Raw genomic sequence first — 55,021 nt, 5'->3', positions numbered from 1 at the left:
AAGTCGGGAGCTTACCCAAAAGACGATTGACGGGTGAGTCCACTGTATTGAGCGATCTCGCAGCGTGTCATAGAATCCGTCCCACGCTTTGGTCTCACTGAGTACTGTTTCTGGCCGTTACAGGTTTAGAAGAGCGTGCACTTAGTGCGCGGGCTATAGAATCAGTCAGAGATAGCGCGCTCTGATACGGATACTGATATTTCATCAATATCAACGGCGATTCAACGTGGAGCGCACAACTGCTGTGAGAACCGAGATGACGATCTTGGAGCCGCTAACGCTGAATACGCAGACAACTATGCGGATTTTTCTATGACACGCTGCACTGTAGGTCAAAGCCTACGACGAACTCGTCAGGAGACCGTTCTTATCACTACCGGGGGCTCCTAGATCCTAGTAAGCACAACTCTAGTCAGATGCTCGAGAACTCAGTTTTAGCGTTTGCAACGCACACTGGTTTACTCCAGATTTAATACTTCGGGAGCCCAGAGTATAGACAAGCAAGGACGAGCACTACTCCTTGCTCTCTGGTCTATCTACTCTCTCCGAACGTCGCACCGGGGGACAGTCTCACAACCACTGGAGGGACGCGGAACGTAACTCCAGTCTCTGCGATCAGCCAGCAGGCTGTCTCTCCGGTGCTGGAGAGACTATGATAACCAATACCAAGGTACGCAACGCCGGCCCCCAGAGTAGTGTCGATATTGCAGAAAACGAATTCAACACGGATCTCCAGCAGAGCGACTGGAATTGGCAGCCAGACGCGCTGAGTGATCGTGCAGATGCTCAGTATACCGATAAGGGATGGAAATCGGCCAGTAGTGTGGCTGCAGATACGCCCGAATTGAGCCCCTCCTCGGCCCGAACGACATTCTACCCCAGAGATATTGATTGGGTTGGTGAGTTCCGGGATCGACGGGAGTTGTTTGACCGGCTATGGAAGAGGCAGTGGAACCGTGGACAGAAGGAAGTTGGAGATAACAATCTCGTCCGCCGGGAAGCGAAGCTACAGCGATGTGACGCCATTTTGCAGCAGTGTGAGGTGCAGGACGTCGCCAAGAAATACGCCCTCAGACAGATACGGATTCAAGATCTCAGAGGCTACAGTCGCCACTACTCGGGGGCAGATGGCGCCTGCGTCGGATTTGCAATGTACGAGATGTACTCCGACCAGGAAGAGGCGGTAGAATCCTATGTCGCGGGTCGCGCTGTTGAGGTGCTCCCCAGGCTGGATGCCAATAGTATCAAGAATTTAATTGATTATACGTTCCGGAGGCAGAACAATGAGTGATACCAGTTCACAACAGAGCCGAATCGACGACACCGAACGCTGGGAATCGGTCCCGGACGAGCTCCGGAAGTACGACCAGTGGATAGTGACGGAGAATAAAAAGCCGATTCACCCCGCAGAGGGGTGGCAGAAGAAGTCAAATCAGCTCTCGTTCGATGAGGCTCGTGCGGAGGCAGTCAGCGCGGACGCAGAGCTCGGGTTTGTGTTCAATGAGGGTGACCCGTTTGCGGTGATCGATCTAGATGATGTTGGATTCCCCCCGAATCACAGTAGAGAGGTGACGGACATCGTCGAAGAATTGTCAACTTACACGGAAGTTTCGAGATCCGGGTCCGGGCTACACATTATTTGTCGGGGTCAACGGCTCTCCGAGCGCAACCACAAGGGTCCTCTCGACCAGCGCGGATCCATCGAAGTGTACGATTCAAACCGGCAGATCGTATTGACAGCGGATCTGCTCGGAGAGCGTTCGGTGATCGGTGAGGGAGGTCAGTTCTTCCGAGAACTGCAGCAGGAGTACTTACCGGAGGCCAACGATGCGGATACCTCTACGTCGGCGCCCCAGACGGATGGTACCCGACGGAGTATTTCGACCGAGGTGCAATCGAAATCAGATGGCGATGAGAGTGGTCCCTCTGTCAGGCAGATAAAACGGACGATCGACGCTTACGCTGCTGATGGGCGTGATTCTGCAGTTCGAGCGAAAGAACTGTGGGAGAGTTCGGGCGCAGGTACATACCCATCGACGAGCGAAGCGGATCTCGCTTTCGTGTCAGACCTCGCCTTTTGGTGTCGAGAGGATACTCAGCTGATGTATCAGTGTATCCGTCGGTCAACCCGATACCGGGAGAAGTGGGATGAGAGGCGTTACGCGGATGGCTCAACATACGCTGATGGAACAATCGAGAAAGCGATCAGGACGAACTCTGATACTTTCTCTGGAAGATACGTGCAGTAGTGGACGGTGTTGGGTGGTTCCGACGTCTGATCCCCAATGTGTATAGTATATAGTGAGGGGAAATGGTAGTAAGATAACTCAGTTTCCAATGTGTATAGCAGACAATGAGGAGTGGTGGTCAGATGAGAGCAGAATCACGGTGAACGAGTACTGATCACCCGACGCACCACATTGGATTACAACAAAGAACGCTCTCTTCGATGAAGTCTGCGTCTTCCGTATTGGATACTCGTTTTCTTAGTACCTGACGGTCAGTATCGTACACGCCTTCGGAGACTTGGAACTCCTGTCACCCGCTGTCCCTGAGGTCCCTCCTTCGCCCCCCACTGTGTTCTCTCGCGGTAGTGCTTACAGTATATAGTACAAGTATGCAAGATTTTGATAGTGGAAGCAAAATAAGTGAGGTGCAACTAAACTAAGTTGTTTATAGATGCACGCTGGATGCTGGCTGAGACCGTGTCACCGCCTTTTGCATCTTGTTATGATGTCCTAGGAGATTTGCCACGGGGTTTATTTCGAGACTTCACAGCCCAAGCAGCCGTAGGGCTCTGCCTGCTTATTGGTCAATCGGACGCCGAGTGGGGAATAAATCTAAGAGCTTAGATATCATTCTGAAATATCAATGGACTTGTAGGTCTCTGGAGGAAGACACATCCACTGGGATTCAACAGAAAGAAGAGAAGAGATTATAGAAGCCCTGAATGGAGAACCAGAGGTTGTTCTGGTAGAAAGACGGACGGAACCCGATGATGATAGAGAGAAGTTACGCAACCTGGTTGCCGTCCCTCTAATTTTATTGAGCTTGGCAGTCTGGACTTTTTCTCTGAAACTCCTCAGTATTCCATTTGGCTCAGACCAGGAGCTCACTAATGAATTATCTGAGAAGAGCGATGTTGATCAAATCAAGGTGGATATGCCGATCACGCCATTAGTTTCTGAAGCACGGAAGGCTTGGGCGTTCGTAAATTGGCTGGTGATTGTTCTTGTTGCTCTCATATATTTCACAGCCGGACTGAGCAGTGCAGTATTTACTCTGGTAATATTTTTAACGATACTCTTCGTTAGTTTCGTCGCTGCAACAGCTGCACCTAGGAATTATGCAATAGCGGTAAACACTATGCAGACCGCTAAAAAGAACGAATATGAGCGTGCCGTATTAGTTGTGGGTGATGAACACACCGAGGAAGTGAAACGACACATCAGTAGAGCTAACGAGAAAATAAGGCTCGTGGAAACCTGATATATTGTAGTCAACTGTTAATCTGAATTGAGCGATTCGTGTATATGTCGGAGATATCTTACAATAGCTTCATCCCGCACTAACGCGTCCTCGGAAACCACCCTGGATTGAGGGTTTCTACACGACCGTAAAATTATGTCTCAGTGATCAATCCTATTGCTCGCAGTCAAAGACTGTCCGATAAGACGAATGAGCGGTCTCGGCTGAGCAGCGTGGCTCCCGTGTCTGGGGCCAATCACACTGCCGTTCACGATTGATCACGGCATCTTCACACCTCTTCTTGGACATCCAGGATTCAACATTGGCTTCACTGAACAATTCCGATCTAAATCCGCACATCGCCACTGAGGAGGGTACTTCCGAACTCCGCGTCTGTGACCTAATCAAACTTCTGTCGATAGGTATTGTCGTGACTGCTTGGATCCGTTCGACTTGCTTCTCGTGGTTGGTATCCACGTGATCGTTGTTGATGTAGTAATTCTTGTTGTGGTGTAGCACGGTGTTCCCGAAGCAGACTCGCTGAGATCTGACCTGTATCGGTGCTCAGTGTATCAATGTAATTGGCCTCGTTAGCCTCAACGTGGGTGTCAGAGCACGAGAATCCAGGATTCCTCACTGGGAACGTTACGGAGGTCTCACTCAGGATCCTCTACATCGGATCCACTCGTGCTCTGGTCCGTTTCAGAGGAGACTGATTGTTTTGCGTCAGTCCAGGAACCGAAGGCTCGCTGAACCGTCTCTGGAGAGCAAAAATCGTTGTCGGAAGCGAAGACGTGGGCCGTACACGTCCCGTGTCGGTCCTTACACGTTCGGAGCATCTCCAGCAGCTCGTCTTTCGTGTATTTCGAGGTGTGTCCGGTGTTGAGACCGGCCTGTTTCTTGGCCTCGGACCACGATCCGAATCGTTTCCGAACCGCTCCCGACGAAGGGAAGTCCTCGTCGCTATCGAAGGTGCGCTGGGTCACCTTCCCGTATTTCTCCTCGCACTTCCGAAGGAGTTCGAGGTACTCTTCGTCGGAGTACTCCTGCGGGCGTGAATTCGAGGCCCGTTCGTCGAGTTGTAGTCCCGCCCGTCGCTTGGCCTCTTTCCACGAACCGAAGCGTTCGATCACGACAGACGGGGCAATCAGGTCTCTCTCCTGGCGCAACAGTTCAGTCGTACATTTGCCGTGTCGGTTCTGGAGTTCCGTTAGGTGCGACAGGAGCTGTTCGTCCGAATACTGTTGCTTCCGACCGGACTTCCCCGAGAGATCCTCCTCAATGCCGGCCTGCTCTTTCGCCTCGTTCCAAGAGCCGAACCGGCGCATCACCGCTGAAACCGAACAGAAGTCCGAATCTGAGTTGAACGTGCGCGGTGCGCAGTCGCCGTGATGCTCTTTGCACTCTTGGAGCATCTCGAGCATCTCCTCGTCGGAGTAGCGCTGGTTCCCGCGTCTCGAAGTGCTGTCTTCGTCCCCATACCTCTCGGGGTCCGTGAGGCCTGCTCGGTTGCAGGCCTCCTCCCACGTGCCGAAGCGATCGATGATCGTCGACGGCGCGCAGAAGTCGTCGTCGGTCTCGAAGATGCTCACTGTGCACTCGCCGTGCCGTTCCTGGCACGTCCGGAGCATCTCGAGTAGGTCGCTTGTGGATTTATCTGAGGACATCGCTGTAGAGTCCGTCTCTGAGTGATTGCTTCTGTAAGCGTTTATTCGTGAATCGAATCCCATAGCTATTATCCCATTTTGTCGAGCGCGTCGCGCCGTTCGTCAACTGGAACCTGATCATACTTCGCGGTGGTCTGAATCGCCTCGTGACGAAGCTGAGCCTGTGCTGCAGCGAGGCCTCGTTCTTTGGCCATTCCAGTCCCTACTGAGTGTCTGATCGAATACCAACTCATCTTGCGGTTCTCGGTGTCGATCCCGGCTTCCTCACAGAGTTTCCGAATCAGCCGTCGAAGAGAGCCCGATTGATAGGGATTTCCCTCGCGCGTCAACCATAGCGCGTCAGTCTCTTGGTACTGTTCGTACTCCTTCCGCTCACCTAACCACCGTTCCAGCGCATCGGCAGTCCTCGTGGTAACGCTTACAATCCAGTTGTTCTCGTTTTTCGATGAATCTTGGACTGGAATCCGGAGTACCTTGTTCTCGGTGTCAACCCAAGAGGTGCGCGCGCGTTCGACTTCGATCGGCCTCAATCCGGTATCCAGACTGGTCCAGACGAGCGAGGTGATCTTCCACCCGTTGACAGTCTCCCAGTCATCGGGCGTCACCTCCTCCATTGGTTTGCGCAACACCTGGCTAACGTGGCGCTTCCATTTGGTGCGCTCTGTCGGTGTTAATGAATCGTAGCTCGGAATGCTTCCGTAGTCGAGGGCTGCTTCGCGTATCTGCTTCCGCTCGCTCTCCGTCAGGTAATCTCGTGGGTTGGTGGATCCATTGCTGGAGAATGTAAACTCTGGCTCCCACTCCGGTTCATCGAACTCGAGGTGGCGCCATTTGAAGTACCGCTTCAGCGACGATTGGGTGTTGGAGCGGTGGGAGTTCGAGAACTCGTTTGTCGCGAGATATCGCATATACTCGTCGGCATCCTCGCACGACAGTGGGACGGTGTATCCATCTCCATTGGTCCAGACCCATCGCTCCCACTTCCCGATCCGATAGGCGGTCCGTTTCACCGTATCTGTAGCGTAGCCCTGGACAGTGTCTGGATCCTTCCCAAATACGCTGAGCCACTCCAGAAACGGTTTTCGGTAGGCTTTGTAGTCGACTAGCTGTTTCTCGTTGAGATACGCGCGGGTCTTGTCTGGCACGACTGGGAACTCGTATCCGCTCATACTGAGCCCCTGTTCGTTGGGTTGAACTCAAACGGACCTACGACACTACGCACTTCTGTCTCTGTCCTGCGATTCTCCTCGTTCGGCTGAACCGAAGTGTTCTGTCGGTGCATAGCTATTTGATCACCTCGAGAACAGAATTCTGGGGTATTGAGGCTCTAGAGTGAGGATTCGGATGCGGGGGATGGGATTTGAACCCACGAACCCCTACGGGAGCGGATCTTAAGTCCGCCGCCTTTGGCCTAGCTCAGCCACCCCCGCGCAAGCGGCCATTCCGCGGACGGCCGGTTAGTGGTTTCGCTTCGCCTGTCGGGCGGAACGCACGTCGTCGCTCGCCTACCAGTCGACGCTGAGCGTCCCGTCGCCGTGCGGATCCGGTGCGATCTCTTCGTCAGTCCGCCGGTCGACGACGTGGATGACGCCTTTGTCTTTCTTTCCGGGACAGACCTCCGCAGCACGGATGTTCTCTTCGAGATCGTCCTCGCCGATGAAGTACGATTTCGGATTGGCGAGACCGGATTTGATGTCCATCTCCCAGTTGTCGGCGACCTCCGCACAGCGGCCGGCCCCGATGCATTTGTTCCCCTCGAAGATGATCTTGTAGGGCTTCTCGGAGATCGGCGGGGCGTTCGACTCGTCGCCGACGTCGCTGGGCTTCAGCGGCTCGTCCTCGGCGTCGCTCATACCGGCTCGTAGCCGCGCGGTCGTCTTTGCGCTGTCGGTTCACCGAGGTCGGCACGTGGTCCCATACTGTCGGACAGCAGTTCGTGAACTATGTTGGCACCCACGGGGTGCCGATACGCTTCACACAGTTCTGTCCGACAGTATCAGCCCCAGTAGGACGCCCTTACTGGCCGCCGTGGTGCGCTTGATCGAACGATCTGTGAAACTGCTCTCCCGAGGCGTGGTATCATACGTAGTTTCGCGCCCGCGCGTGCGAGGGTTTAAGAATGGAGGTAGCTTAACGAAGACACGTTCAATGTCACGCGATACTGAGTACGGGGCCGGGCAGATTCAGGTCCTCGAAGGCTTAGAAGCCGTCAGGAAGCGCCCGGCGATGTACATCGGGTCGACGGACTCGCGAGGGTTACATCACCTCGTCTACGAGGTCGTCGACAACGCGATCGACGAAGCGCTCGCGGGGTACTGCGACCACATCGAAGTCACGCTCCACGACGACGGCTCGGTGTCGGTCTCCGACAACGGCCGGGGCGTCCCGGTCGACACCCACGAGCAGTACGATCGCCCCGCCGTCGAGGTTATTATGACTGTCCTCCACGCCGGCGGGAAGTTCGACAACAAATCCTACCAGGTCTCCGGCGGGCTCCACGGCGTCGGCGTCTCCGTCGTCAACGCGCTATCGAGCCGCCTCGAAGTCGAGATCAAGCGCGACGGCGCGCTCTGGCGAGACAGCTTCGACCACGGCGAACCCGAGGCGGGCGCCTTCGAGCGCGTCCGCGACCTCGACGAGGACGAAGAGACGGGCACGACCGTTCGTTTCTGGCCCGACGAGGAGATCTTCGAGACGGTCGACTTCGAGTTTTCGACGCTCGAAAACCGACTTCGCGAACTCGCCTTCCTCAACTCCGGCGTCGAGATCCGACTCGTCGAAGAACCCGGTGCCGTCGGCGACGAAGACGACGAGACCGTCCCCGAGGGGCGCTCACGCGAGTTTTGCTACGAGGGCGGCATCCGCGAGTTCGTCCGCTATCTCGACGAGACGAAGACCGTCCTCCACGACGACGTCATCTACTACACCGACACCGAGGACGACATCGAGGTCGAAGTGGCGTTGCAGGCAACAGAGGAACTGCAGGGCTCGATTCACGCCTTCGCAAACAACATCAACACCCGCGAGGGCGGGACCCACCTCACTGGCTTCAAAACGGCGCTGACCCGCGTCGTCAACGACTACGCCAGCGAGCACGACTTGCTGGACGACCTCGACTCCCTGAAGGGCGAGGACGTCCGCGAGGGACTGACCGCAGTCATTTCCGTCAAACACCCCGATCCACAGTTCGAGGGACAGACGAAGACGAAACTCGGCAACAGCGAAGTGCGCGGGATCACCGAATCCGTCACCCACGAGAAACTGGGGACGTACTTCGAGGAGCATCCCGACACTGCCACAGCGATCGTCAGCAAGGCGGTCGAGGCCGCGAAGGCCCGCAAGGCCGCCAAGCAGGCCGAGGAACTCACCCGCCGGAAATCCGCGCTGGAGTCGACGTCGCTGCCGGGTAAACTCGCGGACTGTCAGAGCCGCGATCCCGCCGAGTCCGAGCTGTTCGTCGTCGAGGGTGACTCGGCGGGCGGTAGCGCAAAGCAGGGTCGCGACCGCCGCTTCCAGGCTATCCTCCCGATCAAAGGGAAGATCCTGAACGTCGAGAAACACCGGCTCGACCGCGTGCTGGAGAACGACGAAGTGCGAGCGCTCATCACCGCGATCGGCGCGGGTGTCGGTGAGGAGTTCGACATCGAGGACGTCCGCTACGAGCGGATCATCCTGATGACGGACGCCGACGTCGACGGCGCACACATCCGGACGCTGCTTCTGACGCTGTTGTATCGCCATATGCGGCCGCTCGTCGAAGCGGGCTACGTCTACGCGGCCAAGCCGCCGTTGTACCGCGTCCGCTACCGCGGGGAGACCTACGACGCGATGACGGAGGCCGAACGCGACCGCATCATCGAAGAGAAGTGCAACGGCAACCCCACGCAGGTCCAGCGGTTCAAGGGCCTCGGTGAGATGAACCCCGATCAGCTCTGGGATACGACGATGAACCCCGAGAACCGGGTTCTCAAGCAGATCACCGTAGAGGACGCCGCTGCGGCGGACAAGATGTTTTCCGTGCTGATGGGCGACGCCGTCGAACCGCGCAAGCAGTTCATCAAAGACCGAGCGACCGAAGCCGAATGGGTGGACATATAGATGAGTTCTGACGCACCAGAGGCCTTCGATCCCGGGGCGGGCATCGCCGCGGAGGTCGAGACCGCACGGATCGAACAGGAGATGGAACAGTCTTACATCGACTACGCGATGTCGGTCATCGCGGGGCGGGCACTCCCGGACGTCCGGGACGGCCTCAAACCCGTCCACCGGCGCATCCTCTATGCGATGCACGAGTCGGGCATCACCGCCCGCTCCTCGCACCGGAAGTCGTCCTCGATCGTCGGCGAGACGATGGGTGATTACCACCCGCACGGCGACTCGGCGATCTACGACACGCTCGCACGGATGGCGCAGGACTTCTCGATGCGCTACCCGCTCGTCGACGGTCAGGGGAACTTCGGCTCCGTCGACGGCGACCCGCCGGCGGCGATGCGGTACACGGAGGCGCGGATGGCTCCCATCGCCGAGGAACTCCTCGACGACATCGAGATGGACACCGTCGACTTCCAGTCGAACTACGACGACCGGCTGGAGGAACCCGAGGTCCTGCCCTCGGCGTTCCCGAACCTCCTGATCAACGGCTCTTCGGGGATCGCAGTCGGGATGTCTACGAACATCCCACCGCACAACCTGGGTGAGGTGATCGACGCGACGACTCACCTCATCGAGAACCCCGACGCCACCGTCGAGGATCTAATGGAGTACGTCAAGGGGCCGGACTTCCCGACCGGCGCGAACATCGTCGGCCGCAACGCGATCCACAAGGCGTACAAGACGGGTCGCGGTCGGGTCCGCGTCCGTGCCGAGTTCGAGGTCCAAGACGACCGGATCGTCATCACCGAACTCCCGTATCAGGAGAACAAAGCGCGACTCGTCGAACGCATCGCCGACGACGTCAACGAAGGGAAGATCGAGGGCATCCGCGATCTGCGCGACGAGTCCGACCGCGACGGCATCCGCGTCGTCGTCGAGCTCAAGCGCGGTGCCAACGCCGAGATCGTCAAAAACCAACTGCTGGAACACCACCTCGAATCGACGTTCGGCGTCATCAACCTCGCGCTCGTCGACGGCCAACCAAAGGTCCTCACGCTGAAAGAGACCCTCGAAGAGTACGTCAAGCACCGACGCGACGTCGTCCGTCGCCGTTCGGCGTACGAACTCGACGAGCGGAAAGAGCGCGCCCACATTCTCGAAGGCCGACTGCAAGCTCTAGAGAACGTCGACGACGTCGTTTCCGTCATCCGAAACTCCGAGAGCCGTGACGACGCGAAAGCCGCACTGCGCGGCGAGCACGTCGTCGAGGCGGACGGCGAGCCGCTGCCGTCTTTCGACTTCTCGGAAGCGCAGGCCGATCACATCGTCGCGATGCAGCTCGGGTCGCTCACTGCGATGGAAGCCGACGAGATCGAATCCGAGTACGAGGAGGTCCAAGAACGGATCGAGCGCCTCGAAACGATCCTCGAGGACCCCGACGAACTCGACGCCGTCGTCACAGACGAACTGGCGAAGATCAAAGACGAATACGACGACGACCGGCGGACGTCGATCATCGAAGACACCGGCACGGTCACACACGAGGACCTCATCGCCGAGGAGGACGTCGTGGTCGTCGTCACCAAGGACGACTACATCAAGCGGATGCCGCTGGACAGCTTCCGCGCCCAGCACCGCGGCGGGAAGGGGATCATCGGCACCGAATTGAAGGAAGGCGACCGGGTCTCCTCGGTGTACGTCGCGAGCACTCACGATTATCTGCTGTACTTCACCAACCACGGACAGGTCTATCAGCTGAAGACCTATCAGGTTCCGGAGATGTCCCGCACCGCCCGCGGGAAGTCTGCCGTCAATCTGCTCGATCTCGACGACGGCGAGGAGATCACCGCCGTCGTCAACACCGCCGAGATCGAATCCGAGGAGGAGAAGTACCTCACGATGGCGACCCGGAACGGGTACGTCAAGCGGACGAGCGTCGAAAAGTTCCAGAACATCCGTTCGACGGGGATCATCGCGACGAAACTCGACGACGAGGACGCCCTCGCCGACGTCGAAGTCACCGACGGGAGTCGGGACCTGATCCTCGCGAGTCGCGACGGAATGGCGATCCGCTTCGCCGAGGACGAAGTCCGGTCGATGGGCCGCTCGGCCCGCGGCGTCCGCGGGATCGACCTGGAGGGCGGCGACGAGGTCGCCGCGCTGGCGGCCGTCGAACCTGACCGCCACGAGTGGGTCCTCACCGTCACCGAGAACGGCTACGGCAAGCGGACCGACGTCGGACAGTACCGCCGACAGTCCCGGAACGGGAAGGGCCTCATCGACATCAAGACGAACGACCGCAACGGCCGCGTCTGTGAGTTAGAGACGGTCGGCCCCGGCGACCACCTGTTCGTGATGAGCGGTGACGGGCAGATCCTCCGGACGCCCGTCGAAGACGTCTCCATCGTGGGTCGAAACACGATGGGCGTCATCGTGATGGATCTCGCCGCCGGCGACGCCGTCGCGAGCGTCGACGTGCACTTCGCGGCGGGTGCGGAGGACGAACTCGAAGACGAAGCCGAGGCTGAAGTCGACGCTGACGACGATACCGAAGCCGAATAGCGGCGTTCAGGGCGAGCGGTCATCTCGCCGACGGTTCACCGGAAATCCGGTGTGCGGTGACGTCGCATAGAGCGTCAGAGGATCTGTTTTCCGAGCGCGCTCGCCGCTAACTCGACCGCGAGCGACGCTGTTTCGTTGCGTTCGTCGAGGATCGGGTTGATCTCGACGAGTTCGAGCGAGCGGAGGCAGTCGCGGTCGGCGACCGCTTCGAGCGCCGAGTGGGCTTCGCGGTACGTGACGCCGCCGCGAACGGGGGTCCCGACGCCCGGTGCTTCACGGGGATCGAGCCAGTCGAGATCGAGGCTCACGTGGAGACCGTCTGTTCCAGTGGTGGCCACGTCGAGCGCATCGTCGACGACGTTCGTGATCCCCCGTTCGTCGATGTCGGACATCGTGAAGGTGGTCACGTCGGTCTCTGCGATCGCTTTGCGTTCGCGCTCGTCGACGTCGCGAAGCCCGACGATCGCGACGTTTTTGGGGCGCAGTCCGCTCGCGTTGGCCCACGCCACGTCGGCGAACTCGCCGATGCCGAGGACGGCCGCCAGCGGCATCCCGTGGACGTTCCCCGACGGCGACGTCTCCGGGGTGTTGCAGTCGCCGTGGGCGTCGAACCACACGACACCGATCTCGGCGTCGCGCGCCGACCCGGTCACAGAGCCGATCGCGACCGAGTGGTCGCCGCCGAGTACGAGCGGTACCTCGCCGTCCGCGAGTGACCCCTCGACGCGATCTGCGAGACTCGTCACCACTTCGCGAGTTTCGCGGAGAAACTTCGCTCGTCCGGAGGGGAGCGTCTCGGCGTCCGGATCGCGTTCTTCGGCGTGCGGTGCGAGGACGTCGCCGTCGTCGACAGCCTCGACTCCCGTGCGTTCCAGTTCTTCGGCGAGTCCGGCGTACCTGATCGCCGAGGGCCCCATATCTACGCCCCGTCGGTTCGCGCCGTAGTCCGTCGGCGCGCCGATGATACGTACGGTCGTCATACGTCGACCGTAGGCGTCGCTGTCGCCTTACGCCTGGCGTTGCTATCCTGATCCTCGCTTACTCCAGATACGGTTCACAGACGCGGGCGACGCCTTCCTCGAAGGAGATTTCGGGCTCCCAGCCGGTCGCCTCGCGCATCTTCGTGCTGTCTGCCATCGTGTCGTGGACGTAGACGTCGAGTGGGTTCTCGACGTACTCGGGGTCGACGTCGGTGCCGAGTACGTCGTTTATCATCTCGATCATCGTGTTGAAGGTGTAGCTCTCGCCGGTGCCGAGGTTGTAGACGCCCTGGAGTTCGTGCTCGGCCGCGAGTTCGATCCCGCGGACGATGTCGCCGACGTGGGTGAAATCCCGCGTCTGGGAGCCGTCGCCGAACACTTTCGGTCGCTCGCCGTTCGCGATCTTCTCGGCGAACTGCGCGACCGTGTTGGCGTACTCGCCTTTGTGTTCCTCGGCGCCGCCGTAGCCCTGATAGACGGAGAAAAAGCGCAGGCCGGCCAGCGTCATCTCGTAGTGGTGGTGGAAGTACTCGCCGTACTTCTCGCGAGCGAGCTTCGAGGCCTCATAGCAGGTGCGCGCCTCGACCGGGAGGTCTTCGGGAGAGGGCTCGGTCCGCGAGCCGTAGATCGACGACGTCGAGGCGTAGACGACGGTCTCACAGCCGTCTTCGCGGGCCTGCTCGACGGCGTTGACGAAGCCCTCGACGTTCACGCGGGTCGCCTCGCGCTTGTGTTCTTCGGCCATCGTGTACGAGGAGTACGCCGCGAGGTGGAACAACACGTCCACGCCCTCGGTGGGCAGGTCGTCGTCGAGGACGCTCGCGTCGACGAACTCGACCCCGTCGTCGAGATTCTCGGGCGTCCCGAGGTGGAGATCGTCGACGGCGACGACGTCGTTCCGCTCGGCCAGGTGGTTCGCGAGATTCGAGCCGATGAATCCGGCACCCCCAGTCACGAGGATCCGTTGATCTTCCATACCGATCACACGAACGAGGATTCACAAAGCCGTACCGGATCGGTCAGTGGGAGACCCACTGCTGATAGGGTGGCTCCGAGCGAGCAGAAAAACGTGACGAACGCGCCTGAATCGGAAGAAAATCGGGAGACTGTTTCACACTGTATCCATCCATCCACCGGATTTAAGACCGTATGCGGCGAACGATTGGATATGTCATCGATTGAGCTGACGTCCAGTCAGAAAACTATCCTGACCGCACTCATCAACCTTCACCGCGAGAGCGAAGACGCGGTAAAGGGCGAGGACATCGCCGCTGAAGTCGACCGCAACCCCGGGACGATCCGAAACCAGATGCAGAGCCTCAAAGCCCTCCAGCTCGTCGAAGGCGTACCTGGCCCGAAAGGTGGCTACAAGCCGACGGCGAACGCCTACGAGGCGCTCGACGTGAACCAGATGGACGAGCCGGCGTTCGTCCCGCTGTTCCACGACGGCGAGGAAGTCGAGAACGTCAACGTCGACGAGATCGACCTCTCGTCGGTCCACCACCCGGAACTGTGCCGCGCGGAAATCCACGTTCAGGGTTCGGTCCGTGACTTCCACGAGGGCGACGACGTGACTGTCGGTCCGACACCGCTCTCGAAACTCGTGATCGAGGGCGTCGTCGACGGCAAGGACGACACGGGCAACATCCTCATCCTCCGCATCAAGGATATGCGCGCGCCCGTCGGCGAAGCGTCGCACTGAGAGTACGTCACGGCTGCGACTCCGTCGGCTCTCTCCAATTCTGAGCAACCCTCTCGGTTCCTCGTTCTTCGCTGTGTTCCACCGAACAGCGCCGCTGCTCGCGAGCAGCGACGAAGCGAGAGCACGAGGAGAAAAACGGACGGGTGAGGTGGATCCCGTCCCCGGTCAAGAGAGAGTCTCTGCAGCCGTTCTCACATACTGTCCCACGCGTCGATCGCGTGGCGCGGCGAGGCGACGTCGGCGATCCAGCGTGCGGCGATCGCCTTCTTGAGGTTTCGCGCGGCCGGTCCGCCGAAGACGCTCACCGGGAAACTCCCGAGAACGGGAAGTTTGACGTCGTGAGCGACGGCGTCGTCGCCGACGGAGACGACCGTCCCCTTGTCGTCGTGACGCCACGTCTTGAGCGGCTTGCCGGCGACGGCGCGAGCGACGTTCTCGCCGGCGACGTCGGCGGCCTGCCAAGCGGCCTGCGCCGTCGGCGGCGCGACGGAGTCGGGACCCTGCTCGACGAGTGCGGTGTCGCCGAGCGCGAAGACGCGCTCGTCCGAGGTCTGGAAGTCGGCGTCGGCGAAGACGCGGTGGGAGCGCTCGTCCTGGTCGAGGTCGACGCCGTGGACTTCCTCGTGGCCGGTGATGCCGCCGGTCCAGATCAGCGTGTCGTAGGCGAGTTCTTCGGGCTCTTCGTCCTCGCCGCCGCCGAGGTAGGCGAACTCGTCGTCGACCTTCGAGATGAAGTCGCCGGTGAGGATCTCGATGTCGAGATCCTCCAGTCGCTTGCGGAGCGCACCCTGGAGTTCCGGGTCGTTGCCCGGGAAGACCTCGTCGAGGCCCTCGACGAGCGTGACGTCGATCGGGGCGCGGTGTTCGTCGCGGTACTCGGCGATCTCGCCGGCCGTCTGGATGCCCGAGAGGCCGGCCCCGCCGACGATGATCTCCGCGGGGTCGTCGCGGGAGGCTTCCTCTGCGGCCTGCTTTACGTCCGCGTGGATCGACCGGGCGTCGTCGAGGCTCTTCAGTTCGTGGGCGTGCTCTTTGAGCCCCTCGATGCCGAAGAAGGCGGTGCTCGATCCGATCGCGAGCAGGAGGTAGTCGTATTCGATCTCTTCGTCTTCGAGTTCGACGACGCGCTCGTCGACGTCGACGTCGGTGACGTGGCCCTTGACGAACTCCGTCGAGGGCGATTTGATGTCGTCGATCGGGATCGCGATCTTCGATTCGACGCTTGGATCGCGGATACAGCGGTGGACCTCGTGCAGGACGAGGTGATAATCGTGCTCCGAGATCCACGTGAGGTCTGTCCCCGGATCGAGTTCTTCTTCGAGACGCGCGACGGCACCAGCACCCGCGTAGCCGGAACCGACGACGACGACCTGCGTACTCATAGACGTTTCTGCGGCGGCATCGGATAAAGGAACTGCGGAATGCGGCTCGGGTTCACGTGGGAGGCAGCGTCGCTCACTCGATGGAAAGCCCCGGGTGCCAGTGGTCGACGCCGGCCTCGCGCTTCGCCTCGTCCATCTTCGCGAGCAGGTGTACGGCCAGGCTCGCGGTTTCCGCCGCGCGGGATTCGCCTTCCGCTCGGAACTCGCCCGTGACGCGGTTCGCGTAGACGGAGCAGACAGCCCCCGCACGGAGCCCGTAGACGTTCGCGACGGTGAGAAGCGCAGCGGCCTCCATCTCGATGTTCTTCACGTTCGCCTCCTGAAGTTCCTTCACCAACGTCTCCGAGCCGGCCGCGCGGAACCCCTCGAAGCCGGGGCGACCCTGTCCCGCATAGAAGGAATCGGCGCTCATCGTCAGCCCGACGTGGTAGTCGTGGCCCAACCGCTCGGCGGCGGCGACGAGCGCGGCGACGACTTCGTGGTCCGCGACGGCCGGGTAGTCCTCGCGGACGTACTCCTTCGAGGTGCCTTCCTGACGGACGGCACCGGAGGTGATGACGAGGTCGCCGACCGCCATCTCGGGCTGAATCGCCCCGCAGGACCCGACACGAATGAAGGTGTCTGCCCCGACGCGAGCGAGCTCTTCGATGGCAATCGCGGCGGAGGGACTGCCGATGCCCGTCGACGTGACTGAGATCGGCGTCTCCCCGTAGGTCCCGGTGGCCGTGCGGTACTCGCGGTGACTGGCTCGCTCCTCGTAGTCGTCCCACAGCGCGGTGATCTTGTCGACGCGCTCGGGGTTGCCCGGGAGGAGGACGCTGTCTGCGACGTCGTCGGGGCCGACGGCGACGTGATACTGAACCTCGTCGTTCGGGTCTTCGCTGTCGCTCATAGGTACTCTCCCGGGCGCATCGAAAATATACTGTCGGCTGGGTTCGGGAAAAGCCCGCTACTGATCGGTGTCGCCGCTGCTGTCGTCGGCGTCGTCGTGCTGACTCTCTCCCTCCCGCTGCTCCGCGGCCGCAGAGAGCGTCTCCAGCGAGATCGTGTTCGGCAGGAGTTCCCCGAGCGTGTACGTCGACGTGTCGTCGCCGCCCTCGTCGCAGACGACTTCGAGGTCCGCGTCGGCGAACTCCGCGAGTGTCTGGCGACACATCCCACACGGCGTCACGCCGTCGCGGGCGCCGGAGGAGACCGCGATCCGGTCGAACTCTCGGTGGCCGTCTCGGACCGCCGACGCGATCGCGACTTCCTCGGCGTGGAGGCTGTTCGAGTAGTTCGCGTTCTCGATGTTGCAGCCGACGTACACGGTGCCGTCGGCCGTTCTGAGCGCCGCGCCGACCCGATACTCCGAGTACGGGACGTAGGCGTCTGCGAGCGCGTCGCGAGCGCGTTCGACGAGGTCGTCTGTCATCGCCCGGCGGTTCGTCCGGGGGGCGTTTGTACGTTGTCGTCCCCGGGAGAACGTCCGCGAGGGCCGTCAGCGGTCGACACGTCAAAGGGCAAGTGAAAAGCCACTCCCGGCCGTAGCGAGCGTGTGCACTCGGATACAGACACTGACGCCGAGGGAGGCGGCGACGCGCCCGACTCGGACGTCGAGACGGCGGACGCCGGGACGCCCGGACTCGGCCGACGAATTATGCTGGTGCTGGGCGCGACGATCGTCGCGATTTCGGGCGGCGTCGGTCTGCTCGTTGGCGGTAACGGCGCGGAGTCGGCCTCCGAGGCGGCCGTTCTGGGCACCTCGGTGACGATTCCGCTGACGCCCGGCGCGGTCGCACTCTACGGGATCGTAGTCTCGACGCTCGTCCTCGCAGTCCTGTTCGGCCTGGTCGAACTCGCCTCCCGTGCGGAGGCCGACGCCGGGGATCCAGAGGCTCAGCGCTAAGCGCCGCATCGAGGACCATCTCTGTCTGGCGGCCTCTACGTGCGAGAGACAGCGCGGCGCTTTTGTCGCTGCAGTCCCGACAGCGCAGTATGGCTTCAACCACGTCGGCCGACGACCGCGCGGACGCCGCGGCGACCGACGAGGAGTTCGATCCGAACGCGCCGCTCCAATCGGAGACCGGGAACAGAAACCGCAAGCGGGCAGCGCTCGCCGTCGCGCCGTTTCTCGCGATCGGACTCGGCAACGTCGTCTTGCTCCTCGGCTGGGGGATCGAGCCGCTGTGGGCGTTCGCGCTCCTCCCACCGATCCTCTTCTGTACGGTCCTGGCGTACCTCGTTTTCAGTACCGACTTCCTCGACGGTCGGACCTAAAACGAGGCCGATCACCCGCCGCGTCAGCGAGACTGACTTCAGCTGCCGGTATCGTACTTGTAGGTCGCTTCCTCGGGGTCGATCCCGAAGTCCTCGGCTGTCTCCTCGACGGGGACTTCACCGTCTTCGGGTTCGTCTGCCGGAGCGGCGTTCTTGAACCGCTCGCGGTACTCCTCGGGGACCGTGAAGTCATCCGCGTGCACGCGCATCGCGATGACCTCGTCGCCGCGCTCTGCTCTGACCGTTTCGAGCCGGGACGCGACGGGCTCGGGAAGGTCGCCGGATTCTAGCGGCTCGAAGCCGAACGGCGTGAAGTACGACGGCTGGCGTGTGAACGTGTAAACCGCCTCGTAGCCCTCGTCGCCCGCCTCGGCGACGAGTCGCTCGATGACGTGCGCGGCGACGCCCTGCTGTCGCCACGGCGGGAGCGTGTAGACGAACGCGAGTTCACAGAAGTTGCCGGCCTCCGTCTTGTGGACGCGAATGCGTCCGAAGCCGGCCTTACGAGAGGACTCCTCGTCGAGCGCGATCACGTAGTCCCGGGAGCGAAACGCGGGATCGTCGATTTCGGCCTCCTCGATCCTGTCGAGTAGCCAGACCTCGTCGCGATTTTTGGCGTCCCGGACGTACATACTCGGTGATACGACACCGGGATGCAAGTGTATTGCGGAGCCGTCTGTCGAACCACGGCGCACAGGCAACACCTTTGTATCGGTCTGCGTTCTACGAGCGCACGATGGCTCGTCTCTTGCCCTCCCAGTCCGAGCCCGACGTCGACGCCTCGCCGCGCGTCGTCGGACTCGACGACGACGATGCCGACGACCTGCTGTCGGCGCTCTCCTCGGGGACCGCACGGCAGATTCTCTCGGCGCTTCACGAGGAGCCGACCAACCCCGCCGCCCTCGCGGATGCGGTCGATACGTCCCTGCAGAACGTCCAGTATCACATCCAGCGGCTCGAAGACGCTGGCGCCGTAGAAGTCGTCGACACGGCGTACTCGGAGAAAGGCCGCGAGATGAACGTATACGCGCCCGCAGACCGCCCGCTCGTGGTCGTCGCGGCCGACGGCGAGGAAACCGCCGGCCTCTCAGCGGCGCTCAAGCGACTGCTCGGCGGCGTCGCAGTCGTCGGGCTCGTGAGCATCCTCGCGCAGGTCGCGATCGAAGGCCTCCCGTTCGGCGCGCAAACCGGCGGGGCCGACGGCGGCGTGTCCGTCCAGACGACTGAATCGACCCGGATCGCGACCGAGACGGCCGCCAGTTCGGGGTTCCCGCCAGGACTACTCGTGTTTCTCGGCGGTCTCACGGTCCTCCTCGCGTGGTTCGCGGTCTGGTTCGTCCGCCAGCGATAGCGGCTCGACGGCGCGGCTCGCACCGTCGGTCCCCCTCCCCGAAGAATCTTCTCCCGTAAGTATTCGTACCCTGACCCACAAGAGGCAGGTATGAATCACCCGGGCGAGGTCGAGGGTATCGCCGTCGGCGTCGACGCGGACGGCGACAACATCCCCGCGGTCGTGGTCGCGGCGCGGTCCGAGCTGTTGCCGATCGTCGTCACGGCCGATCAGGCCCGGGCGATCCAACTCGCGATCGCCGGCGAGTCCTTCGAGCGACCGCTCACACACGACCTTCTGGTGGAGATGCTCACCGAGTTCGGCGGCGCGATCGACAAGGTCCGCATCGACGACATCGCCGACGGGACCTTCTACGCGAAGATCGACGCCGAGCGGTACGACAACGGCGAGCCCCAGCGGTTCGTCTTCGATGCGCGTCCCAGCGACGCGGTCGCGCTCGCGGTCCGCGTCGACTGTCCGATCGAAGTGTCCGACGCTGTCCTCGACGAAGCCGGACAGCCACCGGATCGGTTCGACTTCGGCGAGGGACGCGACGAGGACGTCTCCGACGAGCCCGACGACTTCGACGATTTCGACGATCTTGACGACTTCGGCGGCGGGCGCTGATACGGTCAAACAACTGTGTAGATCGATTCCTCACTCGGTGTAGCAACATACGCCACAGATTCGTATCCGACAGTGGGAGTGCTACCCGGGCCGTCTACTGGGCATCGGCCTGTCCGCGTACCCTTATCCCGACAGAACTCGAAGGCCCCGCTATGACCCTCTCCGTCGAGACTCCTCCGGTGCCCGAACTCGAAGACACCGTCGATCCGAACGAGTACGAGGACGCGGACGTCGTCGGCGACACCGACTACCGGCGCGCGGACCTCGAAGAACTCCTCCGCGACGGCGCGTGGGCGGACGCCTTCGAGCAGTGGTGTGCCGAGACCGACGTGACCGCCGACGAGTGGGCGATCGTCCTCGACCTCGAGATGCTCTCGCACTTCGACTTCTTCTGGGACGACTTCGCCGACCGTGTGGGGTATCACGCCCCCGGGCTCCCCGAGGACTGGAAAGAACGCGAACTACACTCCGAGATCACCTCCTGGAAGACGGTCTCAAGCATCAATGCCGGCCTGACCGAACTCGGACAGACCGTCTGTGAGGTGCTGAAAGACGACTACATCACCTGGGAGTCGGAGTACGAAGCGCCCGACGATCTGCCTGATTTCTAAAACCCACCTTTTTCCACGGTGGGTTTCCTCGCGGCGCGTCGCGCCGCTGCGGGAACCCACCGCGCAAAAACCTGGAGGGAAAAAGGCCGCTCGGCCCGCGTTGCTCGCCTCGCGGTGCAAATCGGTGTGACGACCGCAGAGCGACGCGAGCAGTAGTCCATCGCCCATCGGACTGGCCCAATTCGGTCACGCTCGGACCCACGGAAATATATTTGTGGCCCCGGGAGGTCCGTCCGTGAACCGCAGAGCCCTCCTCTCGGCGACCGCGTCGGCCGCCGCCCTGTCGATGACCGCTCTCTCGGGATGCACTGGAGCGGTGCGCCGAGAAATAAGTGACCGCGTCGTAATGGACATCGCCACGATGGTCTTTCACCCCGCGTCGGAACCGTGGGTCACCGATGGCCTCTCGGCGTCCGGGGACGCGACCCGCCACGCCGCGCTCTTCACCGGGAAGCCATCGGACGTGTCAGAATTCTTTACAGATCAGTATCCGACGAACGAACGCACGTTCGACAACAAACTGCGAAACACCGACTACTCCTCGAACTTCATCCTGCTCTATGAGGTGCGGATGTCGCGGGCGGAGGCCTACCAAGTCGCCCCGACCATCCTGTACGATGATCTCGGCTGGACCGGCTGGCGGACGGTGACAGCGCCAATGGCGCGAGCGTCACGGGACCCCTCAGAACTCGATCTGTCGCCGGAAACCGAGGACGTGATCGCGACGACAGTCGTCCGGTACAGCGCCGAGGCGACGCCCCGGCGGGTCCGCCTCCCCGTCTACGACGAGGAGACCGGCGCGCTACGTTCCGAGATGACGGTCCGAGCCGAGTCGTAACGGTCGGTCGCCGCCCGCTCGGAGAACAGACCGTACGCCGCGGTTCCACGGATTTCATATACATTCGCTGGTACTCCCTCTGTATGGACGAAGTCGACGACCAGTACACGCCCGCGGAGGTCGAATCCGCGGTCGGGGAGTACTGGGACGACACCGACGCTTACGAGGCGACGAAGGAGGCCCACGCCGACGACCCCGCCTTCTTCTTCGTCGACGGCCCGCCGTACACCTCCGGCCAGATGCACCTCGGCACGGCCTGGAACAAGACGCTGAAGGACGCCATCATCCGTTACAAGCGGATGACCGGCCACCGCGTCACCGACCGCCCGGGATACGATATGCACGGGCTCCCGATCGAGGTGAAAGTCGAGGAGGAACTCGGCTTCGAGACCAAACGCGACATCGAGGAGTACGGCATCGAGTCGTTCATCGAGGAGTGCAAGGACTTCGCCGAGCGGAACCGCGCGGCGATGGACGAGGACTTCCAGTCGATCGGCGTCTGGATGGACTGGGACGACCCCTACGAGACCATCTCGCCCGAGTATATGGAAGCCGCCTGGTGGGCGTTCCAGCAGGTCGACGAACACGGCCTCGTCGAGCAGGGCAAGCGCTCGGTCAACTACTGTCCGCGGTGTCAGACCGCCATCGCGGCCAACGAGGTCGAGTACGACGAGATCACCTCCCCGTCGATCTACGTGAAGTTCCCGCTGCAGGATCGAGAAGGGAGCCTCGTCATCTGGACGACGACGCCGTGGACCATCCCGGCGAACACCTTCGTCGCCGTCGACGGCGAGATGACCTACCAGGCCGTCCGCGCCGAGAAGGACGGCGAGGAGGAAGTCCTCTACGTCGCGGAACCCTGCGTCGAGGACGTCCTGAAACAGGGTCGCTACGAGGACTACGAGGTCGTCGACGAGTACGAGGGCGAGGATCTGGTCGGCTGGACTTACGACAACCCCCTCGAGTCGCACCTGAACGAGTACGCCGACTTCGAGGGCGCAGGTCAGGTCTACACGGCCGACTACGTCGAAGCCGACCGCACGGGCCTCGTCCACTCCGCGCCCGGACACGGGCAGGAGGACTTCGCTCGCGGGCAGGAACTCGGCCTCGACGTGTACGTCCCCGTCGACGGTCGCGGCGAGTTCACCGAGCAGGCCGGCGACTACGCCGGCACCTTCGTCCGCGACGCCAACGACCAAATCGTCGACGACCTCGAGGAGTCGGGCGCGCTGCTCGCCTCGGGCACGCACGACCACCGGTACGGTCACTGCTGGCGGTGTGACACGGACATCATCTTCCTCGCGACCGACCAGTGGTTCATCACCGTCACCGACATCAAAGACGAACTGCTCGAGAACATCGACGACTCCGAGTGGTACCCGCAGTGGGCGCGCGACAACCGCTTCCGCGACTTCGTCGCCGACGCGCCGGACTGGAACATCTCCCGGCAGCGCTACTGGGGTATTCCACTCCCGATCTGGCAGGCCGACGACGGCGAGTGGATCGTCGTGGGCACGCGCGAGGAGCTCGCCGAGCGCGCGGACCAGGACATCGACCCCGACGAGATCGACCTCCATCGGCCGTCGGTCGATCCGCTGACGATCACCGAGGACGGGAAGACCTACGAGCGCGTGCCGGACGTCTTCGACGTCTGGATCGACTCCTCGGTCGCGACGTGGGGAACCATCGACTACCCGAGCGAGACCGAGGCCTACGAGGAACTGTGGCCCGCCGACTTCATCGTCGAGGCCCACGACCAGACCCGCGGGTGGTTCTGGTCCCAGCTCGGAATGGGCACCGCCGCGGTCGGCGAAGCGCCCTACGAGCAGGTGATGATGCACGGCTTCGTCAACGACGAGGACGGCCGCAAGATGTCGAAGTCGCTGGGCAACATCGTCACGCCCGAGGAGGCGATCGAACGCGCCGGCCGCGACCCGCTGCGGGCGTACCTCCTCAGTCACGACCAGCAGGGCGTCGATCTCTCCTTCGAGTGGAACGGACTGGGCGAGATGCAGTCGACGCTCAACATCTTCTGGAACGTCTTCCGCTTCCCGCTGCCGTATATGGACCTCGACGGCTACGACCCCGCCGAGGCCGACCTTGACGACGGCGACCTCACCGTCGTCGACGAGTGGGTGCTCTCGCGCCTGCAGTCCGTCGAAGCCGAGGCCGCCGAGGCCTGGGAGAACTTCGAGGTCAGCGACGCGCTCAACGCGGTGCTCGACTTCCTGACCGAGGACGTCTCGCGCTTCTACGTGAAGGCGATCCGCGAGCGGATGTGGGAGGAAGAAGACTCCGCCTCCAAGCGCGGCGCGTACGCCACGCTCGCGACCGTCCTCGACGAGACGATCCGCCTCCTCGCGCCCTTCACGCCGTATCTGGCAGAGCAGATGTACCAGCACCTCGACGGCGAGGCGACGAGCGTCCACGCGCTGTCGTACCCGACCGCCGACGGGACGCTGCGCGACCCCGAACTCGAACGGCAGATGGCGGTCCTCCGCGACGTCGAGGAGGCGGCCGCGAACGCGCGCCAGCAGGGCGGCCGAAAGCTCCGCTGGCCCGTCCAGCGGGTCGTCGTCGCCACCGAGGACGACGCCGTCGCCGACGCCGTCGAATCGCTCTCAGACCTCCTCGCCGAACGCGTCAACGCTCGATCGATCGACGTCGTCTCGGAGTTCGACGAACTCGTCGAGCGCGCTGATCCCCAGATGGGCGTCATCGGACCGGCGTTCGGCGCAGACGCCCAGAAGGTGATGGAAGCCGTGCAGGGCAAGACGCGCGCCGAGGTCGAAGCCGGCGTCGACGTCGACGGCGAGACCTACGACCTCACCGACGAGATGGTCGAGTACGAGGCCGAACCGCCGGCGCACATCTCAGGAGCCGCGTTCGACGACGGCACCGTCTACGTCGACACCGAACTCACCGACGAGATCGAGGCCGAGGGCTACGCTCGCGACGTGGTCCGGCGGATTCAGGAGATGCGCAAGCAGCTCGAACTGGACGTCGACGCCGAGATCGACACGTACGTCGACGTCGCCGACGACCGCATCACCGAGTTCGTCGACCGCCACCGCGACGTGGTCGCCGAGGAGACGCGGACCCGGGAGTTCGTCGACGGCGAGGAACTGGCGTCCGACGGAGACTGGGCGCTCGTCGAGGAGTGGGACGTCGAAGGTGTGACCGTCACGATCGGCGTCGAACCGGTCGGCGCGTAACAGACGAGCGAAACGGGAGCGGCCGCGTAGGGCGAGACGCGTTCGCGCCCCGCACGCGACCCCTCAACAGAGCGCTTCTTCGAGCAGTTGCAGCGGGTGTTTGATGTCGTAGCCCGTGCCGTGCTCCATCTGCATCGAACACGTCGGACACTCGGTCATCCCCACCTCTCCCGTCGCATCGCGCATATGTTCGAACATCTCCTCGCCGATCTTCATCGACGTCTCGTACTTCTCTTCCTTCCAGCCGTAGGTGCCAGAGATCCCAGAGCAGGAGTCGCCGACGTCCTCGATCAGGACGCCGTCGAGATCGCGGAACAGTTCGACCGCCTGGCGGTCGAGGCCCTGATTGCGCGCGTGACACGGCGCGTGGTACGCGAGCGCCTGGTCGTCGACACTCGCGTCGTCGAGTGCGCCCCGTACGTCCTCGTGAATCCGGAGGTATTCGAGCGCCTCGTAGGTGTTTGCCGCGACTTCCTCGATGCCCGATAGCTCGAACAGTTCGGGATACTCCTGCCGCAGCGACATCGAACACGACGTACAGGAGGCGACGACGTCGTAGCCCGCTTCGAGGAGGTCTGAGAATTCGCCGACGTTCACTTCGGCGGCGCGTTCGGCGTCGTCGAGCATCCCGTTGGCGAACATCGGCGTGCCGGAGCAGCGCTGGCGCGGGACGACGACCTCGTAGCCGAACGACTCGAAGACGCGGACGAGCGCCTTCGCCACTTCCGGGGTGTTGTAGTTCGAGTAACAGCCGTGGAAGTACGCGATGCGCTTGTCCTCGTTTTCGACGTTCGCGCCGCCGCGCTCGTGCCACCACTCGCGGAAGGTTTGGGACGCGAACGCCGGGAAGTCGCGTTCGGAGGGGATGCCGAGGACTTTCTCGTTGATCTTCTGGACGAGGGAGTTGCCCATCACGAGGTTGGTGAGCCGCGGGACCTTGCTTCCGAGTCGCGCGAGGGTGCCGTAGTTCGCGAGGATGCGGTTCCGGACGTACTCCCGCGAGAGTTTGTCCATCTGTTCGTCGACGTACTCCCCGCGGGCGGTGTTGTGCATCTGTGAGAGCGGCACGCCCGACGGGCAGGCGTCGTCACAGCGCATACAGTTCGAACAGGACATAATCGAGTCGTCGATCTCGCCGCCCTCCTTGCGCTTGAGCCGCCACTGCTCGGGCCCCTGGAATTTCGGGCCGGGGAAGTCGTCGTCGACTTCGGCGACGGGACAAGCGGTGTCGCAGACCGAGCACTTGTAGCAGTTGTCCGCGCCCGGGCGGAGGTCCATCGTCTCGTCTCCGTCGAAGACCGAGACCGGATCGAAGTCCGTTTCGTGTTCTCGTGTCGGGTCGATTGGCTCTGTCGTGGCTGGGGGTTCTGCGTCGCTCATACTATCTGCGCTCCGTATCGTTCATCGCGTCGCCTCCTCGCCCGCCCGTCGGCCGGCGTACGCGCCCGTCGCGAGCGAGACGCCGGCCGCGGACTTCTCGCGGGCGACATCCGCGCCACCGAGAACGCCACCGGCGGCTCGGAGGTTCTCGAAATGCGGTTCCGCCGCGTCGTCCGTCGGCCGGAGGTCGTCGTCGGGGACGACGCCGAAGCGTGCGAAGGCGTGGTCGCCGAACGCGTCGTCTTCGGACCAAGCGTAACGGTCCGACGGGTGCGGGACGTGACAGTCGAAGATCGGTTCCGTGACCGACTCGCGGTCCGAGTCGATACCCTTGCCGACGAGGCCGCCGGTGGCCAAGACGACCTCCGCGGCGTGGTACGGGACGTTTTGGCCGCGGCGGTCGACGGTGACGGATTCGAGTCGGCCGTCGGCCGCTTCGTAGCCGACCGCGGGGTTTCCAGCGGAGATTCGAACGCCCGCGTCGTCGAGCGCGTCGAACAGGAGATCTTCGAGTTGCATCCCGAGGAGGCTCGGCGGCCCCGTCGGGATCTCGAAGACGGCCGCGCCGAGCCGATCCGCCAGTTCGTCGCGGACGGCCGCGGCGTGGTCGTCGCCGAGCATCGCCGGGAACCCGACCCGGTCGTAGTCGAGGTCGGTCTCGGCGTCGGCAATCGCATCGGCGAGACGCTTCCGCGCCTGGTCCTCGTCGGCGTCGAGTGCCTTCGCGAGGCGGGTCGTTCGCGCGTCGTCGCGGAACTCGATCGGGAATCGGACGGTCACGCCGTCGACTTCGAAGGGCACGCCGGTCGCCGCGAGATGGTCCGCGGCCACTGGCGCGTCGAAGTCGGTCAGCCCCGCAAAGCCGACGAGAAGCGTGTCCGCGGCCGCGCTCGCGAGGCCGGGCGCGACCGACTCCGGGTAGCGCGCAGTCGGCTTGATCGTCCCGCCGTGGGTGAGAACGAGGGCGTTGCAGTCGGTGTGACCGCCCGCGTAGACGTCGCCCGCGATGTCGTCGAAGAACCGCAGTCCATCGCGGATCGACTCCGCGCCCACGACCCGGTAGGGATGGTCGTCGGGGAGGCGCTCGATGGCTTCGAAGGGGTCCGCGATGGGGCCGTCGCCGCCGACGGCACCGAGCACGTCGACGAGGCCGCTGGCCTGTCGCAGCGTGCTCTTCTTGTGTGAGAGGAGACGGACCTCCGCACCGGTTTCCGCGGCCGCGAGCGCCGCTGTCGTGCCCGCGATGCCGCCGCCGACGACGAGAACCTCCTCACGAATCGGCATCGGCTGCTCCTTCGCCCGCGTTGGTTTCGTCCGTGATGCCACCGTCGGCGACGGCGTCCTCCGACTGCTGGCCGTCCCCGGTTGCCGCCCCGCCGTCCGGGCCGGCGTCGAACGCCGTGAAGTCGACCGGGTCGTCCGTCTTTGCCGGGTCGCCGTCGCGGTTCATCGTCGTCGCGTGCAGCAGGTGTTTCAGCATCGCCTGTGAGAGCTGTTCACCCCACAGCGCGTGGCGTTCACCCTTCCAGCGCTCCTGATAGAGGTCGTCGAGCGCTTTCCGGGCGACGGATTCGTCGTACTCCGGCGACAGTTCGTTCGCCATCCGATGACAGCAGAACGCACCCTGGCAGTTCCCCATCGACGCGCGGGTGCGGAGCCGCACGGCGTTGAGCTCGGATCCGGCGTCGTCGATGGCGTCGTTGATCTCCGCGCGCGTGACGGCCTCGCACTCACACACCGTGGGGTTGGGGCCGTCCCACTCGCCGAGCACTTCGTCCGTCCGCGACCCGAGCCGCTGGGCGCTCCGCTTTCCGATCGGCGATCGGAGGCCGAACTCGTCCATCCACTCCCGGAGGACAGAGAAGTCCTCAGACCCCGGAAGCGGCTCTTCGGCCGTGTGACACTCGGCGTCGACGCCGAGTTTCTCGCAGACGTGGTCGGAAATCTGCTCGGCCATCATCCGGTACGTCGTGAGTTTCCCGCCGACGATGGAGGCCATCCCGGGCAGCCCATCGCGCTCGTCGTGATCGAGCAGGAAGAAATCCCGCGTGATGTCTGTCGGGTCCTCGCTGCCGACCTCGGGCGGTTCGTAGAGCGGGCGGACGCCCCAGAACGAGCGGATCGTCCGCGCCTCGTCGAGGATCGGCACGAGTTCAGAGAGCGTGTCGATCATCAGATCCACTTCCCACCCTTCCTCGGGGTAGTCCTCGGGGTCTTCGACCTCCTCGTCGGTCGTTCCGAGGATACACGTCGTCTCGTGCGGAACGACGATGTCGGCGTCGCCTTTCGGTCGACAGCGGTTGATGACCGTGTCGACCTGCCGGACGTTCATAATGGTCATCACGCCTTTCGAGGGGCGGACCGCGACTTCGACGCCGGCCATCTCGCCGATCTGCCCGGCCCACGCGCCCGTGGCGTTGACGACGTAGTCGGCGTACAGTTTCTCGGTTTCGCCCGGATGGCCGTGGACGTACTTGCCGGACCCGGCGGCGTGTTCGACTTCCACGCCGACGACTTCGCCGTCCTCGACGAGTACGTCGGTCACTTCGCTGTGGGTTTCGACGCGTGCACCGTGTTCGACAGCGTCGGCGGCGTTGGCGACGCAGAGTCGGAACGGGTCGATCGCTCCGTCGGGGACGCGGATCGCGCGCTCGATGTCCTCGGCCAGGTACGGCTCGATCTCGCGGGCTTCCGCCGCGGAGAGCACTTCGGCTGGAATCCCGCACTCGCGACAGCCGTCGAGTTTCTGCTCGAAGTACTCGTCGGCGTCTTCGGGGCGCTGGACGAACAGGCCACCAGTCATCTCGACGCAGTGGCTCGCGATCCGGCGCAAGACGCGATTTTCCTGGATGCACTCCTCCGCAGACGCCTGATCGGAGACGGCGTAGCGGCCGCCGCTGTGGAGCAGGCCGTGCATCCGCCCGGTCGTCCCGTGGGTTAGATTCCCCTTCTCGACGAGCGTGACGTCGACGCCGCGCATCGCGAGGTCGCGCGCGATGCCGCAACCCGTCGACCCCCCGCCGATCACGAGGACGCGAGAGCTTTTACTCATTTCACAGTTCTATCTTGGAGGGCATCTACTTTAGGGTAGTGTCTGAGCGTTCCCACGTGCGTCGACTGGCACCGAACGAGCGGTGCTCATTTTGCTCGTCGCCCCCAAACCGCGGTAATGACTACCGATACGCCGCCACTGGCTCTCGACATCGACGGGACGCTCACGGACAGCGCAGGAAGTCTCGATCCGCGCGTCTTCGAGTACCTCCCGGTATGGGACGCGCCTGTCGTCCTCGCGACGGGGAAGGCGTTTCCCTACCCGGTAAGCCTCTGTCACTACCTCGGCCTCGATCTGACCGTGATCGCCGAGAACGGCGGCGTCGTCCTCGCGGACAACGCGGTCTCATACCAGGGCGATCGGGAGCGCGCACAGGCCGCCGCCGCCGAGTTCGTCGAGCGCGGTGGCGACCTCGGCTGGGGTGCGTTCGACGCCGTCAACGAGTGGCGCCGAACGGAGATCGCGATAAACCTCTCGGCCGACGAGGAACTCCTCCGGGAGACAGCCGCGGCGTTCGACCTCGAAGTCGTCGACACCGGCTACGCCTACCACCTCAAGACGCCGGGCGTCGAGAAGGGAACGGGGCTGAAGGCCGTCGCGGAGACGCTCGGCCGCGATCCGACCGAGTTCGTCGCCATCGGCGACAGCGAAAACGACGTCTCGACGTTCGAAGTCGCCGGCCGGTCGTACGCCGTCGCGAACGCCGACGAGGCCGCCAAAAACGCGGCGGACGTCGTCGTCGGGGAATCGTACTTCGACGGCACGGCGTCGATTCTCGAATCGCTCGCGTCGACGTGATGACGACCGTGAATCGAGGGCTCAGGCTTCCGCAGCGCTGGATTCGTCCTCGAACGGCACGAACCTCCCGTTGATGTCCCACTCGTGGATACAGTAGGGACTACCGATGGCCTGCGGATTGCCGTCGTCGTCGACGGCGAGACGCCACGAACCGACGTCGTCGTCCCAGATCTCCGTACGGCCGCAGCGCTCACACGTTCGTTCGGTCGGGGTTACGAGTGTCAGTGACATATCCCTGGGTCTGCGCGCGACCCTGTTAATCTTGTCTGCTACGGCAGCGTGGGGACGTTCCGGATCCGGTGCGGTAGTCCCTACAAGTTACTGCGATATCGAAGCATCTGCCGGCGAACACACCTTTAGGTCCGCTCCACGTCTGTATCAGATATGGGATTCCACACGTTCGACGCCGAACGGGCGGAGGCACTGGAAAGACCGGACCGCTATCGGTTCTGTTCGCGCGAGGAACTGCTCGCCGCGCTCGACCCCTCACCGGACGGTGTCGTCGCGGACGTCGGCAGCGGAACGGGCTTTTTCACCGACGAGATCGCCCCGTTCGTCGAGAAGGTCTACGCCATCGACGTGCAACCGGAGATGCACGATCACTATCAGGAGAAGGGCGCGCCCGACAACGTCGAATTCGTCACGGCCGAAGCGTCCTCGATTCCGCTCGACGACGACGAACTCGACGCCGCGTTTTCGACGATGACGTTCCACGAGTTCGCCAGCGACGAGGCGCTCGAAGAACTCGCACGCGTGATTCGCCCGGGCGGTCGCGTGATCACCCTCGACTGGTCGAAGACGGGCGCAGGCGAAGATGGCCCACCGGTGAGCGAACGCTTCGGTCTCGCCGACGCCGTCGAGTACTTCGAGAGTTCCGGCTTCCGAACCGTCGATGCCACGTCGAGAATTGAAACATTCCTCCACTCAGCGAAGAAATAGCGCCCAGATATTTCACGTCTGTCCGATATATTATTTGATTATAACCCTATAGAAGTCATTCTTGCCATATCAGGACAACAGTTATCCGTGCGTGTGATTCTGTAACAGGTATGGTGATATACAACGGACGCGTCGACCCATACCACCCCGACAAGAGTCGATACGAGTGCCGAGCGTGTGGTTCTCGCGTCGATAGCGGCGGTGTCTGTGAGAAGTGTGGGAGCAAATCGCTGGTGAACATCGCGGTCCCACGGGAGTGATCGACTGGACAGGACCCTGACGACGGCGACGCCGAACGGTTGGTGTCACGTGTTTGGTCGAGCGACACCACACGCCATCGGCTCGCCGTTTCTCCCATAGTCGAGTGGTAACCTCCCCCCGACCGCGCGGACGCCCCGAGGTGGCCGGATCGAATCGGGCTCGCGTATCCGCGATCGACCGCCGACGCGGTCGGGGATCCTGTGTCTTGCTGTCGTCAGTCACGGTCCGGCCCCACTTTCGTTCGCTCTTCGTGGTCTCTCCGAGCGTCGGCTGCGGTCAGATACCGCCGTCGATGTCGGCGATGCCAGTGTAGTGCTCCAAGAGCACCACGAGAACCGCGCCGACCACTGCCGCCGCCACGAACGCCGCGACCGCGGTCGGTGTCCAGGTGCGGCCGAGTTCGGTTAGCTGCTCGCCCGTGCGGACGACCGGCGCACGGAGCGCGCCGACGATCAGCGCGACGAGGAACGCGAGCGTCGCAGTTCGGGCGCGGTTCAAGGCCCATCGAACGGCGTGTGCGACGGTGAACAGGCCGACGAACGCACCCGCGATGAAGGCGACGACGACGACGCCGTGCTCTCGCAGCGGCGCGAGAGGCCCGCCGGTCACTGTCGCGAGCAGCGCGTCGACGAACGCCGAGAGCGTCCCCGTCATGTACTCGTACTGTCCGAGGATGACGAGCAACAGCGACCCCGAGATGCCCGGGAGGATCATCGCGCTGACTGCGATCGCGCCGGCGAGGACGGTCACGGGGAGTCCATCACCGAGCGTCGCGGCCGCTCGCCCGGAGACGACGAACGCGAAGACGAACCCGGCGACGGCGGCCGCCGCACGGGCCGGTGTGTCGACGGCGACCTCGGAGAAGAGCACCCACGCGGAGGCGGCGATCAGACCGAAGAAGAACCCGAAGGTGAGTACGGGCATCGTTTCGATTCCGGTGTGGACGATGCGGGTGACGGTCACGATCGCAGTGGCGATTCCGGCTCCGAGTACGAGCAAGAATCCGGCGTCGACCGCGCGGAGAGCGTCGGCGGCGTCGTTGCGATAGCCGGGGAGAACCCCGAGGAGGACGGCACGGATCCGCGCGAGCGAGACAGCGGTGATCGCAGCGATCAGCCGCTCGTAGATGCCGGTCACGAGTGCAATCGTCCCGCCGGAGACACCTGGGACGGCGTCTGCAGCCCCCATACAGACGCCTTTCAGGTAGACGACGAGCCAAGACGACGTCGCGGCCTGGTGTGACGTCTCTGCGGGACTCCGAGACGTCTCGGTACCTCCGCGTGACGTCCCCACATCGGACGTTTCGCTCGCCGCGCGCGACCCGTCTCGCTCTTTCGACATAGCGCACCCTTCGGTGGCCCCCTACTCCGGGCTTTCGCTTCGGCCCGTAGGCGGCGCGGAGCGTGATCGCGACCGTAGACGCGAAAATTGAAACCGGCGGCCGCTGTCCCCACAGATATGCGAATCAGCATCGTCGGCAGCGGCTACGTCGGGACGACGATCGCGGCGTGTTTCGCCGAGGTCGGTCACGACGTGGTCAACGTCGACATCGACGAGGAGATCGTCGCGTCGCTCAACGACGGCGACGCCCCGATTCACGAGCCGGGGCTCGACGACCTCGTCGCCGCACACGCCGGCGACGGCCTGCGCGCGACAACCGACTACGCGGCAGTCCGTGACACCGACGTGACCTTTCTCGCGCTCCCGACGCCCTCCGAGGAAGATGGCCACATCGACCTCTCGATTATGGAGGCCGGCGCGCGCTCGCTCGGCGCGGCCCTCGCCGAGAAGGACGACCACCACGTCGTGGTCACCAAGAGCACGGTCGTGCCGACGACCACCGAAGAGGTGATCGCGCCGATCCTCGCCGAGGAGTCGGGCAAGACGCTCGGTGACGATCTCGACATCGGGATGAATCCCGAGTTCCTGCGCGAGGGCAGCGCTGTCGAGGACTTCCTCTCGCCCGACAAGGTCGTCCTTGGCTCGGAGACCGACCGCGCAGCGGAGACGCTCCGCGGCGTGTTCGACCCGCTCGTCGCGCAGGCCGGCGACCCGCCAGTCGTCGAGACGGGCGTCGCCGAGGCGGAGATGATCAAGTACGCCAACAACGGCTTTCTGGCGGCGAAGATCTCCCTGGCGAACGACATCGCGAACATCTGTAAGGAGTACGGCATCGACTCCGAGGAGGTGCTCTCGGCGATCGGCCTCGATCACCGGATCGGCGCGGCGTTCCTCGGCGCGGGCGTCGGCTGGGGTGGGAGTTGCTTCCCCAAAGACGTCGCAGCGATCATCGCCGCCGCTCGCGACGTCGGATACGACCCGGCGATGCTCGAAGCCGCCGTCGAGGTGAACGACCGTCAGCCCGTTCGATTGCTCGATCTCCTCGGAGACCACGTCGATCCCGACGGCGCGCGCGTGGCGGTGCTGGGTCTCGCGTTCAAACCCGGCACCGACGACATTCGGAATTCGAGAGCGATCCCGCTGGTCGACGCCCTACTGGATGCGAACGCCGAGGTCGTCGGCTACGATCCCGTCGCGACCGAGAACTTCCGGGAGCGCTACCCCGAGATCGAGTATGCTGAGTCGCCGGCGGACGCGCTCGACGGAGCAGACGCGGCGCTCGTCGTCACCGACTGGCCCGAGTTCGCCGACCTCGACGAGGCGTTCGACGCGATGGCGACGCCAGTCGTCGTCGACGGTCGTCGGATCATTACGCGCCGCGACGGCATCGTCTACGAGTCGCTGGTGTAGACGGTTGCTGGTGTAAAGTGGCGAACAGTCGGCACTCGCGTTATCGCTCTGTTCTCGCGTCGACGTGCCGAACGACCGCTGCCCGGCGCGAGGCGAAGGTCAGATCACGGCGGGGGTGGCCCCGGCATCGGATATAAACCCTCGCGGCGGGCGGTGTCGCAGGAACGTCGCCGCTCGCGGTGATGGAGCGGGGAACGCGACCCGACGGACGGAAACCTACTTGCCGCCGTCGCCCGTCTCGTCGATATGCTCTCGCTAGCGCTCGCTGGCAAGCCCAACGCGGGCAAGTCTACTTTCTATCGGGCGGCGACGATGGCCGACGTCGACGTCGGCAACTACCCGTTCACGACGATCGATCCCAACCGCGGCGTGACCCACGCTCGGACGCGCTGTCCCTGTCTCGACCGCGAGGAGCGCTGTGGCAACTGCGAGGACGGCGTCCGCTACGTCCCCGTGGAACTGCTCGACGTCGCCGGACTCGTCCCCGGGGCGCACGAGGGGCGCGGCCTCGGCAATCAGTTCCTCGACGCCCTGACCGACGCCGACGCCATCCTGGCCGTCCTCGACGCGGCCGGCGGCACCGACGCCGAGGGCGAACCGGTCGAGATCGGGACGTACGACCCCGTCGAGGAAGCTGACTTCGTCGAGGCCGAACTCGAACAGTGGCTTGCGGGGATCATCGAACGCAACTGGGAGACTGTGGTCCGCAAGTCCCGGTCGCCGGACTTCGACATCGACGAGGCGCTCACGGAGATGCTGACGGGATTCGGCGCGACCGAGTACGACGTGGCCGCGTCGCTGCGGGCGCTCGAGTACCCTGACGACCCACAGCAGTGGACCGACGAGGACCGCGAGCGACTCGCACGCGACGTCCGCGAGCGGACGAAGCCGATCGTTCTCGTCGCCAACAAGGCCGACGTCGCACCGCCGGAGAACGTCGAACGCCTCCGCGAGGAGGACAAGCCCGTAATCCCATCGACCGCCGACGGCGAGCTGGCGCTCCGGACGGCAGCGGAGTCGGGGGTGGTCAGCTATCATCCCGGCGACGACGACTTCCGGGTCGTCGGCGACGTCTCCGACGCCCAACGAGAGGGCCTCGAAACGATCCGCGAGGTGATGTCCGAACACGGCGGCACCGGCGTCCAGCAGGCGATCAACACCGCCGTCTACGACGTCCTCGATATGGTGACCGCCTACCCCGTCGAAAACGAGACGAAGTGGACCGACGGGACCGGCGAGACGCTCCCCGACGCGTTCTTGCTCCCCCGCGGGTCGACGCCGAAGGACCTCGCGTACGCGGTTCACACCGACATCGGCGAGGGGTACTTGCACGCGGTCGACGCGCGCTCGAAGCGCCGAATCGCCGAGGACTACGAGCTCGAAGAGGGCGACGTCATAAAGATCGTCAGCACGGCGTCGTAGCTGTCAGGAGGCGTCGCAGTATTGCGTTGGTGTGCCAGTAGGTAAGCGGTTCACAGAGTGCGCGGCCCAGGCGGCGCGCTCGGCCTTTTTGATCCAGATTTTAGACGACGGCGTCGTAGGCCTCGGCCATCACGTCGAGCGCCTCGCGCAGGTCGTCCTCGTCGGTCGCATACGAGAGTCGCGCGTAGCCGCGGCCGTGCTCGCCGAACGCCTCGCCGGGCACGACGATGACGTCGCGGTCGAGACACGCCTCGACGAAGCCCTCGGGCACCTCGGGCATACAGTAGAACGCGCCGCCGGGCGTCGGCACGTCGAGACCGATGTCGGTGAGGCCGTCGACGACGAGGTCGCGTCGCCGTCGGAACGACTCGGTCATCTCGTCGACCTGCTCCTGGGGTCCGGTGAGGGCCGCTTCGGCGGCGAACTGCGACGGTGCGGCGGCACAGGCCTGCGCGTACTGGTGGACTCGGAGCATCCGTTCGATCCGGTCGGACGAGGCGGTGACCCAGCCGAGCCGCCAGCCGGTCATCGAGTAGAGCTTCGAGGCCGAGTTGACGACGACGACGTTGTCGCTCTCGGCGAACTCGATGGGCGAGCGGAACTCGCCGTCGAAGACGGTGTACTCGTAGACCTCGTCAGAGATGCAGAGCACGTCGTGCTCGTCGGCGATGCGGGCGAACTCGCGGACGTCTTCGGGCGGCGAGACCGCACCGGTCGGGTTGCCGGGGCTGTTGACGACGAACGCGACGGTATCCTCGGTGATGGCGTCCTCGACGGCCGCGGGGTCGAGCGTCAGGTCGTCGCGCAGCGGCACGGGGACGGGTGTGCCGCCGGTGAGTCGGGTGAGCGCGTCGTAGGAGACGAAGCCCGGGTCCGGAATGAGGACTTCGTCGCCGGCGTCGACGTGGGCCTCCAGGGCGATGTGGAGCGCCTCCGACCCGCCGGCGGTGGCGATCACGTCGCTGGGGTCGACGTCGACGCCCTGATCGCGCGCGTGCTTGTCGGCGATGGCCTCGCGGAGCGGGCGCATCCCCTTGTTCTCGGTGTAGCCGTCGGCCTCGCCGTTTCGGATGGCTTCGGCGGCCGCCTCGCGAGCGTGCTCCGGCGCGGAGAAGTCCGGCTGTCCTAATCCGAGGTTGATCGCGTCTTCGCTCGCGGCCTCGAACACCTCGCGGATTCCACTGATCGATACCTGCTCGACTCGGTCCGAAAAGTGAGTCATACTCTCTGGCGCGTCGGCCACCGGGTTAGGTCTTGCTTCCTCGGCCGGGAGTTCCACTCAATCGGGAACGGCCCCAGCCTGTTACCGGCAGAATATTCTGGTATCTCGGACGCCACCCGTTTCGCTCTGCCGTCACGGACGAGGCGGCTGCGACGACCGAATCCGCCGAAATCGGTCTTTTCGAGCGTCGAGCGTGGGTGCGAGGTTCGCCGCGTACACGCTTCAATTATACGTAGGGCGCTAGGAACAGATAGATGACGACCGATCCGACGAACGAGCGATCGACGGTCTCGCGACGGCGCTTCCTGCAGACGACCGCTGCCGCTTCGGCGGCGGGACTCGCGAGTGTCGCCGGGTGTGCGGGCGGGACCGGCGGCGGAAGCGGCCTCGACGAAATCCGCGTCGCGTATATGCCAATCTACCCCGATATGCAGTACTTCGTGATGCGCGAGGAGGGGTACACCGACGAACTGTCTGCGACAGTCTCCGGTGAGGTGTTCTCCGACGGGCCGAGCATCGTTCAGGCGTCCGCCACTGGCGACTTCGACGTGATGATGTTCGGCGTCGTGCCGGCGATGATAGTGATGGACAAGGGCATCCCCGCGAAGATCACCGCCGCGAACATCCAGAACGCGATGCAGATCCTGGCGCACGACGACTTCGCAGCCACCTGGGAGGCTGCTGACTCGGGCGCTGAGGCCTTCGCACGCTTCGAGGAAGAGCAGGGGCGAAAGTTCACCTTCGGGACGTTCCCCCCGGGCTCGGTTCCGGACATCCTGCTCCGCTACTGGCTCGCGGAGGTCGTCGGTGTCGATCCCGAGAACGACGTGAACATCACGGCCCTCGGCGGCGCGGGACCGGTCCGACAGGCGCTTCTCGCCGGCGAGATCGACGGCACCTCGATTATGGAGCCGGTGCCGACGGTCGCCGAGATCCGGGATGCGCCGTATCAGTCGATCGCGTGGGCGGGCGACTTTATGCCCGGCCAGCCCGCGGCGGTCACGCTGATGCACGACCGCCTCCGCGAGGACAACCCCGAGCAGGCGGCGGCGTTCGTCGAGCAGCACCAGCGTGCGACGACGTTCGCCACGGAGAACCCCGACGCGGCCGCCCAGCACGCCAGCACCGTCATCGGCGAGTCGTCGCTGCCGGTCGAAACCGCGCGGCAGGCGATGGACTCGCCCGCCTCCGACTTCGTCACGGACCCGCACAAGATCGCCGAGGGCGCGCAGATCTTCTCGGAGTACGCCGCCGAACTCGGGAAGACCAGCGAGACGCTCTCGAACGACCAACTGTTCGACTTCGGGGTGTACGACTCCCTATGAGCCTCGAAGCGGGAACCGGTGCGGCGTCGGACCCGGCTGCGGCCCCAGAGGAGGCCGCCGAGGCGGACTCGTTCGGTGATCTCTCGGAGTTCGACGTGTCGAGCCTCGCCTACGGCGCGGTCGGGACGACCGTCTTCCTCGCGGTCTGGCAGGCGGCCGCGCTCGCTGTCGGGCGAACGTATCTGCTCCCCTCGCCGGTCGAGGTCGCGACCGCGTTCGTCGTCGAACTGACTGCTCCGACGACGTTCACGGTCCCGTTCGTCGGCGCGTCGCTGCCGGCGACGCGACTCACCGCGAATCTGCTCCAGAGCCTGTTGCACTATCTCCCCGGCCTCGTCGTCGGGAGCGTCCTCGGCATCGCGCTCGGCGTCGGAATGGGCTGGAGCGGCCGACTCGACGACGCGCTCACGCCCGTCACGCGGTTCCTGCGACCGATCCCGCCGCTGGCGTGGATCGTCTTCGCCATCGTCTGGATCGGTATCGGCCACGGCGGCGCGGCGTTCATCGTCGGCATCGGCGCGTTCTGGATCAACTTCTACAACGCCTACGCGGGCGTCGAGGGCGTCTCGACGCACCTCCGGGAGGTCGCCGCGAGCCTCGGCGTCGACGACGATCTGACGATGATCCGCAAGGTGGTCTTGCCCGCCGCGACGCCGTCGATCGCGACCGGCATTCGGACGAGTATCGGGCAGTGCTGGATGATCGTCGTCGCCGCCGAACTGTTCGGCGCGCCGGGCGTCGGGTTCCAGATCATCAACGCGGCGCAGAACCTCGCGACCGACGTGAGCGTGGCGTATATGGCCGTCATCAGCCTGGTGTTCCTCGTGAGCGACGGGGCGTTCCGCCGGGTCGAACGGAGGGTGTTGGCGTGGCGGGACTGAGCGAGCCATCCGCGTCGGAACCGCGTTCCGACGACGCGAAAGTCGTCGTCGACGGGGTAGGGAAGGTCTACGAGTCCGAGCGCCAGCGCGTCCGGGCGCTCTCGGGCGTGGACTTCACCGTCGACGACGGGGAGTTCGTCTGCCTGGTCGGCCCCTCGGGCTGTGGGAAGACGACGCTCTTTCGGACGATCGCCGGCCTCGAAGCGGCCACGGACGGCGAAATCAGACTCGACGGCGACCCCGTCACCGGGCCGGGAACTGACCGCGGGATGGTCTTCCAGGAGTACGGGCTGTTCCCGTGGCGGACCGTCCGCGAGAACGTCGCGTTCGGCCTCGAAGAGCAGGACGTTCCCGAACCCGAACGGAGCAGCCGCGTCGAGGAGATGCTCGGGCTCGTCGGCCTCGCGGAGTTCGCCGACGCCTACCCGAAGGAACTCTCCGGCGGGATGAAACAGCGCGTCGGCATCGCCCGCGCGCTCGCGGTCGACCCCGAGATCCTGCTCGCCGACGAGCCGTTCGGCAGCGTCGACGCCCAGACCCGCGATATGCTCCACGAGGAACTGCTGCGGATCTGGTCGGAGACCGAGAAGACGGTGCTGTTCGTAACGCACGACGTCGAGGAGGCGGTGAAGCTCTCGGATCGCGTGGTCGTGATGGCTGCCGATCCCGGTCGAGTGAGCGAGATTGTCGACGTCGATCTCGACCGCCCGCGCGAACGGACCGAGCCCGCGTTCGCGGACTACGTCGACCGGATTCGGACGCTGATCGGGGAGTGAGAGGCGGTACGCGGCCGGTCGGCTATTGGTTTTTGCCGAGCGGCTATTGATTTTCGTGCGCGTCGCGGAGCTCCTCGACGTGCGTCATCACGACCGAGAGCGTCGCGTCGGCGTCGACGTAGCCACGGTCGTAGTCTTCGTGCGCCGAGTCGACGTCGCGGAGGAACTGCGCGACGGTTTCGTCGAGCGGTTCGGCCTGTTCTGTTTCGTTTTCCTCGACATCGCTGGAGTCGTCGGTCATACCGGGTTCTCTCGCGTCGACGGTGAAAAGCGCGCCGTCCCGGTGCGGACGGACCGGCCGCGGCTGTCTCGGAACGACCGGATACCACAGCCGCGGCCGACAGTATATATACGATCACGACGGACCAACGAGCGTGATCACGCTGCGGTTCGAGGACGGCACGATCCGAGTGTCGGGACTCGAGGAGTCGGATCGGGCCGTCGAGTCGCTGCCGGGCGTCGCGTGGGACGAGCGCGGACTTGTCGCTCGTGCGCCCGCCTATCGGTACGCAGAGCTTCGCACAGCCCTCCGCGAGCGCGACGTGGCGTTCGAAGATCAGGTGCTCCCGGACGAACGGCTGTCGCTGTCGCACTCGTACGATCTCCGGCCGTACCAGACCGAGGCGGTCGACGCCTGGCGCGCGAACGACGAGCGGGGCGTCGTCGAACTCCCGACCGGCGCCGGCAAGACGGTACTCGCGGTCGACGCCATCGCCGCGCTCGGCGTCCCGACGCTCGTGGTCGTGCCGACGATCGACCTCCTCGACCAGTGGCGACGCGAACTCGAAACGGAGTTCGACGTTCCGGTCGGGCAGTTCGGCGGCGGCGAACAAAAACGAGAGGCGATCACGGTCTCGACGTACGACTCGGCGTATCTCCGGGCCGAAGACGTCGGTGGCGACTTCGGATTCGTCGTCTTCGACGAAGTCCACCACCTCGGGGGCGAGGGCTACCGCGACGCCGCGCGCCTGCTTGCCGCACCCGCACGGCTCGGCCTGACGGCGACGTTCGAGCGGCCCGACGGCGCCCACGAAGTCATCTCGGACATGGTCGGTCCGAAGGTGTACGAGGCGTCAGTCGACGACCTCGCGGGCGAACACCTCGCCGACTACGAGGTCCGGCGGATCGAAGTCGCGCTCAGTTCGGCCGAACGCGACGCCTACGACGAGGCACAGGGCACGTTCGTCGACTACCTGAAACGCTCGAACCTCTCGCTGCGGAGCGGCTCGGACTACCGAAAGCTCGTGATGCGCTCGGGCACCGACCCGAAGGCTCGCGAGGCGCTCCTCGCGAAGCAACGCGCGCGCCGGATTATGATGAACGCCGACGCGAAAGTCGACACGCTGGGGCGGCTCCTCGATCGCCACCGCGACGACCGGGTCATCGTCTTCACCGCACACACCGATCTCGTCTATCGGCTCTCCGAGCGGTATCTCCTCCCGGCGATCACGAGCGAGACCGGCACGAAAGAGCGGCGCGAGATACTCGAACGCTTCCGCGACGGCACGTACTCGCGGGTCGTGACGGCGAACGTCCTCGACGAGGGCGTCGACGTCCCCGACGCGAACGTGGCCGTCGTCCTCGCCGGCTCAGGTTCCGAACGGGAGTTCACCCAGCGGCTCGGGCGGGTCCTCCGCCCCAAGCGCGACGGCGGACGCGCGCTGCTCTACGAGGTCGTGAGCGAGGAGACCGCCGAAGAACGGGTCGCAGACAGGCGGCGATAGGGCCGAGCGGTGTCTTCCGACGCGCAGCCCTACGCAAGCGTGACGTTGAGGTCGCCGTTACTCGTGAACTCGTCGTAGGCGACGTCGAATGTGACCGCCCACTCCGCGGTCCCATCGGCGGCGACAGTGACAGAGGTCTCTCGCTCGAAGTCGTCGCCAGCGACGCGGACCGTGACGACGACGGTGGCCGTCCGCTGGGCACCGCTGCGGTTCTCGACCGTCCCGAAGACCCGGAGCGCGTCGTCGTCGGTCGCCTCGAAGTCGAACATCCCGATCGTGAGATCGGGGCGAGCGGGCGTCTGTCGAGGCTGATCGGCGGGCGCGTCGGGGGCGTGACGCGGTCCCGTCGCCCTCGGCGGGGCACCGAGACAGCCGCCGAGGACCGTCGCGACCAACCCCGCACCGGTTCGGAGGACGGTTCGTCGCTTCATCGTCCGCTCAAGGCTCGGCCGCGCGTATGAGTCTTCTCCTCCAGTGCTTCGGGGCGGCGCACAGCCGAGAGACTGTACGGGACGATGCCACTGCCGTGAGACTGCACGGGGCGATGGCCGCAGCGGCACGCTCTTGTCCCGCCGTCTCGAACCCCTCGGCGTGCTGCGAAAGGACCTCCTCCGGGTCTCCCGGGCCGGCGGCGGCTATCACCCGCAGTTCGCGGGCCGGAGCGACCGCCCGCTCGCGGCCCGAGTCATCGGCGTTTTCCAGGGCCACGTCGGACAGCCGCGACACGCCCTCGACGAGGCGCTCGACGACCTCGAACGCGACGCCGACGACTTCAAGCTCGTCCGGGGGTTCGTCGCGCTGCTCGAACGCGAGGCGACGTTCGAGACGCGCGCACCGCTGCCGCCCGAGCGCGTCCGCCGCGTCGTCTTCGAGGCCGCCGAGGACGCCGGCGCTGTCGTGAGCGACGACGACCGACAGGCGGCGCTGGCCGAGGCCGCAGACAGGCTCGGGACCGGTATCGAAGCCATCGAGCACTCGCTGTACGCCGACCGCGACGTCAACGAGGTGCTCGCGGGGTTCGACCCGCGCTGGAGTCCCGACCAGCTCGTCGAGCAGTACAACCTCTCGCTGGCGCAGACCGCGCTGTTCGACGCGACCGAGGTCCGGATCCGAAATTCCGATCCGAAGCGGCTCGTCTCGGCCGTCAAACGACTCGGTCTGCTGTACGAGATCCGGCGCAGGAACGTAGACGACGGCGACGGAGCCGGCCAGCCGATCGCCGAGCGCGAACTCGTCGTGACGGGGCCGGACGCGCTCTTCCGTCGCACGCGGCGCTACGGGACCGCGTTCGCACGCCTGTTGCGGAGCGTCGCGACCGCCGCCGAGTGGTCGCTCGCGGCGACGATCGACGACCGCGGGACGGAGCGCGAGCTACGGCTCGGTCCTGAAGACGTCTCGGTCCCGGAGGTCGAACCGGTCGCCGAGCCAACCTACGACAGCGGCGTCGAAGCCGACTTCGCCGCCCGCTTTTCGAACCTGGATCTCGACTGGGACCTCTCCCGAGAGCCCGAACCGCTCGCGGCGGGCGCGCGGGCGATGATCCCCGATTTCGTGTTCGAGTACCGGCCGGGCGGCGACGGCGGATCCGCGAGGCCATCGCTGCGTGTCTTCTTCGAGGTGATGGGCTTTTGGACGCCCGAGTACGTCGAGAAGAAACTCGATCAGTTCGGGAGCGTCGACGACGACGTCGAACTCCTCGTGGCGGTCGACGAGTCGCTCGGCGTCGGCGAGGAGATCGAAGCCCTCGACCACCGCGTGGTCACGTTCTCCGGACGCGTGCGCGTCAAAGACGTGGTCGACGCGCTCGGAGAGTACGAGTCCGACCTCGTCGCGGCGGCCGCGGCGGAACTGCCCGACGAACTCGTTCCCGACGACGACGTGATCGACCTCGACGCGCTGGCAGCGGAGCGCGGTGTGAGCGTCGACGCGCTCGATTCGGTCTCGTTCCCGGAACACGAGCGCGTGGGTCGGACACTGATCCGTCCCGACGTGTTGGAGGCACTCGACGCGGAGATCAGCGTGGGGATGTCACTCGCGGATGCGGAGTCGGTCCTAGAGGCCCGCGGCGTCGACGACGCATCCGCAGTCCTCGCGCGACTCGGCTACCGAGTCGCGTGGGAGGGACTCGGCGGCGGAACGATCGAGCAGAAGTAGTCTCGGGGTGGGGTCGCGGTAGCTTGGCTCGCCTATCCGGTGACTGCCCGTCTCGCCTATTCGAGGTCCTCGCGCCGCCCTTTCGGGACGGTCGAGCGGAGTTCGCCGTGGAGATACAGGCCGACGCCGATCGGCTCGACGTCGCCGGCGATCTCGTGGGCGGCGACGACGTAGCCCCAGTCGCCGTCCCAGCGGGGGAGTTCCTGGTCGTCGCCGCGGGCGAAGCAGGCGGCCTCGTCGCCGTCGAGGACGACGACGTTCTCCGTGGCGTCGCGACAGAAGCGCTGGACGGCGTTCGTCGAGGGCTTCCAGTGTTCCTGGCGCGCCCGCAGGATCCGCAGGCCGAGTCCCTCGACCGCAATCGGTGAGACCACGTCGGCCGCGAACGCCCAGATCTTGCCGTTACCTTTCTCCCAGAAGGTGTGTCCGTCCCACGTCTCCGGCGGGACGCCGAAGCGTTGGTCCCACCACTGAACGACCTCCTCGCGGGTGGGTCGGCCGGGAACGACGCGCTCGTCGGCCGTCGCCGGCAGCCGATCGAACTGTTGGCCGTCGTTCTCCGGCGGGTCGGCGTTGGAGTCGGCGTCGGTCACGCCGTCACCTCCAGTTTGGCGCAGAAGAACCCACCCGTGTCGTTGCGGTGCGGGTAGACTCGGTGCGCCAGTTCGACCGACGGGTCGTACGTCTCGCCGTCCCACTCCGTGACGCCGGGGTCCGTCTCGAACCCGTCCGGGGCGTCCCACTCGCGCATCTCACAGTCGCCCTCGTCGAGGACGTGATCCAGCACGGCCTCGTTCTCCTCGGGCGCGAACGTACAGGTGGAGTAGACGACGGTGCCGCCGGGTTTCGTCGCCTGGATCGCGCGGCGGAGGATCCCCTTCTGGATCCCCGCGACGCTCTCGACGTGGGTCATCGACCAGCGGTCCAGCGCGTCGGGGTTCTTCCGGATGGTGCCCTCACACGAGCAGGGGGCGTCCACGAGCGCTTTGTCGAACGCCTCGATGCGCTTTGCGTCGTCGGTGCGGTCGCCGAACGGCTTGAACGAGAAGTTTCGAGCGTCCTGATTGGTCACGACGAGGTTCGTGATGCCCAGTCGTTCGGCGTTGTGTCGGAGCGCCGAGAGCCGTCCGAGGTTGTTGTCGTTGCCGACGAGGACGCCTTCGTCGTCCATCAGGTCCGCGAGTTGGGTCGTCTTGCTCCCCGGAGCCGCCGCGGCATCCCAGACGACCTCGCCGGGTTGTGGATCGAGTGCGAGCGCGGGCAGCGCCGAGACTTCCTCTTGGCCGTGGAGCCAGCCGTGAAAGTACGGCCAGGACGTACCGGGGCCGCGCTCGTCGAGACGAAGCACGCCGGGGTGCCAGTCGGTCGCCTCGTAGGCGACGCCCTCGGCGTTGAGCGCCTCGCGAGCGCGCTCGATCGACGCTTTCAGCGTGTTGACGCGGACGACCGAGGGCAGCGGCCGTTCACACGCCGCGCGGAACGCGTCGAAGTCGTCGACGAGCGACGCGTACCGCTCGAGTGGTTGCATACCTTCGTCATTTGCCCGCGCTCGCTTGTGGGTGTCGGTTCAATCCGCGGCGCGGGCGAGTGCGATTATTCATATCACTTATATTTTGGTCGTCGTTCTCGATGTGCTGTGTCGTCGAACCACATTTATTGCTCAACTGAGACGACTATGAACTATGAACGACGAAACAGTTGCAAAAGTCCGCAGGGCGGTGGAATGTGCGATCGAAGACACTGACGACCGGGAAGTCCGCTTCGCGCTGCGGCAGGCCGCGCAGTTGCTCCTCGCTGTCGAGGAACGCGCCGACGACGAGTTGGGTCCGCGACAGACAGCAGGGCCGGTGTGAATCTCCTCGTCCGTCTCGTCACAGAGCGTTGATGAAAGGATTACTACTGCCGTCTGACGTCGCAGTCGCAATCTCCCAGCGGTTTTACCACCGGCCGGGTCGTCTGGGGGAATATGGCTCGGATCTCCGTGCTCACAGACGACGTGTCGCTGTCGGAACCGTCGATGGTGGAGGGCTTCCCCGGGGTCGGACTCGTCGGGAAGATCGCTGCCGACCACCTCGTCGAGGAGTTCGAGATGACGCACTACGCCAACGTCTACTGCGACGGTATCCCCGAAGTCGCCGTCTATCGCGAGAACGACGCCGAACTCCAGCCACCAGTCCGCATCTACGCCGACGAGGACCGCGATCTGCTGGTTCTCCAGAGCGACGTCCCCGTTCGCCCGGACGCCGCGGGCGAACTCGCCGGCTGTCTCGCGAGCTGGTTCGAGGAGCTCTCGGTGACGCCGCTGTATCTCTCGGGGATCCCCCGCGAGAAGGAAGGGACCGTGCCGTCGCTCTACGGCCTCGGGACGGGCGAGGGAGTCGACATCGTGGCCGACGTCGGGATCGAAGCTCCCCACGAGACCGGCCTCGTCTCCGGACCGACGGGCGTCCTCCTGAGCAACGCCGTCGAGTCGGGGCGGACGGCAGTCGGGCTCGTCGTCGAGTCGGATCCGAGGTTCCCCGATCCGGAAGCCGCGCGCGTGCTGATCAAGAAGGGGATCGAGCCGCTCACCGGGCTCGACGTTCCCGTCGACGACCTCGTCGAGCGTGCAGAGCAGATACGGCAGGCAAAAGACCGGCTCGCAAAGCGGATGCAGGAGGCCGGCGAGGAGAGCACGCAGGCGCGCCCGATCGGAATGTACCAGTAGCGGCCGGCCGTTCGGCGCCGCGGTCTGCGCGCTGGGACGACACCTTTCTACACGTTTAAGGCTCGCCGACTACTCCCTCCGGGTATGAGCGACGAGTCCCCCGAGAGTCGTGCGGCGGCGTCCGACGCCGAGAACGCCGAGGCAGAACACGAATCCGTCGACACGGACGCTGCCGCAGCGAACGGCGAAGTCGACCCCGACAGCGGGGCCGCCGGGGCCGCGGCCGACGAGGAGATTCCTGACGTCGCCTCGCGCGTCGCCGACTACGACGACGACCTCGCCGACGAGGTCGCGGCGCTGGAGTCGCGGGTCGCCGAGGCCGAGTCCGACCTCGAAGCGAAAGCCGAGCGAGTCGAGGAGCTCGAAAGCGCGCTGAAGCGCTCGAAGGCGGACTTCAAGAACTACAAGAAGCGCGCGAAAAAGCGCGAAGACGAGATTCGAGAGCGCGCGACCGAGGACTTCGTCGGTCGCGTCGTCAGCGTTCGCGACAACCTCGTCCGCGCGCTCGACCAGGACGAGGACGCCGACATCCGGCCGGGTATCGAATCGACGCTGGAGGAGTTCGATCGCATCCTCGAAGACGAGAACGTGACGACGATCGATCCCGAACCCGGCGAGGCAGTCGATCCGATGCGCCACGAAGTGATGATGCGCGTCGACGACGAACAGCCCGAAGGGACGGTCGTCGACGTCTACCAGCCGGGCTACGAGATGGCTGGATCGGTCCTCCGTGAGGCACAGGTCACCGTGAGCACCGGCGAAAGCGACTTCTAACCCCGTTCTGTCGCGGTCCGTCGCTTATCATCCAGTCGCCAGATAGCGGCGGCCGACCCGCCAGAGGAGGCCGGCGACGACGAGGACCGGCAGCGCGAACGCGATCAGGTACGGCAGCGCGAAGGCGAAGCCGACGACGACCGCGCGGGCGACGACGACGACGCCGTCGACCGACTGCATAAACGCCGAAAGCACGGGCGTATCGTACCAGCGGTCGGGTGCGACGCGGTTCGGCGTCGGACGGGGTTCTTCGAGCCGAACGGTCAGCGTCGAGTACGCGACCTGTCGCTGGAGGTTCTGCTGTCGCGCTTCGAGGCGTTCGATCTCGCCTTGCACGTCCGAGAGTTCGCGCTGCACGGCGAGGACGTCCTCGGTGTCGTTGGCCTGCTGATACAGTTCTCGGAGGCGGTCGCGCTCGGCGCGGAGATTTTCGAGGCGGGCCTCGATGTCGACGAGTTGGTCGGTCACGTCGCGGGAGTTCACCTCGACGGACTGCACCTCGCCGAGTCCCTGGGCGTCCGCGACGAGGGCGTCGAACTCCTCGCTCGGCACGCGGAGCACCATCTCGCCGCGGATCCACGTCTCGTTGCCGATCTGTCTACGGTCCTGCCGGGTGTCGCTGACGTAGCCGCCGTAGCCCTCGACGGTCGTAGTGAGGTTCGACTGCGCGGCCCCGAAGTCGTCGACTTCGACGGCGACGGTGCCCGTGCGGATTATCGCGCGGTCGGTGGGCATCGCGACGTCACCCGACGCGCCGCTGCCAGCCTCCTCTGGCGCTTGGGTCGCTGCGGGCGTGCCTGTCGCCCGCGCGCCCGAGTCGGCTGCGATCTCCGTCGCCTGTTCGACCCCTCCGCCCGCGCCGCCGTCGCTGCCGCCGCCGGTCGACGCGCCGCACCCGGCGAGGGCGACGAGTCCGACGATCGCGAGCGCCGCGAGTGTGCGTCTCGATACCATTTCGAGTTCGAGTACGACAGACCGACGGAAAGGCGCGCCGGTGGCACAAAGGGGTGTTTGAGTTTCGAGCGGTGGGTCAGAATGGTGGGTTACGAAGGACTGCGCAAAAGCGGTGTTCGGGTGGGAGATACGGCCCAAACGGCGCGCGCCCGGCTATTCGGCGTCGCGAGAGCCGTCCGAGCGTATCAGTCGCATATCGCCGGACGCACGAATCGTCCCGTCGACGTCGCCGCCGTCGTGGAGTTCGAGATCCGAGCAGGAGACGTCACCGAGGACGCGAGCGCCGTCGGCGATCGTGACGGTGCCGTCGCGGGTCGTCACGTCGCCGTGGACGCGCGTTCCCTCGCCGACGGTGATGTCCCCGCGGGCGCGCAGGCTCCCGAAGATGTTGTTGTCTTCCCCGACCGTGATCGTCTCCGCGCGGACGTTGCCGTGGAGTCGGCACTCGTCTCCGATCGTCGCCGGCGTCGACGCCTGCCAGGCGTCGTCGGAGACGGTCGAACCGCGCGGGATCACGAGCGGATCGTCTTCGCTGTCGCCGGAGAGCGCGTCCGCGAGTTCGTCGGCCGCCTCGTTCTCACCGAGACGGAGGAGTTGCGACAGGACGACGAAGTAGAAGACCAGTGTCGGGACCGGATTCCGGATGACGATCCAGCCGTTGGCCTCGAACCCTTCCTCGATATCGACGTCGTCGCCGATGTCCAGGTCGCCGGAGACCATCAGCCGGCCGCTGACGTGGACGCGTTCGCCGAGGTAGGCGTCCTCGCCGACGAGGACGTTGCCGGCGACGTCACACCAGACGTCGAGGCGACAGTCGCCCTCGGCCTCGATGTCGCCGCCGAAAGTGACGCGCTCGCCCGCGAGGACGTTCCGCCCTCTGACGCCGAACTCGACGGTGCTCTGCCCGCCGACCACGATGTCCCCGTCGGTAACGAGATCGTGCTCCTCGACGGTCGTGCCGTCTGGGATCTCTAGCGCGTCGAACGGGTCCTGACCGAGTGCCACACTCCGCATCAACACACCCGGCATAATAAACGGCGCGTCAGACGATCGTCCGACGAGCGGCCGTCTTCTCTCCGCCGGACTGATGGGCTTTTACTCCGGGACCGACTACGGGGAGCTATGACTGTACTCTCGTTCGATGAGGAGGGCGTCGACGTCGTCTACGAAGGGACCGAATTCCGCCTGGAGAAAGAGTTGATCGAGGAGGCGACCGAGAAGTCCTACCCCGACGTGACGGACCACGAAGTGCTGCAGATCGTCGAGGAGAGTCCCTCTCTGAGCGGCGAGCCGCGACGGATCGCCGACATTCTCCGGTCAGCGTAGGTCCGTCGACTCCCTCGCGACCGCGACGCGACCGCTCCGCCGCCTCGTTCTCACCCGAATCGTTCTTCGAGCGCCACCTTCACGATCGACTTCGCGATGGCCGCGCCGCCGCCGAACGGGTCGAGTTTGGTCTCGCCGGCGCGCTCGCGGTACGGGATCGGCTCCTCGCGGATCTCGTAGCCGCGCATCAGCGGTCGCATCAGCAGTTCCGCAGAGAGCCCCGTGTTCTCGGTCCACTCGATCTCGTGGAGGAGTTCGCGCCGGTACGCCCGCATCCCGGTCGTGGTGTCGTGGACGCGTTCGCCCATCAGTACCGACGCGAGAACCGCGAACGCGGCGTTACCGAGCCGGTTGAGACCGGGCATCGCGTCGGCGCCGTAGTACAGGCGGTCGCCGGAGACGACGTCGTAGCCCTCGTTGATCAGGTCCAGAAACTGCGGGAGCCGTTCCATCGGGTAGGTGTCGTCGCAGTCGGTCGTGACGACGACCGGACGGTCTGGTGTGAGAACCGCCTCGCGAACGGCGTAGCCGTACCCCATCGGCGGCTGTTCGATCACGGTCGCGCCGTGCTCCCGGGCGATTTCGGGCGTTCGGTCGCTCGAACTGTCGACGCAGACGACTTCTGCGCGACCGTCGGTGATCTTCTCGATGTCCGACAGCACCGTGTCGATCGCTTCCTCCTCGTTGTAGGTGCCCATCACGACCGCGAGATCGTCGAAGGTGTACTCGCTCATTACCGGTCGTATCAGTCCGGAGTATTTGTACTTTTAGGTTCGCCAAAAACAGCATCTGAGAGCGAGAACGGAGAGCTACGCGAGCGGGTCCGGGATTCCGGGTGATTCGTCCGCAACAGCCCCGAGCGAGTCGTCGTGCAGACGGCGGGCGACGACGTCGGCGAGGTTCTGGAGGTTCTCGGTGTCGTCGCGGTTGTACGAGACGAGCGTGTCGAGGGCGTCGTCGTCGCCGTCGCGTTCGTACTGGTACCACAGGCGGACCGCGTCGCGGCCCGAGAGGTCTGGACGGTCCCGATCGATCCCGATCTGTTTTTCGATCGATTTCAAGCCGCCCGTCAGGTCGATACGGCGGCAAGAGTACATCAGGTCGAGGTGGGGCGCGTCGACCGAGAGCGCGAAGTTGTCTTCGAGGAAGGGGACGTCGAACTGCTTGCCGTTGAACGAGACGACGAGCGGGGCGTCGCGGAACTGCTCGCGAAGCGCCGCGGCTGTCAGGTCCTCGCCGCGGACGAACGTCGTCGTCTCACCGCCCTGCGTGAACGAGACGGTGGTGACGTTCTCCCGACCGGAGTCGAGGCCGGTGGTCTCGATGTCGAAAAAGAGCGCGTCGTCGCGGAAATTCTCGTAGAACCGCCAGGTCTCACCGGAGGGGAACTGCTCGCCGAAGTAGCGCACGTCGCCGTCGTCGAGTCGTTCCAGGGCCTCCGCGACGAACGACTCCACTCGTTCGCCCGTCTTCTCGCCGAGCGGCGCGCGTGCGGGGTCGAACTCCTCCCAGGTGAGGATGCCGGACTCCCACAGCGAGCGCTCGCGCTTCGCGCCGACTCCGCTCGCGGGGACGAAACTGTTCTCGATACGCATACTCGGGTGAGAGAGCGGCGGCCGCCTAAACCCTTCGAGGGCAGGCGGTCGGTGCGCCAGTGGGAAAGCAGAAACGGCGACGACACGGCCGGGGTCGTTTTGAGGGCTCGCACCCATCGACGCGTATGTGCGGTCGTTACACGCTCTTTACCCCCGCCGAAGAACTGGCGTCGCGCTTCGACGCGACGTTCGAGGAGCCACCGGAGCCGCGGTACAACTGCGCGCCCGGGCAGTCCCTGCCGGTCCTCACGAACGACGACCCGGATCGCTTTCGGCGGTTCAAATGGGGGCTGGTCCCCTCGTGGGCCGACGACGAGGGCGTCGGCAACGACCTGATCAACGCGCGCGCGGAGACGCTCGCAGAGAAACCCAGTTTCGAGGCGGCCTACGAGCGTCGCCGGTGTCTCGTCCCCGCCGACGGGTTCTACGAGTGGGTGGAGGAGGGTGACGCAAAGCAGCCCTACCGGGTCGCGTTCGCCGACGACCGGCCGTTCGCGATGGCGGGGCTGTGGGAGCGCTGGGAGCCGTCACACACCCAGACCGGATTGGGCGATTTCGGCGGCGGGAGCAGCGCCGAGTCCGACGGCGACGACGCCGTCGAATCATTCACTATCGTCACGACCGAGCCGAACGACGTCGTCGCCGACCTCCATCACCGGATGGCTGTCGTGCTCGACCCCGACGAGGAGGCGACGTGGCTCCACGGCGACGTCGAGGAAGCGGCCGAACTCCTCGATCCGTCTCCGGGCGACGAGTGGGAGGCGTATCCGGTCTCGACGCGCGTGAACAGTCCCGCGAACGACGCCCCAGCGCTGATCGAGCCGGTCTGAGAAACACAGAACGTAGAGAGCGTGGAGGGCCGCCGTCGATGACGGCAGAGTCAGCAGGGACGTAGGCGGTCAGTACACGAGTTCGCCGGAGATGAACTGCTGAGTGCGGTCGTCTGTCGGGTTCTCGAAGATCGTCTCAGTGGGGCCGATCTCGGTGAACCCGTCGCCGAGCAACACCCCGACCCGATCGGCGATGCGTTCGGCCTGGTGCATATCGTGGGTCGCGACGACGACGCCGATGCCGCGGTCGCGAGCTTCCAGAACCGCCTCCTCGATCACACCCGTGTTCCGAGGATCGAGATCCGAAGTCGGCTCGTCGAGGAGGAGATACGACGGGTCGTACGCTAACGCCCGTGCGAAGGAAACGCGCTGAGCTTCCCCACCCGAAAGCGAGCGGGCCTGCTGATCGAGTTTGTCGCTCAGGCCCACCACGTCGAGGGATCGCGTCACCGCCTTCGGCGTTCCGTTCGAGCCGACGATTGACCACAGCGTGTCGCGAAGCCGATCGTCCCAGGGCTGACGCACTCGGAGTCCGTACTCCACGTTTCGGGCCACGCTGGCGTCGAACAGACTCGCTTCCTGGAACACCGTCCCGACCCGGCGTCGGAGCTGCAGTCGTTCGTCTTCGCCGGCCGACCATACCGACTGGCCGTCCAGTTCGACTGTTCCCTCAGTCGGTCTGTTGAACAGCGCCAAGATACGGAGCAGTGTCGTCTTACCGACGCCCGACGGGCCGATAACCGCGACGACTTCGCCCGGGTCGACCGAGAGCGTGACGTCTTCGACGACGGTCTCCTCGCCGTATGCTTGCGAAACGTTCGAGAGCCTGATCATTGGTTCACCGATCCCTCGTCGCCGAACCGAACGACGACAGCGTTCACTGTCAAGACGAGCGCCAGGAGGACCGCGCCGAGGACCATCGCGGTGTCGTACTGGCCTTGGCGGGCTTCGAGTTGGATCGCGGTCGTCAGTGTTCTGGTCTGGGAGATGCCGCTCGCGCTCGTGATGTTGCCGCCGACGATGAGAACGGACCCGACCTCGCTGATCGCCCGCCCGAAGCCCGCGAGAATAGCCGTTGCGATCCCGTATCGGGCCTCTTTGATCACGACGAGCGCGACGTCGAGACGCGTGCCGCCCAGTGCGCGGGCGGCGTCGCGGACGTTCTCGCTCACGCCAGTGATGGCCGCGAGGCTGATCGCCGTGATCGGCGGCGTCGCGAGCACGAACTGCGAGATAATCATCGCCTCCTTGGTGAAGATCAGTTCGAGCGAGCCGAGCGGTCCCTGATTGGAGACGATAAAGAGAACCAACAACCCGACGACGACGCTCGGAAAGCCCATCCCGGTGTTGATGACCGACTTGACGAACTGCTTGCCCGTGAAGTCGGTGAAACCCATCACGATGGCGACAGGGATGCTAAAGAGCGTACTCAACGCCACCGCAATCCCGCTCACGTACAGCGAGACGTAGATGATGCTCCGAACGTATCCCTCCCGGAAGGGAAAGTCGACGAGCGCCGGAGATAGTAGAGCCGGTTCGAGCGACACGCTCACTCGTCGGACGAGTTGCTACTCCAGCCTTCCGGAACGTACTGTTGGAAGTCGGGGTCTTCGGAGATGGCCTCCGGGAAGAACAGTTGCTCTCCGTTCATCGTGTATTCGGAGATCGCGTTCTGGGCACCGGGACTGGTGATCCATCCGATGTAGGCCATCGCGAGGTCGTAGTTTGCATTGTCGTGAACGCCGGGGTTCACTGCCATAATACCGTAGGGGTTCGAGAGGATCTCCGGCCCGCCCTCGATCGGTCCCTGCACGAGGATGGTAAGGTCGATCTCCGAACGCTGTGAGATGAAGGTCCCACGGTCCGAGAGCGTGTAAGCGCCCTGCTGATTAGCGACGTTCAGCGCCTCGCCCATTCCGGTCCCCGTCTCCTGATACCAGTCGCCACCGGGATCGGTGCCAGCGGCGTCCCAGAGATTGAGCTCTTTCGTGTGCGTCCCGGAGTTGTCCCCGCGGGAGACGAACGCCGCCTCCGCCTCGGCGATCGTCGTGAGCGCGTCGGTCGCCGAGCCCATTCCCTGGATTCCCGCCGGGTCGCTCTCGGGGCCGACGATGACGAAGTCGTTGAACATCAGGTCTCGTCGGTTGATCCCGTATCCGTTGCGCATAAATTCGTCTTCGAGGCCCCGTGCGTGGACCATCACCACGTCGGAGTCGCCGTTACGGGCCGACTCCAGCGCCGCGCCGGTCCCCTGGGCGACCGCGTCCACGGTCACATCGTACATCTCCTCGAAGTCGGTATGGATCGCGTCCAAGAGTCCCGTGTCGTATGTGCTCGTCGTCGTCGTCAACGTGAGCGTTTCACCGGATACGCCTGCTTGTGCCTGCTGGCTCTGTTCACCGCCGGTGACCTGTGAACAACCGGCGAGCCCGGTGGCTCCCGCAACGGCGCCAAGCTTGAGGAACGATCGTCGAGAGGTCGCCCCACTGAGCCGAGATCGTCTTCCATCGTCCGCGGTCGAACGTTGTTCCGACATAGATACAACCATCGTTCTCTCAGGGGAGACATAACGCTTTTGCTCGCTAACACGTACCGAACGGTATGGACGTCCGTCCTTCGTTCGACACGTACATCGGCAGCGACGGGGTGACGCTCGACTCACGCGACGTCGCCCTGTTGCGGGCGATCGATCGGGAAGGGTCGCTCAACAACGCTGCCGATTCTCTGGGGCGGTCGTACGCGCACGCCCAGCGTCGCATCGTCGAACTCGAAGAGGCGTTCGGGTCGCTCGTCGAACGACGGCGGGGCGGTTCAGGAGGCGGTGGCAGTGAACTCACGGACACGGCCAGAGAGTTGCTCGCCGCCTTCGAACGCACGCGGACGGGTTTCGAGGGCGTCGCCGACATCGCCGAGACCGTCCTCGCGGGGACTATCGTCGAGCGCGAGGGCGAATTAGTGACTGTCGAAACCGACGCCGGCAACGTGCGGGCGCTCGTCCCCGAGGGCGACGGCGACGTGCAACTGTCGCTGCGCGCGGACGCGGTGACGCTGACCGATCCCGAGGACACGCCGGTTCCCGAGCACACGAGCGCTCGGAATCGGTTTCTCGGGACCGTCGAGAGTATCGAATCCGGAGAACGCATCGCTCGCATCGCGATCGACATCGGTGCCGACGAACCGCTTTTGGCGCTCGTCACCGAGGACAGCCGCGCGAAACTCGGGCTCGAACCCGGCAGCGACGTGGTCGCCTCGTTCAAGGCGACTGCGACGCGCGGTATCTCGACGTAGTTGCAGACTGACTGGTCTTGGTTGCTCAGACTGAGCCATTTCTCTGCAACGATATAACTATAAGTGGTTACATTCTGTTCATCCCGAAACTATCGGTAGGGTCGGCGTGTTCGTTCGAACGGACTTCGG

The 55,021-nt window shown here is 64.6% G+C and carries 54 protein-coding genes, 1 tRNA gene and 1 pseudogene; 29 read left to right on the top strand and 27 right to left on the bottom strand.

Translation table 11 applies throughout. From position 1 onward, the window contains the following. Positions 1 to 652: 652 nt before the first annotated feature. The 3 genes from RBH22_RS05805 (at position 653) to RBH22_RS05795 (ending at position 3,489) form a co-directional block, all read left to right on the top strand. Entirely contained in the window at positions 653 to 1,291 is a 639-nt protein-coding gene (locus tag RBH22_RS05805; protein WP_306676828.1) for a hypothetical protein, read from the top strand. Further along, positions 1,284 to 2,249 (top strand): hypothetical protein, encoded by a 966-nt coding sequence (locus RBH22_RS05800; protein ID WP_306676827.1) that lies wholly within the window; start codon positions 1,284 to 1,286, stop codon positions 2,247 to 2,249. The genes RBH22_RS05805 and RBH22_RS05800 overlap by 8 nt, the downstream gene beginning before the upstream one ends. An 802-nt stretch (positions 2,250 to 3,051) precedes the next feature. Continuing rightward, entirely contained in the window at positions 3,052 to 3,489 is a 438-nt protein-coding gene (locus RBH22_RS05795; RefSeq protein WP_306676826.1) for a hypothetical protein, read from the top strand. A 635-nt stretch (positions 3,490 to 4,124) separates the two neighbouring features. Here RBH22_RS05795 and RBH22_RS05790 read toward each other — a convergent pair. The 4 genes from RBH22_RS05790 to RBH22_RS05775 form a co-directional block, all read right to left on the bottom strand. Beyond that, positions 4,125 to 5,135: a hypothetical protein gene (locus RBH22_RS05790; RefSeq protein ID WP_306676824.1), complete on the bottom strand. Its 1,011-nt coding sequence runs from the start codon at positions 5,133 to 5,135 to the stop codon at positions 4,125 to 4,127. A 68-nt stretch (positions 5,136 to 5,203) separates the two neighbouring features. Beyond that, complete coding sequence (locus RBH22_RS05785) at positions 5,204 to 6,304, bottom strand: site-specific integrase (protein WP_306676822.1); 1,101 nt, start codon at positions 6,302 to 6,304, stop codon at positions 5,204 to 5,206. A gap of 176 nt (positions 6,305 to 6,480) precedes the next feature. Further along, a tRNA-Leu gene (locus tag RBH22_RS05780) sits at positions 6,481 to 6,565 on the bottom strand. 75 nt (positions 6,566 to 6,640) lie between these two features. Beyond that, positions 6,641 to 6,988 carry a ferredoxin gene (locus RBH22_RS05775; protein WP_306676821.1) on the bottom strand — a complete coding sequence of 116 codons (348 nt, stop codon included), beginning with the start codon at positions 6,986 to 6,988 and terminating at the stop codon, positions 6,641 to 6,643. A gap of 295 nt (positions 6,989 to 7,283) precedes the next feature. Between RBH22_RS05775 and gyrB the strand changes: the two genes are divergently transcribed. Together gyrB and gyrA are read left to right on the top strand one after the other, a co-directional pair. Continuing rightward, positions 7,284 to 9,233: a DNA topoisomerase (ATP-hydrolyzing) subunit B gene (gene gyrB, locus RBH22_RS05770; protein WP_256289864.1), complete on the top strand. Its 1,950-nt coding sequence runs from the start codon at positions 7,284 to 7,286 to the stop codon at positions 9,231 to 9,233. Beyond that, complete coding sequence (gyrA, locus tag RBH22_RS05765; RefSeq protein WP_306676820.1) at positions 9,234 to 11,789, top strand: DNA gyrase subunit A; 2,556 nt, start codon at positions 9,234 to 9,236, stop codon at positions 11,787 to 11,789. Positions 11,790 to 11,863: 74 nt separating this feature from the next. On the opposite strand, the gene rocF is transcribed toward gyrA, so the two are convergent. Both rocF and RBH22_RS05755 read right to left on the bottom strand, forming a co-directional pair. Further along, complete coding sequence (gene rocF, locus RBH22_RS05760) at positions 11,864 to 12,769, bottom strand: arginase (RefSeq protein WP_256289862.1); 906 nt, start codon at positions 12,767 to 12,769, stop codon at positions 11,864 to 11,866. A gap of 58 nt (positions 12,770 to 12,827) precedes the next feature. Then, positions 12,828 to 13,745: an NAD-dependent epimerase/dehydratase family protein gene (locus RBH22_RS05755; RefSeq protein ID WP_256289861.1), complete on the bottom strand. Its 918-nt coding sequence runs from the start codon at positions 13,743 to 13,745 to the stop codon at positions 12,828 to 12,830. Between the two features lie 192 nt (positions 13,746 to 13,937). Between RBH22_RS05755 and RBH22_RS05750 the strand changes: the two genes are divergently transcribed. After that, a complete protein-coding gene (locus RBH22_RS05750; protein WP_121570408.1) occupies positions 13,938 to 14,471 on the top strand; it encodes an Rrf2 family transcriptional regulator in 534 nt (177 codons plus the stop codon). Between the two features lie 191 nt (positions 14,472 to 14,662). Here RBH22_RS05750 and RBH22_RS05745 read toward each other — a convergent pair whose 3' ends face one another. The 3 genes and pseudogenes from RBH22_RS05745 to cdd form a co-directional block, all read right to left on the bottom strand. Further along, entirely contained in the window at positions 14,663 to 15,853 is a 1,191-nt protein-coding gene (locus RBH22_RS05745; RefSeq protein WP_256545244.1) for an NAD(P)/FAD-dependent oxidoreductase, read from the bottom strand. 73 nt (positions 15,854 to 15,926) lie between these two features. Continuing rightward, positions 15,927 to 16,745 (bottom strand): nucleoside phosphorylase, encoded by an 819-nt coding sequence (locus tag RBH22_RS05740; RefSeq protein ID WP_256545243.1) that lies wholly within the window; start codon positions 16,743 to 16,745, stop codon positions 15,927 to 15,929. Positions 16,746 to 16,802: 57 nt separating this feature from the next. Continuing rightward, positions 16,803 to 17,276 (bottom strand): annotated as a pseudogene (gene cdd / locus RBH22_RS05735) (cytidine deaminase); the annotation flags it as partial. Positions 17,277 to 17,390: 114 nt separating this feature from the next. Here cdd and RBH22_RS05730 point away from each other — a divergent pair. Together RBH22_RS05730 and RBH22_RS05725 are read left to right on the top strand one after the other, a co-directional pair. After that, a complete protein-coding gene (locus RBH22_RS05730) occupies positions 17,391 to 17,741 on the top strand; it encodes a hypothetical protein (protein WP_306676819.1) in 351 nt (116 codons plus the stop codon). Between the two features lie 89 nt (positions 17,742 to 17,830). Then, entirely contained in the window at positions 17,831 to 18,112 is a 282-nt protein-coding gene (locus RBH22_RS05725; RefSeq protein ID WP_256289855.1) for a hypothetical protein, read from the top strand. Positions 18,113 to 18,150: 38 nt separating this feature from the next. Here the strand turns inward: RBH22_RS05725 and RBH22_RS05720 are convergent, their stop codons facing one another. Beyond that, positions 18,151 to 18,744, bottom strand: coding sequence for a GNAT family N-acetyltransferase (locus RBH22_RS05720; RefSeq protein ID WP_256289854.1), 594 nt, complete (start codon positions 18,742 to 18,744; stop codon positions 18,151 to 18,153). A gap of 104 nt (positions 18,745 to 18,848) precedes the next feature. Between RBH22_RS05720 and RBH22_RS05715 the strand changes: the two genes are divergently transcribed. From RBH22_RS05715 to ileS, 5 genes are all read left to right on the top strand, one after another. Then, on the top strand, positions 18,849 to 19,463 hold the full coding sequence (locus tag RBH22_RS05715) for a winged helix-turn-helix domain-containing protein (protein ID WP_256545241.1): 615 nt from the start codon (positions 18,849 to 18,851) through the stop codon (positions 19,461 to 19,463). A gap of 90 nt (positions 19,464 to 19,553) precedes the next feature. Then, entirely contained in the window at positions 19,554 to 20,069 is a 516-nt protein-coding gene (locus RBH22_RS05710) for a bifunctional nuclease family protein (RefSeq protein WP_256545240.1), read from the top strand. 152 nt (positions 20,070 to 20,221) lie between these two features. Next, positions 20,222 to 20,680 (top strand): hypothetical protein, encoded by a 459-nt coding sequence (locus tag RBH22_RS05705; protein WP_306676817.1) that lies wholly within the window; start codon positions 20,222 to 20,224, stop codon positions 20,678 to 20,680. A gap of 235 nt (positions 20,681 to 20,915) precedes the next feature. Continuing rightward, positions 20,916 to 21,518 (top strand): hypothetical protein, encoded by a 603-nt coding sequence (locus RBH22_RS05700; RefSeq protein ID WP_306676816.1) that lies wholly within the window; start codon positions 20,916 to 20,918, stop codon positions 21,516 to 21,518. An 83-nt stretch (positions 21,519 to 21,601) separates the two neighbouring features. Then, entirely contained in the window at positions 21,602 to 24,733 is a 3,132-nt protein-coding gene (ileS, locus tag RBH22_RS05695) for an isoleucine--tRNA ligase (protein WP_306676814.1), read from the top strand. A 63-nt stretch (positions 24,734 to 24,796) separates the two neighbouring features. Here ileS and RBH22_RS05690 read toward each other — a convergent pair whose 3' ends face one another. From RBH22_RS05690 to glpA, 3 genes are read right to left on the bottom strand one after another with little or no spacing between them, the layout of a single operon-like run. Continuing rightward, positions 24,797 to 26,113, bottom strand: a complete 1,317-nt coding sequence (locus RBH22_RS05690; RefSeq protein WP_306676813.1) for an anaerobic glycerol-3-phosphate dehydrogenase subunit C — start codon at positions 26,111 to 26,113, stop codon at positions 24,797 to 24,799. 21 nt (positions 26,114 to 26,134) lie between these two features. Beyond that, positions 26,135 to 27,397, bottom strand: a complete 1,263-nt coding sequence (glpB, locus tag RBH22_RS05685) for a glycerol-3-phosphate dehydrogenase subunit GlpB (protein WP_306676811.1) — start codon at positions 27,395 to 27,397, stop codon at positions 26,135 to 26,137. Next, on the bottom strand, positions 27,384 to 29,165 hold the full coding sequence (gene glpA, locus RBH22_RS05680) for an anaerobic glycerol-3-phosphate dehydrogenase subunit GlpA (RefSeq protein WP_306676809.1): 1,782 nt from the start codon (positions 29,163 to 29,165) through the stop codon (positions 27,384 to 27,386). Before glpA ends, glpB begins: the two co-directional genes overlap by 14 nt. A gap of 117 nt (positions 29,166 to 29,282) precedes the next feature. On the opposite strand from glpA, the gene RBH22_RS05675 reads away from it, so the two are divergent. After that, the gene (locus RBH22_RS05675; protein WP_306676808.1) at positions 29,283 to 29,963 is read left to right on the top strand and encodes a phosphoglycolate phosphatase; all 681 of its coding nucleotides are present in this window, start codon (positions 29,283 to 29,285) and stop codon (positions 29,961 to 29,963) included. 21 nt (positions 29,964 to 29,984) lie between these two features. Here the strand turns inward: RBH22_RS05675 and RBH22_RS05670 are convergent, their stop codons facing one another. Continuing rightward, a complete protein-coding gene (locus RBH22_RS05670) occupies positions 29,985 to 30,194 on the bottom strand; it encodes an HEWD family protein (RefSeq protein WP_121570394.1) in 210 nt (69 codons plus the stop codon). A 153-nt stretch (positions 30,195 to 30,347) separates the two neighbouring features. On the opposite strand from RBH22_RS05670, the gene RBH22_RS05665 reads away from it, so the two are divergent. After that, entirely contained in the window at positions 30,348 to 30,902 is a 555-nt protein-coding gene (locus RBH22_RS05665; RefSeq protein ID WP_306676807.1) for a class I SAM-dependent methyltransferase, read from the top strand. A gap of 110 nt (positions 30,903 to 31,012) precedes the next feature. After that, positions 31,013 to 31,162 carry a rubrerythrin-like domain-containing protein gene (locus RBH22_RS05660; RefSeq protein WP_121570392.1) on the top strand — a complete coding sequence of 50 codons (150 nt, stop codon included), beginning with the start codon at positions 31,013 to 31,015 and terminating at the stop codon, positions 31,160 to 31,162. A gap of 277 nt (positions 31,163 to 31,439) precedes the next feature. On the opposite strand, the gene RBH22_RS05655 is transcribed toward RBH22_RS05660, so the two are convergent. Continuing rightward, entirely contained in the window at positions 31,440 to 32,504 is a 1,065-nt protein-coding gene (locus RBH22_RS05655) for a DUF368 domain-containing protein (protein ID WP_306676806.1), read from the bottom strand. A gap of 117 nt (positions 32,505 to 32,621) precedes the next feature. Between RBH22_RS05655 and aglM the strand changes: the two genes are divergently transcribed. Continuing rightward, positions 32,622 to 33,914, top strand: a complete 1,293-nt coding sequence (gene aglM / locus RBH22_RS05650) for a UDP-glucose 6-dehydrogenase AglM (RefSeq protein WP_306676805.1) — start codon at positions 32,622 to 32,624, stop codon at positions 33,912 to 33,914. Positions 33,915 to 34,160: 246 nt separating this feature from the next. After that, entirely contained in the window at positions 34,161 to 35,336 is a 1,176-nt protein-coding gene (locus RBH22_RS05645) for a redox-regulated ATPase YchF (RefSeq protein ID WP_256545230.1), read from the top strand. 100 nt (positions 35,337 to 35,436) lie between these two features. Here RBH22_RS05645 and RBH22_RS05640 read toward each other — a convergent pair whose 3' ends face one another. Beyond that, positions 35,437 to 36,558, bottom strand: coding sequence for an aminotransferase class I/II-fold pyridoxal phosphate-dependent enzyme (locus RBH22_RS05640; RefSeq protein ID WP_256545229.1), 1,122 nt, complete (start codon positions 36,556 to 36,558; stop codon positions 35,437 to 35,439). Positions 36,559 to 36,812: 254 nt separating this feature from the next. Here RBH22_RS05640 and RBH22_RS05635 point away from each other — a divergent pair, with 254 nt between their 5' ends. The 3 genes from RBH22_RS05635 to RBH22_RS05625 are packed head-to-tail and all read left to right on the top strand — an operon-like array spanning position 36,813 to position 39,540. Next, positions 36,813 to 37,883 carry an ABC transporter substrate-binding protein gene (locus RBH22_RS05635; protein WP_306676803.1) on the top strand — a complete coding sequence of 357 codons (1,071 nt, stop codon included), beginning with the start codon at positions 36,813 to 36,815 and terminating at the stop codon, positions 37,881 to 37,883. Further along, positions 37,880 to 38,764, top strand: coding sequence for an ABC transporter permease (locus tag RBH22_RS05630; RefSeq protein WP_256545227.1), 885 nt, complete (start codon positions 37,880 to 37,882; stop codon positions 38,762 to 38,764). The genes RBH22_RS05635 and RBH22_RS05630 overlap by 4 nt, the downstream gene beginning before the upstream one ends. Continuing rightward, positions 38,761 to 39,540 (top strand): ABC transporter ATP-binding protein, encoded by a 780-nt coding sequence (locus tag RBH22_RS05625; RefSeq protein WP_256546632.1) that lies wholly within the window; start codon positions 38,761 to 38,763, stop codon positions 39,538 to 39,540. Before RBH22_RS05630 ends, RBH22_RS05625 begins: the two co-directional genes overlap by 4 nt. A gap of 43 nt (positions 39,541 to 39,583) precedes the next feature. On the opposite strand, the gene RBH22_RS05620 is transcribed toward RBH22_RS05625, so the two are convergent. Then, positions 39,584 to 39,781, bottom strand: a complete 198-nt coding sequence (locus RBH22_RS05620) for a hypothetical protein (protein WP_256545226.1) — start codon at positions 39,779 to 39,781, stop codon at positions 39,584 to 39,586. 133 nt (positions 39,782 to 39,914) lie between these two features. Here RBH22_RS05620 and RBH22_RS05615 point away from each other — a divergent pair, with 133 nt between their 5' ends. Continuing rightward, entirely contained in the window at positions 39,915 to 41,264 is a 1,350-nt protein-coding gene (locus RBH22_RS05615; protein WP_256545225.1) for a DEAD/DEAH box helicase family protein, read from the top strand. Positions 41,265 to 41,293: 29 nt separating this feature from the next. Here RBH22_RS05615 and RBH22_RS05610 read toward each other — a convergent pair whose 3' ends face one another. Further along, on the bottom strand, positions 41,294 to 41,695 hold the full coding sequence (locus tag RBH22_RS05610) for a transcriptional initiation protein Tat (protein WP_306676802.1): 402 nt from the start codon (positions 41,693 to 41,695) through the stop codon (positions 41,294 to 41,296). 160 nt (positions 41,696 to 41,855) lie between these two features. On the opposite strand from RBH22_RS05610, the gene RBH22_RS05605 reads away from it, so the two are divergent. Beyond that, on the top strand, positions 41,856 to 43,418 hold the full coding sequence (locus RBH22_RS05605; protein ID WP_306676801.1) for a DUF790 family protein: 1,563 nt from the start codon (positions 41,856 to 41,858) through the stop codon (positions 43,416 to 43,418). Between the two features lie 56 nt (positions 43,419 to 43,474). On the opposite strand, the gene RBH22_RS05600 is transcribed toward RBH22_RS05605, so the two are convergent. Together RBH22_RS05600 and RBH22_RS05595 are read right to left on the bottom strand one after the other, a co-directional pair. Beyond that, positions 43,475 to 44,011 (bottom strand): hypothetical protein, encoded by a 537-nt coding sequence (locus RBH22_RS05600; RefSeq protein ID WP_256289834.1) that lies wholly within the window; start codon positions 44,009 to 44,011, stop codon positions 43,475 to 43,477. Beyond that, complete coding sequence (locus tag RBH22_RS05595; protein ID WP_256289833.1) at positions 44,008 to 44,946, bottom strand: RsmB/NOP family class I SAM-dependent RNA methyltransferase; 939 nt, start codon at positions 44,944 to 44,946, stop codon at positions 44,008 to 44,010. The genes RBH22_RS05600 and RBH22_RS05595 overlap by 4 nt, the downstream gene beginning before the upstream one ends. A gap of 154 nt (positions 44,947 to 45,100) precedes the next feature. Here RBH22_RS05595 and RBH22_RS05590 point away from each other — a divergent pair, with 154 nt between their 5' ends. The 3 genes from RBH22_RS05590 (at position 45,101) to RBH22_RS05580 (ending at position 46,899) form a co-directional block, all read left to right on the top strand. Continuing rightward, positions 45,101 to 45,271, top strand: a complete 171-nt coding sequence (locus RBH22_RS05590) for a hypothetical protein (protein WP_256289832.1) — start codon at positions 45,101 to 45,103, stop codon at positions 45,269 to 45,271. A gap of 113 nt (positions 45,272 to 45,384) precedes the next feature. After that, a complete protein-coding gene (locus RBH22_RS05585) occupies positions 45,385 to 46,125 on the top strand; it encodes a PAC2 family protein (RefSeq protein WP_256289831.1) in 741 nt (246 codons plus the stop codon). An 84-nt stretch (positions 46,126 to 46,209) separates the two neighbouring features. Continuing rightward, entirely contained in the window at positions 46,210 to 46,899 is a 690-nt protein-coding gene (locus RBH22_RS05580; RefSeq protein WP_306676800.1) for a nucleotide exchange factor GrpE, read from the top strand. 27 nt (positions 46,900 to 46,926) lie between these two features. Here the strand turns inward: RBH22_RS05580 and RBH22_RS05575 are convergent, their stop codons facing one another. Continuing rightward, positions 46,927 to 47,853, bottom strand: a complete 927-nt coding sequence (locus RBH22_RS05575; protein WP_306676798.1) for a DUF4349 domain-containing protein — start codon at positions 47,851 to 47,853, stop codon at positions 46,927 to 46,929. A gap of 153 nt (positions 47,854 to 48,006) precedes the next feature. Then, positions 48,007 to 48,858 (bottom strand): polymer-forming cytoskeletal protein, encoded by an 852-nt coding sequence (locus RBH22_RS05570; RefSeq protein WP_121570471.1) that lies wholly within the window; start codon positions 48,856 to 48,858, stop codon positions 48,007 to 48,009. A gap of 117 nt (positions 48,859 to 48,975) precedes the next feature. Between RBH22_RS05570 and RBH22_RS05565 the strand changes: the two genes are divergently transcribed. Continuing rightward, positions 48,976 to 49,179 carry a DUF5800 family protein gene (locus RBH22_RS05565; RefSeq protein ID WP_256289827.1) on the top strand — a complete coding sequence of 68 codons (204 nt, stop codon included), beginning with the start codon at positions 48,976 to 48,978 and terminating at the stop codon, positions 49,177 to 49,179. Positions 49,180 to 49,229: 50 nt separating this feature from the next. Here the strand turns inward: RBH22_RS05565 and RBH22_RS05560 are convergent, their stop codons facing one another. Continuing rightward, positions 49,230 to 49,913: a dolichyl-phosphate hexose transferase gene (locus RBH22_RS05560; protein WP_306676796.1), complete on the bottom strand. Its 684-nt coding sequence runs from the start codon at positions 49,911 to 49,913 to the stop codon at positions 49,230 to 49,232. Positions 49,914 to 49,988: 75 nt separating this feature from the next. Further along, a complete protein-coding gene (locus RBH22_RS05555) occupies positions 49,989 to 50,774 on the bottom strand; it encodes a ribonuclease H-like domain-containing protein (protein WP_306676795.1) in 786 nt (261 codons plus the stop codon). Positions 50,775 to 50,899: 125 nt separating this feature from the next. Here RBH22_RS05555 and RBH22_RS05550 point away from each other — a divergent pair, with 125 nt between their 5' ends. Next, positions 50,900 to 51,604: an SOS response-associated peptidase gene (locus RBH22_RS05550; RefSeq protein WP_306676794.1), complete on the top strand. Its 705-nt coding sequence runs from the start codon at positions 50,900 to 50,902 to the stop codon at positions 51,602 to 51,604. A gap of 69 nt (positions 51,605 to 51,673) precedes the next feature. On the opposite strand, the gene RBH22_RS05545 is transcribed toward RBH22_RS05550, so the two are convergent. Genes RBH22_RS05545 through RBH22_RS05535 form a run of 3 tightly spaced genes read right to left on the bottom strand, consistent with a single transcriptional unit; the run spans position 51,674 to position 54,140 of the window. Then, positions 51,674 to 52,438: a phosphate ABC transporter ATP-binding protein gene (locus RBH22_RS05545; RefSeq protein WP_256545210.1), complete on the bottom strand. Its 765-nt coding sequence runs from the start codon at positions 52,436 to 52,438 to the stop codon at positions 51,674 to 51,676. Then, positions 52,435 to 53,157 carry an ABC transporter permease gene (locus tag RBH22_RS05540; RefSeq protein WP_256545209.1) on the bottom strand — a complete coding sequence of 241 codons (723 nt, stop codon included), beginning with the start codon at positions 53,155 to 53,157 and terminating at the stop codon, positions 52,435 to 52,437. The genes RBH22_RS05545 and RBH22_RS05540 overlap by 4 nt, the downstream gene beginning before the upstream one ends. Then, positions 53,154 to 54,140 carry a substrate-binding domain-containing protein gene (locus RBH22_RS05535; protein WP_306676792.1) on the bottom strand — a complete coding sequence of 329 codons (987 nt, stop codon included), beginning with the start codon at positions 54,138 to 54,140 and terminating at the stop codon, positions 53,154 to 53,156. The genes RBH22_RS05540 and RBH22_RS05535 overlap by 4 nt, the downstream gene beginning before the upstream one ends. Positions 54,141 to 54,205: 65 nt before the next feature. Between RBH22_RS05535 and RBH22_RS05530 the strand changes: the two genes are divergently transcribed. Further along, complete coding sequence (locus RBH22_RS05530; protein WP_306676791.1) at positions 54,206 to 54,892, top strand: TOBE domain-containing protein; 687 nt, start codon at positions 54,206 to 54,208, stop codon at positions 54,890 to 54,892. Positions 54,893 to 55,021 lie beyond the last annotated feature (129 nt).

Source organism: Halobellus sp. H-GB7 (assembly GCF_030848585.1).
Classification (GTDB): domain Archaea; phylum Halobacteriota; class Halobacteria; order Halobacteriales; family Haloferacaceae; genus Haloquadratum; species Haloquadratum inordinatus.
This window is presented reverse-complemented; position numbering and strand designations above follow the sequence as displayed.

What these genes read in the sequence shown, in the direction of transcription:
- RBH22_RS05805 (WP_306676828.1), top strand. Translation starts at nt 653, where the DNA reads ATGATAACCAATACCAAGGTACGCAACGCCGGCCCCCAGAGTAGTGTC.
- RBH22_RS05800 (WP_306676827.1), top strand. Translation starts at nt 1,284, where the DNA reads ATGAGTGATACCAGTTCACAACAGAGCCGAATCGACGACACCGAACGC.
- RBH22_RS05790 (WP_306676824.1), bottom strand. Translation starts at nt 5,135, where the DNA reads ATGTCCTCAGATAAATCCACAAGCGACCTACTCGAGATGCTCCGGACG.
- RBH22_RS05785 (WP_306676822.1), bottom strand. Translation starts at nt 6,304, where the DNA reads ATGAGCGGATACGAGTTCCCAGTCGTGCCAGACAAGACCCGCGCGTAT.
- RBH22_RS05775 (WP_306676821.1), bottom strand. Translation starts at nt 6,988, where the DNA reads ATGAGCGACGCCGAGGACGAGCCGCTGAAGCCCAGCGACGTCGGCGAC.
- gyrB (WP_256289864.1), top strand. Translation starts at nt 7,284, where the DNA reads ATGTCACGCGATACTGAGTACGGGGCCGGGCAGATTCAGGTCCTCGAA.
- gyrA (WP_306676820.1), top strand. Translation starts at nt 9,234, where the DNA reads ATGAGTTCTGACGCACCAGAGGCCTTCGATCCCGGGGCGGGCATCGCC.
- rocF (WP_256289862.1), bottom strand. Translation starts at nt 12,769, where the DNA reads ATGACGACCGTACGTATCATCGGCGCGCCGACGGACTACGGCGCGAAC.
- RBH22_RS05755 (WP_256289861.1), bottom strand. Translation starts at nt 13,745, where the DNA reads ATGGAAGATCAACGGATCCTCGTGACTGGGGGTGCCGGATTCATCGGC.
- RBH22_RS05750 (WP_121570408.1), top strand. Translation starts at nt 13,938, where the DNA reads ATGTCATCGATTGAGCTGACGTCCAGTCAGAAAACTATCCTGACCGCA.
- RBH22_RS05745 (WP_256545244.1), bottom strand. Translation starts at nt 15,853, where the DNA reads ATGAGTACGCAGGTCGTCGTCGTCGGTTCCGGCTACGCGGGTGCTGGT.
- RBH22_RS05740 (WP_256545243.1), bottom strand. Translation starts at nt 16,745, where the DNA reads ATGAGCGACAGCGAAGACCCGAACGACGAGGTTCAGTATCACGTCGCC.
- RBH22_RS05725 (WP_256289855.1), top strand. Translation starts at nt 17,831, where the DNA reads ATGGCTTCAACCACGTCGGCCGACGACCGCGCGGACGCCGCGGCGACC.
- RBH22_RS05720 (WP_256289854.1), bottom strand. Translation starts at nt 18,744, where the DNA reads ATGTACGTCCGGGACGCCAAAAATCGCGACGAGGTCTGGCTACTCGAC.
- RBH22_RS05715 (WP_256545241.1), top strand. Translation starts at nt 18,849, where the DNA reads ATGGCTCGTCTCTTGCCCTCCCAGTCCGAGCCCGACGTCGACGCCTCG.
- RBH22_RS05710 (WP_256545240.1), top strand. Translation starts at nt 19,554, where the DNA reads ATGAATCACCCGGGCGAGGTCGAGGGTATCGCCGTCGGCGTCGACGCG.
- RBH22_RS05705 (WP_306676817.1), top strand. Translation starts at nt 20,222, where the DNA reads ATGACCCTCTCCGTCGAGACTCCTCCGGTGCCCGAACTCGAAGACACC.
- ileS (WP_306676814.1), top strand. Translation starts at nt 21,602, where the DNA reads ATGGACGAAGTCGACGACCAGTACACGCCCGCGGAGGTCGAATCCGCG.
- RBH22_RS05690 (WP_306676813.1), bottom strand. Translation starts at nt 26,113, where the DNA reads ATGAGCGACGCAGAACCCCCAGCCACGACAGAGCCAATCGACCCGACA.
- glpB (WP_306676811.1), bottom strand. Translation starts at nt 27,397, where the DNA reads ATGCCGATTCGTGAGGAGGTTCTCGTCGTCGGCGGCGGCATCGCGGGC.
- glpA (WP_306676809.1), bottom strand. Translation starts at nt 29,165, where the DNA reads ATGAGTAAAAGCTCTCGCGTCCTCGTGATCGGCGGGGGGTCGACGGGT.
- RBH22_RS05675 (WP_306676808.1), top strand. Translation starts at nt 29,283, where the DNA reads ATGACTACCGATACGCCGCCACTGGCTCTCGACATCGACGGGACGCTC.
- RBH22_RS05670 (WP_121570394.1), bottom strand. Translation starts at nt 30,194, where the DNA reads ATGTCACTGACACTCGTAACCCCGACCGAACGAACGTGTGAGCGCTGC.
- RBH22_RS05665 (WP_306676807.1), top strand. Translation starts at nt 30,348, where the DNA reads ATGGGATTCCACACGTTCGACGCCGAACGGGCGGAGGCACTGGAAAGA.
- RBH22_RS05660 (WP_121570392.1), top strand. Translation starts at nt 31,013, where the DNA reads ATGGTGATATACAACGGACGCGTCGACCCATACCACCCCGACAAGAGT.
- RBH22_RS05655 (WP_306676806.1), bottom strand. Translation starts at nt 32,504, where the DNA reads ATGTCGAAAGAGCGAGACGGGTCGCGCGCGGCGAGCGAAACGTCCGAT.
- aglM (WP_306676805.1), top strand. Translation starts at nt 32,622, where the DNA reads ATGCGAATCAGCATCGTCGGCAGCGGCTACGTCGGGACGACGATCGCG.
- RBH22_RS05645 (WP_256545230.1), top strand. Translation starts at nt 34,161, where the DNA reads ATGCTCTCGCTAGCGCTCGCTGGCAAGCCCAACGCGGGCAAGTCTACT.
- RBH22_RS05640 (WP_256545229.1), bottom strand. Translation starts at nt 36,558, where the DNA reads ATGACTCACTTTTCGGACCGAGTCGAGCAGGTATCGATCAGTGGAATC.
- RBH22_RS05635 (WP_306676803.1), top strand. Translation starts at nt 36,813, where the DNA reads ATGACGACCGATCCGACGAACGAGCGATCGACGGTCTCGCGACGGCGC.
- RBH22_RS05630 (WP_256545227.1), top strand. Translation starts at nt 37,880, where the DNA reads ATGAGCCTCGAAGCGGGAACCGGTGCGGCGTCGGACCCGGCTGCGGCC.
- RBH22_RS05620 (WP_256545226.1), bottom strand. Translation starts at nt 39,781, where the DNA reads ATGACCGACGACTCCAGCGATGTCGAGGAAAACGAAACAGAACAGGCC.
- RBH22_RS05610 (WP_306676802.1), bottom strand. Translation starts at nt 41,695, where the DNA reads ATGAAGCGACGAACCGTCCTCCGAACCGGTGCGGGGTTGGTCGCGACG.
- RBH22_RS05595 (WP_256289833.1), bottom strand. Translation starts at nt 44,946, where the DNA reads ATGCAACCACTCGAGCGGTACGCGTCGCTCGTCGACGACTTCGACGCG.
- RBH22_RS05590 (WP_256289832.1), top strand. Translation starts at nt 45,101, where the DNA reads ATGAACGACGAAACAGTTGCAAAAGTCCGCAGGGCGGTGGAATGTGCG.
- RBH22_RS05585 (WP_256289831.1), top strand. Translation starts at nt 45,385, where the DNA reads ATGGCTCGGATCTCCGTGCTCACAGACGACGTGTCGCTGTCGGAACCG.
- RBH22_RS05580 (WP_306676800.1), top strand. Translation starts at nt 46,210, where the DNA reads ATGAGCGACGAGTCCCCCGAGAGTCGTGCGGCGGCGTCCGACGCCGAG.
- RBH22_RS05575 (WP_306676798.1), bottom strand. Translation starts at nt 47,853, where the DNA reads ATGGTATCGAGACGCACACTCGCGGCGCTCGCGATCGTCGGACTCGTC.
- RBH22_RS05565 (WP_256289827.1), top strand. Translation starts at nt 48,976, where the DNA reads ATGACTGTACTCTCGTTCGATGAGGAGGGCGTCGACGTCGTCTACGAA.
- RBH22_RS05560 (WP_306676796.1), bottom strand. Translation starts at nt 49,913, where the DNA reads ATGAGCGAGTACACCTTCGACGATCTCGCGGTCGTGATGGGCACCTAC.
- RBH22_RS05555 (WP_306676795.1), bottom strand. Translation starts at nt 50,774, where the DNA reads ATGCGTATCGAGAACAGTTTCGTCCCCGCGAGCGGAGTCGGCGCGAAG.
- RBH22_RS05550 (WP_306676794.1), top strand. Translation starts at nt 50,900, where the DNA reads ATGTGCGGTCGTTACACGCTCTTTACCCCCGCCGAAGAACTGGCGTCG.
- RBH22_RS05545 (WP_256545210.1), bottom strand. Translation starts at nt 52,438, where the DNA reads ATGATCAGGCTCTCGAACGTTTCGCAAGCATACGGCGAGGAGACCGTC.
- RBH22_RS05535 (WP_306676792.1), bottom strand. Translation starts at nt 54,140, where the DNA reads ATGTCGGAACAACGTTCGACCGCGGACGATGGAAGACGATCTCGGCTC.
- RBH22_RS05530 (WP_306676791.1), top strand. Translation starts at nt 54,206, where the DNA reads ATGGACGTCCGTCCTTCGTTCGACACGTACATCGGCAGCGACGGGGTG.